This window comes from Vibrio ouci, from assembly GCF_004551525.1.
Taxonomy (GTDB): domain Bacteria; phylum Pseudomonadota; class Gammaproteobacteria; order Enterobacterales; family Vibrionaceae; genus Vibrio; species Vibrio ouci.
In genome coordinates this window covers 288,356-346,026 of the sequence record NZ_SATR01000001.1, presented here as the reverse complement: position 1 = coordinate 346,026, position 57,671 = coordinate 288,356, and the positions used below count along the sequence as shown (strand labels likewise).

The 57,671-nt window shown below is 44.9% G+C and carries 54 protein-coding genes, 1 other RNA gene and 1 riboswitch (2 of these 56 running past the window's edge); of the genes, 35 read left to right on the top strand and 20 right to left on the bottom strand.

The window, feature by feature from the left end:
- Window positions 1–612 carry the 5' portion of a glutamine synthetase family protein gene (locus ELS82_RS01465; RefSeq protein WP_134833880.1) on the bottom strand. It extends 783 nt beyond the left edge of the window, so the window shows 612 of its 1,395 coding nt (coding positions 1–612); its start codon is at window positions 610–612; the stop codon falls past the left edge of the window.
- 324 nt (window positions 613–936) lie between these two features.
- Here ELS82_RS01465 and ELS82_RS01460 point away from each other — a divergent pair, with 324 nt between their 5' ends.
- The 7 genes from ELS82_RS01460 (at window position 937) to ELS82_RS01430 (ending at window position 8,496) form a co-directional block, all read left to right on the top strand.
- A complete protein-coding gene (locus ELS82_RS01460) occupies window positions 937–2,268 on the top strand; it encodes a glutamine synthetase family protein (protein ID WP_004416670.1) in 1,332 nt (443 codons plus the stop codon).
- A gap of 113 nt (window positions 2,269–2,381) precedes the next feature.
- Complete coding sequence (locus tag ELS82_RS01455; protein ID WP_134833879.1) at window positions 2,382–3,731, top strand: aspartate aminotransferase family protein; 1,350 nt, start codon at window positions 2,382–2,384, stop codon at window positions 3,729–3,731.
- 44 nt (window positions 3,732–3,775) lie between these two features.
- Window positions 3,776–4,885 (top strand): extracellular solute-binding protein, encoded by a 1,110-nt coding sequence (locus tag ELS82_RS01450; RefSeq protein WP_004414618.1) that lies wholly within the window; start codon window positions 3,776–3,778, stop codon window positions 4,883–4,885.
- A 47-nt stretch (window positions 4,886–4,932) separates the two neighbouring features.
- Entirely contained in the window at window positions 4,933–6,075 is a 1,143-nt protein-coding gene (potG, locus tag ELS82_RS01445; protein WP_004414616.1) for a putrescine ABC transporter ATP-binding subunit PotG, read from the top strand.
- Window positions 6,072–6,986, top strand: a complete 915-nt coding sequence (gene potH, locus ELS82_RS01440; protein WP_134833878.1) for a putrescine ABC transporter permease PotH — start codon at window positions 6,072–6,074, stop codon at window positions 6,984–6,986. The genes potG and potH overlap by 4 nt, the downstream gene beginning before the upstream one ends.
- Window positions 6,986–7,828 carry an ABC transporter permease subunit gene (locus tag ELS82_RS01435; protein ID WP_004414613.1) on the top strand — a complete coding sequence of 281 codons (843 nt, stop codon included), beginning with the start codon at window positions 6,986–6,988 and terminating at the stop codon, window positions 7,826–7,828. The genes potH and ELS82_RS01435 overlap by 1 nt, the downstream gene beginning before the upstream one ends.
- A gap of 125 nt (window positions 7,829–7,953) precedes the next feature.
- Window positions 7,954–8,496 (top strand): cupin domain-containing protein, encoded by a 543-nt coding sequence (locus ELS82_RS01430; protein ID WP_004414610.1) that lies wholly within the window; start codon window positions 7,954–7,956, stop codon window positions 8,494–8,496.
- A 134-nt stretch (window positions 8,497–8,630) separates the two neighbouring features.
- Here the strand turns inward: ELS82_RS01430 and ELS82_RS01425 are convergent, their stop codons facing one another.
- Window positions 8,631–10,118, bottom strand: coding sequence for an aldehyde dehydrogenase (locus ELS82_RS01425; RefSeq protein ID WP_134833877.1), 1,488 nt, complete (start codon window positions 10,116–10,118; stop codon window positions 8,631–8,633).
- Between the two features lie 16 nt (window positions 10,119–10,134).
- Entirely contained in the window at window positions 10,135–10,683 is a 549-nt protein-coding gene (locus ELS82_RS01420) for a cupin domain-containing protein (RefSeq protein WP_004414604.1), read from the bottom strand.
- A gap of 244 nt (window positions 10,684–10,927) precedes the next feature.
- Between ELS82_RS01420 and aptA the strand changes: the two genes are divergently transcribed.
- The 3 genes from aptA to ELS82_RS01405 are packed head-to-tail and all read left to right on the top strand — an operon-like array spanning window position 10,928 to window position 14,509.
- Entirely contained in the window at window positions 10,928–12,259 is a 1,332-nt protein-coding gene (aptA, locus tag ELS82_RS01415) for an omega-aminotransferase AptA (protein WP_004414603.1), read from the top strand.
- A gap of 2 nt (window positions 12,260–12,261) precedes the next feature.
- Window positions 12,262–13,758, top strand: a complete 1,497-nt coding sequence (locus ELS82_RS01410) for a CoA-acylating methylmalonate-semialdehyde dehydrogenase (protein ID WP_134833876.1) — start codon at window positions 12,262–12,264, stop codon at window positions 13,756–13,758.
- A 7-nt stretch (window positions 13,759–13,765) separates the two neighbouring features.
- Window positions 13,766–14,509, top strand: coding sequence for a type 1 glutamine amidotransferase (locus ELS82_RS01405; RefSeq protein ID WP_134833875.1), 744 nt, complete (start codon window positions 13,766–13,768; stop codon window positions 14,507–14,509).
- A 188-nt stretch (window positions 14,510–14,697) separates the two neighbouring features.
- Here ELS82_RS01405 and ELS82_RS01400 read toward each other — a convergent pair whose 3' ends face one another.
- Window positions 14,698–16,164 (bottom strand): DEAD/DEAH box helicase, encoded by a 1,467-nt coding sequence (locus tag ELS82_RS01400; protein WP_134833874.1) that lies wholly within the window; start codon window positions 16,162–16,164, stop codon window positions 14,698–14,700.
- A 131-nt stretch (window positions 16,165–16,295) separates the two neighbouring features.
- A complete protein-coding gene (rrtA, locus tag ELS82_RS01395) occupies window positions 16,296–16,853 on the bottom strand; it encodes a rhombosortase (RefSeq protein WP_134833873.1) in 558 nt (185 codons plus the stop codon).
- Between the two features lie 3 nt (window positions 16,854–16,856).
- Here rrtA and ELS82_RS01390 point away from each other — a divergent pair, with 3 nt between their 5' ends.
- Both ELS82_RS01390 and ELS82_RS01385 read left to right on the top strand, forming a co-directional pair.
- Complete coding sequence (locus ELS82_RS01390) at window positions 16,857–17,465, top strand: tRNA-uridine aminocarboxypropyltransferase (RefSeq protein ID WP_134833872.1); 609 nt, start codon at window positions 16,857–16,859, stop codon at window positions 17,463–17,465.
- Between the two features lie 90 nt (window positions 17,466–17,555).
- Window positions 17,556–17,655, top strand: a riboswitch (purine riboswitch).
- 62 nt (window positions 17,656–17,717) lie between these two features.
- A complete protein-coding gene (locus ELS82_RS01385; RefSeq protein ID WP_134833871.1) occupies window positions 17,718–18,755 on the top strand; it encodes an adenosine deaminase in 1,038 nt (345 codons plus the stop codon).
- A 54-nt stretch (window positions 18,756–18,809) separates the two neighbouring features.
- On the opposite strand, the gene ELS82_RS01380 is transcribed toward ELS82_RS01385, so the two are convergent.
- The 3 genes from ELS82_RS01380 to ELS82_RS01370 form a co-directional block, all read right to left on the bottom strand.
- A complete protein-coding gene (locus ELS82_RS01380; RefSeq protein ID WP_134833870.1) occupies window positions 18,810–20,126 on the bottom strand; it encodes an anti-phage deoxyguanosine triphosphatase in 1,317 nt (438 codons plus the stop codon).
- A 106-nt stretch (window positions 20,127–20,232) separates the two neighbouring features.
- Window positions 20,233–21,780, bottom strand: a complete 1,548-nt coding sequence (locus ELS82_RS01375; RefSeq protein ID WP_134833869.1) for a DHA2 family efflux MFS transporter permease subunit — start codon at window positions 21,778–21,780, stop codon at window positions 20,233–20,235.
- A 2-nt stretch (window positions 21,781–21,782) separates the two neighbouring features.
- Window positions 21,783–22,841 (bottom strand): HlyD family secretion protein, encoded by a 1,059-nt coding sequence (locus ELS82_RS01370; protein ID WP_134833868.1) that lies wholly within the window; start codon window positions 22,839–22,841, stop codon window positions 21,783–21,785.
- Window positions 22,842–22,963: 122 nt separating this feature from the next.
- On the opposite strand from ELS82_RS01370, the gene ELS82_RS01365 reads away from it, so the two are divergent.
- The gene (locus tag ELS82_RS01365) at window positions 22,964–23,875 is read left to right on the top strand and encodes a LysR family transcriptional regulator (RefSeq protein ID WP_134833867.1); all 912 of its coding nucleotides are present in this window, start codon (window positions 22,964–22,966) and stop codon (window positions 23,873–23,875) included.
- On the opposite strand, the gene yfbR is transcribed toward ELS82_RS01365, so the two are convergent.
- Together yfbR and ELS82_RS01355 are read right to left on the bottom strand one after the other, a co-directional pair.
- Window positions 23,868–24,482 (bottom strand): 5'-deoxynucleotidase, encoded by a 615-nt coding sequence (yfbR, locus tag ELS82_RS01360; RefSeq protein WP_134833866.1) that lies wholly within the window; start codon window positions 24,480–24,482, stop codon window positions 23,868–23,870. The genes ELS82_RS01365 and yfbR overlap by 8 nt on opposite strands.
- 72 nt (window positions 24,483–24,554) lie before the next feature.
- Window positions 24,555–25,769, bottom strand: a complete 1,215-nt coding sequence (locus ELS82_RS01355) for a pyridoxal phosphate-dependent aminotransferase (protein ID WP_134833865.1) — start codon at window positions 25,767–25,769, stop codon at window positions 24,555–24,557.
- 485 nt (window positions 25,770–26,254) lie between these two features.
- Between ELS82_RS01355 and ELS82_RS01345 the strand changes: the two genes are divergently transcribed.
- The 6 genes from ELS82_RS01345 (at window position 26,255) to menE (ending at window position 33,495) form a co-directional block, all read left to right on the top strand.
- A complete protein-coding gene (locus tag ELS82_RS01345) occupies window positions 26,255–27,562 on the top strand; it encodes an isochorismate synthase (protein ID WP_134833864.1) in 1,308 nt (435 codons plus the stop codon).
- Window positions 27,562–29,292 carry a 2-succinyl-5-enolpyruvyl-6-hydroxy-3-cyclohexene-1-carboxylic-acid synthase gene (gene menD, locus ELS82_RS01340; RefSeq protein ID WP_134833863.1) on the top strand — a complete coding sequence of 577 codons (1,731 nt, stop codon included), beginning with the start codon at window positions 27,562–27,564 and terminating at the stop codon, window positions 29,290–29,292. The genes ELS82_RS01345 and menD overlap by 1 nt, the downstream gene beginning before the upstream one ends.
- Window positions 29,282–30,058 (top strand): 2-succinyl-6-hydroxy-2,4-cyclohexadiene-1-carboxylate synthase, encoded by a 777-nt coding sequence (gene menH / locus ELS82_RS01335; RefSeq protein ID WP_134833862.1) that lies wholly within the window; start codon window positions 29,282–29,284, stop codon window positions 30,056–30,058. Before menD ends, menH begins: the two co-directional genes overlap by 11 nt.
- Window positions 30,059–30,099: 41 nt before the next feature.
- Window positions 30,100–30,966: a 1,4-dihydroxy-2-naphthoyl-CoA synthase gene (menB, locus tag ELS82_RS01330; RefSeq protein ID WP_038207015.1), complete on the top strand. Its 867-nt coding sequence runs from the start codon at window positions 30,100–30,102 to the stop codon at window positions 30,964–30,966.
- 175 nt (window positions 30,967–31,141) lie between these two features.
- Complete coding sequence (gene menC / locus ELS82_RS01325) at window positions 31,142–32,128, top strand: o-succinylbenzoate synthase (protein WP_134833861.1); 987 nt, start codon at window positions 31,142–31,144, stop codon at window positions 32,126–32,128.
- On the top strand, window positions 32,128–33,495 hold the full coding sequence (gene menE / locus ELS82_RS01320; RefSeq protein WP_134833922.1) for an o-succinylbenzoate--CoA ligase: 1,368 nt from the start codon (window positions 32,128–32,130) through the stop codon (window positions 33,493–33,495). Before menC ends, menE begins: the two co-directional genes overlap by 1 nt.
- Before the next feature lie 83 nt (window positions 33,496–33,578).
- On the opposite strand, the gene nagE is transcribed toward menE, so the two are convergent.
- On the bottom strand, window positions 33,579–35,045 hold the full coding sequence (gene nagE / locus ELS82_RS01315; protein ID WP_134833860.1) for an N-acetylglucosamine-specific PTS transporter subunit IIBC: 1,467 nt from the start codon (window positions 35,043–35,045) through the stop codon (window positions 33,579–33,581).
- 175 nt (window positions 35,046–35,220) lie between these two features.
- Here nagE and ELS82_RS01310 point away from each other — a divergent pair, with 175 nt between their 5' ends.
- Both ELS82_RS01310 and ELS82_RS26240 read left to right on the top strand, forming a co-directional pair.
- A complete protein-coding gene (locus ELS82_RS01310) occupies window positions 35,221–36,099 on the top strand; it encodes a LysR substrate-binding domain-containing protein (RefSeq protein WP_134833859.1) in 879 nt (292 codons plus the stop codon).
- A 91-nt stretch (window positions 36,100–36,190) separates the two neighbouring features.
- Window positions 36,191–36,367 carry a hypothetical protein gene (locus ELS82_RS26240; protein ID WP_167489183.1) on the top strand — a complete coding sequence of 59 codons (177 nt, stop codon included), beginning with the start codon at window positions 36,191–36,193 and terminating at the stop codon, window positions 36,365–36,367.
- Here ELS82_RS26240 and ELS82_RS01305 read toward each other — a convergent pair.
- The 3 genes from ELS82_RS01305 to ELS82_RS01295 form a co-directional block, all read right to left on the bottom strand.
- The gene (locus tag ELS82_RS01305) at window positions 36,364–37,287 is read right to left on the bottom strand and encodes a YeiH family protein (protein WP_134833858.1); all 924 of its coding nucleotides are present in this window, start codon (window positions 37,285–37,287) and stop codon (window positions 36,364–36,366) included. The two genes, ELS82_RS26240 and ELS82_RS01305, sit on opposite strands and share 4 nt — an antisense overlap.
- Window positions 37,288–37,415: 128 nt before the next feature.
- Window positions 37,416–39,287: an MFS transporter gene (locus ELS82_RS01300; RefSeq protein ID WP_134833857.1), complete on the bottom strand. Its 1,872-nt coding sequence runs from the start codon at window positions 39,285–39,287 to the stop codon at window positions 37,416–37,418.
- 24 nt (window positions 39,288–39,311) lie between these two features.
- Window positions 39,312–39,902: a TetR/AcrR family transcriptional regulator gene (locus ELS82_RS01295; RefSeq protein ID WP_134833856.1), complete on the bottom strand. Its 591-nt coding sequence runs from the start codon at window positions 39,900–39,902 to the stop codon at window positions 39,312–39,314.
- Between the two features lie 192 nt (window positions 39,903–40,094).
- Here ELS82_RS01295 and ELS82_RS01290 point away from each other — a divergent pair, with 192 nt between their 5' ends.
- Both ELS82_RS01290 and ELS82_RS01285 read left to right on the top strand, forming a co-directional pair.
- Entirely contained in the window at window positions 40,095–40,973 is an 879-nt protein-coding gene (locus tag ELS82_RS01290) for a Tim44 domain-containing protein (RefSeq protein WP_053438232.1), read from the top strand.
- Window positions 40,974–41,099: 126 nt separating this feature from the next.
- Entirely contained in the window at window positions 41,100–41,420 is a 321-nt protein-coding gene (locus tag ELS82_RS01285; RefSeq protein WP_134833855.1) for a DUF1244 domain-containing protein, read from the top strand.
- Between the two features lie 121 nt (window positions 41,421–41,541).
- Here the strand turns inward: ELS82_RS01285 and ELS82_RS01280 are convergent, their stop codons facing one another.
- On the bottom strand, window positions 41,542–42,612 hold the full coding sequence (locus tag ELS82_RS01280; protein ID WP_134833854.1) for a PLP-dependent cysteine synthase family protein: 1,071 nt from the start codon (window positions 42,610–42,612) through the stop codon (window positions 41,542–41,544).
- 117 nt (window positions 42,613–42,729) lie between these two features.
- Between ELS82_RS01280 and ELS82_RS01275 the strand changes: the two genes are divergently transcribed.
- On the top strand, window positions 42,730–43,203 hold the full coding sequence (locus ELS82_RS01275; protein ID WP_004414524.1) for an Lrp/AsnC family transcriptional regulator: 474 nt from the start codon (window positions 42,730–42,732) through the stop codon (window positions 43,201–43,203).
- Window positions 43,204–43,267: 64 nt separating this feature from the next.
- Here the strand turns inward: ELS82_RS01275 and tesB are convergent, their stop codons facing one another.
- A complete protein-coding gene (tesB, locus tag ELS82_RS01270; protein WP_134833853.1) occupies window positions 43,268–44,128 on the bottom strand; it encodes an acyl-CoA thioesterase II in 861 nt (286 codons plus the stop codon).
- Between the two features lie 191 nt (window positions 44,129–44,319).
- Between tesB and ELS82_RS01265 the strand changes: the two genes are divergently transcribed.
- Complete coding sequence (locus tag ELS82_RS01265; protein ID WP_134833852.1) at window positions 44,320–44,745, top strand: YbaY family lipoprotein; 426 nt, start codon at window positions 44,320–44,322, stop codon at window positions 44,743–44,745.
- A 25-nt stretch (window positions 44,746–44,770) separates the two neighbouring features.
- Here the strand turns inward: ELS82_RS01265 and ELS82_RS01260 are convergent, their stop codons facing one another.
- Window positions 44,771–45,073, bottom strand: a complete 303-nt coding sequence (locus ELS82_RS01260; RefSeq protein ID WP_134833851.1) for a DNA base-flipping protein — start codon at window positions 45,071–45,073, stop codon at window positions 44,771–44,773.
- A gap of 50 nt (window positions 45,074–45,123) precedes the next feature.
- Between ELS82_RS01260 and ELS82_RS01255 the strand changes: the two genes are divergently transcribed.
- From ELS82_RS01255 to ELS82_RS01230, 6 genes are all read left to right on the top strand, one after another.
- On the top strand, window positions 45,124–45,864 hold the full coding sequence (locus tag ELS82_RS01255) for a VP0952 family biofilm-associated protein (RefSeq protein WP_134833850.1): 741 nt from the start codon (window positions 45,124–45,126) through the stop codon (window positions 45,862–45,864).
- 160 nt (window positions 45,865–46,024) lie between these two features.
- Window positions 46,025–48,034, top strand: a complete 2,010-nt coding sequence (locus ELS82_RS01250) for a GGDEF domain-containing protein (protein ID WP_134833849.1) — start codon at window positions 46,025–46,027, stop codon at window positions 48,032–48,034.
- Between the two features lie 128 nt (window positions 48,035–48,162).
- Window positions 48,163–48,259: signal recognition particle sRNA small type (ffs, locus tag ELS82_RS01245), an RNA gene on the top strand.
- Window positions 48,260–48,378: 119 nt separating this feature from the next.
- Window positions 48,379–49,002, top strand: a complete 624-nt coding sequence (locus tag ELS82_RS01240) for a TnsA endonuclease N-terminal domain-containing protein (RefSeq protein ID WP_134833848.1) — start codon at window positions 48,379–48,381, stop codon at window positions 49,000–49,002.
- Window positions 49,003–49,004: 2 nt separating this feature from the next.
- Window positions 49,005–50,870 carry a TnsB C-terminal domain-containing protein gene (locus ELS82_RS01235; RefSeq protein WP_134833847.1) on the top strand — a complete coding sequence of 622 codons (1,866 nt, stop codon included), beginning with the start codon at window positions 49,005–49,007 and terminating at the stop codon, window positions 50,868–50,870.
- The gene (locus ELS82_RS01230) at window positions 50,839–51,933 is read left to right on the top strand and encodes a TniB family NTP-binding protein (protein ID WP_208733121.1); all 1,095 of its coding nucleotides are present in this window, start codon (window positions 50,839–50,841) and stop codon (window positions 51,931–51,933) included. Before ELS82_RS01235 ends, ELS82_RS01230 begins: the two co-directional genes overlap by 32 nt.
- Here the strand turns inward: ELS82_RS01230 and ELS82_RS01225 are convergent.
- On the bottom strand, window positions 51,930–52,244 hold the full coding sequence (locus ELS82_RS01225) for a helix-turn-helix domain-containing protein (protein ID WP_039483175.1): 315 nt from the start codon (window positions 52,242–52,244) through the stop codon (window positions 51,930–51,932). The two genes, ELS82_RS01230 and ELS82_RS01225, sit on opposite strands and share 4 nt — an antisense overlap.
- Before the next feature lie 101 nt (window positions 52,245–52,345).
- Between ELS82_RS01225 and ELS82_RS01220 the strand changes: the two genes are divergently transcribed.
- The 3 genes from ELS82_RS01220 (at window position 52,346) to hsdR (ending at window position 56,832) form a co-directional block, all read left to right on the top strand.
- The gene (locus tag ELS82_RS01220; protein WP_134833846.1) at window positions 52,346–52,891 is read left to right on the top strand and encodes a VspR family transcription factor; all 546 of its coding nucleotides are present in this window, start codon (window positions 52,346–52,348) and stop codon (window positions 52,889–52,891) included.
- The gene (locus tag ELS82_RS01215; protein WP_134833845.1) at window positions 52,885–54,270 is read left to right on the top strand and encodes a DEAD/DEAH box helicase; all 1,386 of its coding nucleotides are present in this window, start codon (window positions 52,885–52,887) and stop codon (window positions 54,268–54,270) included. The genes ELS82_RS01220 and ELS82_RS01215 overlap by 7 nt, the downstream gene beginning before the upstream one ends.
- A gap of 123 nt (window positions 54,271–54,393) precedes the next feature.
- Window positions 54,394–56,832: an EcoAI/FtnUII family type I restriction enzme subunit R gene (gene hsdR, locus ELS82_RS01210; protein ID WP_134833844.1), complete on the top strand. Its 2,439-nt coding sequence runs from the start codon at window positions 54,394–54,396 to the stop codon at window positions 56,830–56,832.
- A 49-nt stretch (window positions 56,833–56,881) separates the two neighbouring features.
- Here hsdR and ELS82_RS01205 read toward each other — a convergent pair whose 3' ends face one another.
- A complete protein-coding gene (locus tag ELS82_RS01205; RefSeq protein WP_134833843.1) occupies window positions 56,882–57,259 on the bottom strand; it encodes an elongation factor Ts in 378 nt (125 codons plus the stop codon).
- A 75-nt stretch (window positions 57,260–57,334) separates the two neighbouring features.
- Here ELS82_RS01205 and ELS82_RS01200 point away from each other — a divergent pair, with 75 nt between their 5' ends.
- Window positions 57,335–57,484, top strand: a complete 150-nt coding sequence (locus ELS82_RS01200) for a hypothetical protein (RefSeq protein ID WP_134833842.1) — start codon at window positions 57,335–57,337, stop codon at window positions 57,482–57,484.
- A 121-nt stretch (window positions 57,485–57,605) separates the two neighbouring features.
- On the opposite strand, the gene ELS82_RS01195 is transcribed toward ELS82_RS01200, so the two are convergent.
- A protein-coding gene (locus ELS82_RS01195; RefSeq protein WP_134833841.1) for a hypothetical protein crosses the window boundary here: on the bottom strand, window positions 57,606–57,671 show its 3' end. It continues 333 nt past the right edge of the window; only the last 66 of its 399 coding nucleotides appear in the window; its start codon lies off the right edge, out of view; it ends in the stop codon at window positions 57,606–57,608.

Genomic DNA, 57,671 nt, shown 5'->3' with positions numbered 1-57,671 from the left:
AAGAAACGCTTTAAACTCATCCAACTCGTCGAGCGAATAGACCTGAGTTTGGGTCATTCGTTCACCACTGAGTGGCATGATTGGTGGCTGGGGCTGACCATCTGCATCCGGTTTTAAATCTTGCAGGTAGAACTCGAGTTCAATGGCAACACACGGTGTTAAGTCACGCTGAGCAAATTTGTCTAATTGTCCTTGTAGAACATGGCGCGGATCGGCAAAGAACGGTTGTTGGCTGTCCGGCTCATACATAGTGACAATTGCCTGTGCGCTGCTTTCAAGCCAAGGAGTGAGCTGTAATGAATGGTCGACTAGCATACATAGTCTATCGCCATCTCCCTGTTCGAACCCTAAACCTGTTTCTTCGACGGTTTCGCCGCAAATATCTAATGCAAAAACAGACGCGGGTAAGCATATACCTTGCTCTGAGATTTTATCCAGTTGCGAAGCGTTGACCCTTTTACCACGGATAACTCCGTTAATATCAAACAGCATCAGGTCGACTGTGGTGACAAGAGGATTCGCACTGATGAACTGCTTTACCATGCCAACCGTTCCGTGAACGGAGCGTGCCTCTTGTGGGGTGGTGATAGTTTGTTTGACTAGCTCGTTCATTGTTTATTCGTTTCCTTCAATTGATTACCGTTTATGGGGGATGTGCAAGTGCGTCCTTACTTTCCTTCCTTCGTGTGTTGAGCCACACGTTAGCCATATTTTTGCCGATAACAATCCTACTCATAGTGATGAAAAAACATCCAACGCACGATATTAACCTTACATAACGTTTAGTAAAACACAACACTATTGTTAATTATTTGTAAAATACATGTATCAAATTATCAAAATAATTAACAATTGTGGTTGACAATTAACCAACTCAAGGTCAATCCTATTTCAAGTCGCTGACAAATTTGTCGCCAAACAATAGGTGAAGTATTCATGGAAAAGATAACTAAGTGGATTGAGAGTAATAGGATTACTGAGGTTGAATGCCTGATCCCAGACATTACCGGTAATGCGCGAGGCAAGATAATGCCTGCTAAAAAGTTTCTTCGAGAGGGAGGTATGCGCCTTCCCGAAGCGGTTTTTTTCCAAACAGTGACTGGTGACTGGCCCGATGATGAAAGCATGATTGACCTAACAGAGAAAGACATGCTTCTGGAACCGGACCCAAATACGATTCGTTTTGTTCCTTGGACTAAAGAGCCGACGGCACAGGTCATTCACGATTGTTACACAGTGGAGGGTGATCCGGTCGATATCTCACCACGAGCTGTGCTACGCCGCGTGTTAGATCTCTACAAAAAAGAAGGCTGGAACCCGATTGTGGCGCCAGAGCTAGAATTCTTTTTGGTGAAGAAAAACCTCGACTGGGATTACCCATTAGAGCCGCCAATTGGCCGCAATGGTCGCCCAGAAACTGCGCGTCAGTCATTCAGTATCGATGCGGTTAACGAGTTCGACCCTATCTTCGAAGATATGTACGACTATTGTGAAGCGCAAGAACTGGATGTAGATACTCTGGTTCACGAATCGGGCGCTGCTCAGATGGAGCTGAACTTCGATCACGGCGAACCACTCGACAGAGCCGATCAAGTGTTTCTATTTAAACGCACGGTTCGTGAAGCGGCGCTTAAACATGATGTTTACGCAACCTTTATGGCCAAGCCGATGGAAGACGAACCAGGCAGTGCGATGCACATTCACCAAAGCTTGGTTGATGACAATGGTAAAAACCTGTTCGCTGATGAAGATGGATCAAACAGCGAACTCTTCCTCAACTATATCGCCGGGATGCAGAAGTATACTCCAGCCGCGATTTCTTTCTTTGCTCCTAACGTCAACTCTTACCGCCGTCTGGTATTTGGTGAATCGGCACCAACCAATGTTGCTTGGGGGGAAGATAACCGCACCGTAGGTTTACGTGTACCGATTTCGGACAAAGGTTCGCGACGTATTGAAAACCGTTATGCCGGCGCAGATGCCAACCCATATTTGGCCATGGCACTGACTCTCGCGTGTGGTTACTTAGGCATGAAAGAGAAACTCACACCAACGGCTAAAAGCACTGGTGATATGACGACAGAACCGTACTCGTTACCACACACACTTGAAGATGCCTTGGTATTACTTGAGCAGAGTGATGAGCTGCGCGAGATATTAGGTGACCGTTTTGTCTCTGCTTATGTGGCTATCAAGCGCAAAGAGTATAAAACATTTTTCCAAGTGATCAGTTCTTGGGAGCGTGAGTTCCTATTACTGAACGTATAAATCACGACTTGAGTCATTTGGCACTATAGCCAATTGACCTGATGTAAGGCGAGCTAGTCAGGCAGTCAGTTTGCCAAGTTTATTTCGATATCTGATCAAGATGAGAGTTAACTATGTCTACATGGATTGAACAAGATAGTGCACATTGTCTGCACCCATTTACTAACTTTAAGTCACTAAATGCTAAGGGTTCTCGCATTATTACTAAAGCTGAGGGCGTTTATATTTACGATGAGGATGGTAATAAAATTCTTGATGGTATGGCGGGGCTATGGTGTGTCAACCTTGGCTACAGCAGCCAACCACTGATTGATGCAGCAACAGAGCAGCTCAAGCAACTGCCTTATTACAATCTGTTCTTCCAAACCACTCATCCACCGGCAGTCGAACTATCGACTCTACTGGCTGAAATTACACCTGAAGGGATGAACCGCGTTTTCTTCACCGGTTCTGGCTCTGAGTGTAATGACACAGTGTTGCGTATGGTGCGTCATTACTGGGCGAGTAAAGGGAAAGCGAGTAAGCAAACGGTCATCAGTCGTCACAACGCTTACCACGGCAGTACCATGGCGGGTGCAAGTCTAGGTGGCATGAAGTTTATGCATGCACAAGGCGGTCTACCGCTACCAAATATTGTTCATATTGATCAGCCATACCACTTTGGTGAGGGCCAAGGACAAGACCTCAATGAATTTGGTTTAGAGCGAGCTCGTCAGCTTGAAGCAAAAATTCTCGAGCTAGGGGAAGATAACGTTGCTGCATTTATCGCAGAACCGATTCAAGGTGCTGGTGGCGTGATCATTCCACCAGACAGTTACTGGCCAGAAATCCAAAGAATTTGTGATAAGTACGAAATCTTATTGATTGTCGATGAAGTGATCTGTGGTTTTGGCCGTACTGGAGAATGGTTCGCTAGCCAAGCTTTCAACATTAAACCTGATCTGATGTGTATGGCGAAAGGCATTACGTCCGGATACCTACCGTTAGGTGGGGTGATGGTTCGAGATCATGTAGCCAAAGTGTTGACCGATGCCGATACCGAGTTTGCGCATGGCTTCACTTATTCAGGCCATCCGGCGGCGTGTGCGGTAGCTATTGCCAACATCAAAGAGATGCAGCGACTTAATGTCGTCAATCAAGTACGTGAAGAGATTGCTCCATACTTTGCGCAGCGTTGGGGCGAGCTGGCGGATCATCCATTAGTCGGTCAAGCACGTTGCAAAGGCTTAGTTGGTGCGATTGAACTGGTTGCTGACAAACAGACCAATCAGCGCTTTGACAAAGATCTCGACGTAGGGACTCGCTGTCGAGAGCACTGTTTTGACGCTGGCGTTGTCTTGCGAGCGGTGGGCGACTCAATGATCTGTTCGCCACCACTGATTATCAGCAAGGATGAAATCGATCAATTAGTCACTAAAGCGAAACAAGCATTAGATAACACATTGGCGGACGTCAAGTCTTAGTCGGTCACGTACACGAGCAACAAGCAAGAGGAACGGAGATCCAAATGGTTAAACTAAAAGCATATATCGGCATAGCGTTAGGCGCAGCGATCGCTGTTGTACCTTCAGTGGTGCACGCAGGCGAAGAGAAAGTTCTTAACGTTTATAACTGGTCAGATTATATCGCAGAAGACACGATAGCGAAGTTTGAACAAGAGACAGGCATTAAGGTCGTATACGATGTTTTTGATTCTAACGAAGTGTTAGAAGCAAAAATTCTCTCGGGCAATACTGGGTTTGATATTGTTGTACCGAGTAACGACTTTTTAGGACGTCAGGCCAAAGCGGGGGCTTTCCAGAAGCTAGACAAAGCTAAGCTAAGTAACTACAAAAACTTAGACCCTAAGTTGATGTCGATTCTGGCTGATACCGTTGATCCGAATAACGATTACTCGATCCCATATCTATGGGGCACGACGGGTATTGGTTATAACGTCGAAAAAGTAGCAGCAGTTCTTGGTAAGGACGCGCCAGTCGACAGTTGGGAGCTGGTCTTCAAGCCAGAGAATATGGAAAAGCTCGCTCAGTGTGGTGTGGGTTTCTTGAACGCTCCGTCTGAGATTATGGCGGCTTCACTTAACTATTTGGGTAAAGATCCAAATAGTACTAAAACCAGTGATTACAAACAGGATGCCCTTGCGTTACTTAAGCAAGTTCGTCCTTACGTGACTTACTTTCATTCTTCACAATATATCAATGACTTAGCTAATGGTGACATCTGTGTTGCTATCGGTTGGTCTGGTGATGTTCTTCAGGCGGCCGATCGTGCAGCTGAAGCGGATAATGGGGTAGAAATTGCCTACTCAATTCCGAAAGAAGGCGCACTTGCGTGGTTTGATTTGATGGCGATTCCGAAAGAAGCGAAACACCCAGAAAACGCTCACCTGTTTATCAACTTCCTAATGCGTCCAGAAGTCATTGCTGAAGTTAGTAACTATGTTTGGTACGCAAACCCTAACTTACCATCGCGTGAGTTCATCGATCAGGAAATCCTAGACGATCCAGGCATCTACCCTACGCCTGAGGCACAAGAGAAATTATATAGCTCGAAAATGTTGCCGCATAAAGTTTCACGCACAATAACCCGTACGTGGACTGACTTTATTAAAAACTAAGTTGTAAGGCGAGCTCTCAATGGGCTCGCCGTTGTAGGGAGAATGATATGAGTGTGATGTCTATTGAAACCGATTTAGCTCATAGCCAAATTGAACCTGAGCCGCCGAAACCTCTGCTTGAGATTCGCGGTTTGACCAAGGATTTTGGCGGCCATGTCGCGGTAGATAATGTTGATCTGACCATTAATCAAGGGGAACTGTTTGCTTTATTGGGGGCTTCTGGGTGCGGTAAATCGACGTTGCTGAGAATGTTAGCGGGTTTTGAACAGCCAACGGAAGGGCAAATTCTACTCGACGGAGAAGACCTAGCCAATATTCCACCTTATCGCCGCCCAGTAAATATGATGTTTCAATCCTACGCACTGTTTCCTCACATGACGGTGGCAAAGAATATTGCTTATGGATTAAAGCAAGATGGCATGCCGGCGAAAGAAATTGATGCGACCGTAAAGCAGATGTTGGAGTTAGTCAGAATGTCTGACTACGCCAAGCGTAAACCTCATCAACTGTCTGGTGGACAAAAACAACGGGTTGCGCTGGCTCGTAGTCTAGCCAAAAAACCTAAATTGCTGCTTCTTGATGAGCCGATGGGGGCATTGGACAAGAACTTAAGAGAGAAAATGCAACTTGAGGTGGTCGACATTCTTGAAAGTGTTGGCGTGACATGTGTGATGGTAACGCACGACCAAGAAGAAGCGATGACGATGGCAAGTCGCATTGCGATCATGAATAAAGGCCAGTTTGTTCAGATCGGCTCGCCTGAAGCGATTTACGAACACCCGAACTCAAGATACACCGCAAGATTTATCGGCTCAGTTAATGTGTTTGAAGGTGTCCTAGCGACCAATAACAAAGATAGTGCCACCATTGCTACGCCCGACCTTGCTACACCAATTCAAATTGCACATGGCGTTTCCGGTGCGCCGGGGATTCCGGTTTATATCGCGATACGACCAGAGAAAATGATGCTCTGCGAACACGCATCCAATGCTGAGAACTTCTGTTCAGGTGTGGTTGAAGACATCGCTTATATGGGCAATCAATCCATCTATCATGTGCGATTAGACAGCGGTAAATTAGTGACAGCAACACTACAAAACACCAGCCGACACCGCAAGGACATGCCGACATGGGAACAAAGAGTCAATCTTTGTTGGGAAATGGAAAGTAGTGTGGTGCTTAAGATATGAAAACTCATGCCAAACTCAACTTCTGGCGTGTTGTTCCCACGCCAAAGTGTTTATTACTATCGGTCCCCTATGGGTGGTTGTTACTGTTTTTCTTACTCCCGTTCTTAATTGTTTTCAAAATCAGTTTTGCAGAAGCACAGATTGCCATTCCACCCTATAGTGAACTGTGGAGTTATGCCGAGCAGCAAATACAGTTGCTGCTCAATATCGGTAACTACCAATATCTGGTTGAAGATGATCTCTATATCTCTTCTTATCTACAATCCATTCGTATCGCTTTGGTCTCGACGCTGCTATGTTTGCTGATTGGCTTTCCGATTGCTTGGGCGATTGTTCACTCAAATCCTGCGACGCGAAATGTTCTTTTAATGCTCATCATATTGCCGTCATGGACTAGCTTCTTGATTCGTGTCTATGCCTGGATTGGCATTTTGAAAAACAATGGTTTGCTTAACAATATGTTGATGTCGTTGGGTGCGATTGATGAGCCTTTGAAGATCCTCCATACCGATGTTGCGGTCTATATTGGCATTGTATATACCTACCTTCCTTTTATGGTTCTGCCTATCTATACCGCCTTGATGCGAGTGGACTACTCATTAATTGAAGCATCGAGCGATCTTGGGGCTAAGCCTGTGACCACGCTATTTAGCATCCTAGTGCCTCTGACCAGAGCGGGGATCATTGCGGGTTCGATGCTGGTGTTCATTCCAGCGGTGGGAGAGTTCGTTATTCCAGAACTGCTTGGCGGACCGGATTCAATATTGATAGGTAAAGTCCTATGGCAAGAGTTCTTCAATAATCGAGACTGGCCTGTGGCTTCCGCTGTCGCCATTGTGATGCTGTTACTGTTAATGATTCCGATACTGTGGTTCCACCGCTATCAGAAACGTGAGTTGGAGGCGAGCTAATGGACGCAATACCTGTATACAAAACCAAATGGAAGTGGGCAATACTCGCGGCGGGTCTAACGTTTCTATACCTACCCATTATGATTCTTATTATCTATTCGTTTAATGAGAACAGATTGGTAACGGTATGGTCTGGCTTCTCTATTAAGTGGTACTTTGAGCTGTTAGAAGACGATCTGCTGATGGGCGGGGTTAAACTGAGCTTGTTAATCGGCTTCCTGTCGGCCAGTGCTGCGGTTGTTCTCGGCACCATCGCGGCATTTGTCTTGAATCGATTTGGCAAATTCCGTGGTGAAACCGGCTTTGCCTTTATGATCACCGCACCACTGGTGATGCCGGAAGTGATTACGGGCTTGTCACTACTCCTATTGTTTATAGCTCTCGGACAAGTGTTCGATATTTTTTCGCAGCGGGGTATGTTGACCATCTGGATAGCCCATGTGACCTTCTGTACAGCTTATGTAACAGTTGTCGTCAGCTCTCGCCTTCAAGAGGTCGATCGCTCGATTGAGGAAGCGGCGATGGATTTGGGCGCGCCACCGTGGAAAGTCTTCTTCCAAATTACCTTACCGACGATTGCTCCAGCGATTCTAGCTGGCTGGCTACTGGCGTTTACACTCTCTCTTGATGATCTAGTGATAGCGAGCTTTGTCTCTGGGCCAAGTGCGACGACATTGCCGATGGTGGTGTTCTCCAGCGTCCGGTTAGGGGTTAGCCCCAAAATCAATGCACTAGCAACGTTGATTATCTTGGCGGTAGCCTGTGCGACCTTTATCGCTTGGTGGGTGATGGCCAAAGCGGAAAAGCGTCGGCAACTGGAAATGAAACTCGCTGACGAATAACACTATTGAAGGTGGTGGTATAGCTTGCTATGTCATCACCTTTATTTATAATTGTTGGCTTAATTTTGCGTAATGATAATCAATTTGTGTTGTTAGTGTTGCAATAACTTTTCAGAGGATAGGCCATGGATGTTGGGAAACAACTGAAAACAATCAGAACGATGCGCGGGCTGTCTCAGAGAGAATTGGCTAAGCGCAGTGGTGTCACTAACTCAATGATTTCTCAAATCGAGCAGAACCTCGTAAATCCATCGGTGGGTTCACTGAAGAAAATCCTCGATGCCATTCCAATCTCTATGGGTGAGTTTTTTACGCTTGAAGTCGAGGCGAAAGACGACATCTTTTTTACGGTCGATCAAATGGCGGATCTCGGCGATGGCAAGATAAAGATGCTACTTGTTGGCGCTAAGCGTGAAGGTAGGCAGCTAGCCATTTTACGTGAATTCTATCCGCCGGGTTCAGATACCGGTCCGGATTTTCTGCAGCACGAAGGTGAAGAAGGTGGGGTGGTGATCCGTGGTGAAATTGAAATCACCGTCGGGAGTAAGACTCAGGTGCTTAAAGCGGGTGATTCATATTACTTTGAAACCAGAAAGCCGCACCGCTTCAGAAATAAAGGTAAAGTCGAGTGTGAGTTGATTAGTGCTGCGACACCGCCGACGTTTTAAACTCTTGCGCCCTGTTAGTGATGGCAGCCTGGCGTGAAGCAACTATTTAATTATCTACCTAACTACCTATTTATGTCCCGTGATACCTTATGAACAAGGTACCACGGGATGTGTCGTTTTACGGGTGAGCGAGCTTAATCTAACTCAATCCATGTTGATTTCATTTCGGTGTATTTATCTAGTGCGTGCAATGACTTATCGCGTCCATTACCACTTTGTTTATAGCCGCCAAATGGCATCGTCATGTCTCCACCATCCCAGTTATTGACGAACACTGTGCCAGCACGTAACGCGCGTGAGCAGCGTACAGCGGTTGAAATATCCGCTGTCCAAATCCCGGCAGCTAAACCGTAGTCACTGTCATTCGCCAGTTCAATTGCCTCTTCGATGGTGTCAAATGTCGAGACACAGAGTACTGGACCAAAAATTTCTTCTTGGAAAATACGCATCTCACGAGTGACTTCAGTAAAAATTGCAGGCTGTATAAAGTAGCCACCTGTCTCTTGACGTACTGGTTGACCGCCGCAGATGAGCTTAGCGCCTTCCTGTCGACCTATCTCAACGTAATCAAGAACGCGCTTAAACTGAGCTTCATCAACAATCGCACCAACGCGCGTATCTGACGCGAGAGGATCACCTGGCTGCCAGTTCTTAACCTTGTCTAGCAGCTTTTCGATAAACTGATCTTTGATCGAAGAGTGAACCAGTAACCGAGAGCCCGCAGTACACACTTCGCCTTGGTTATAACAGATGGCTGAAACCGCGGTCGCTGCGGCTTTATCAATATCCTTAACATCATGGTTAACGATATGAGGGCTTTTGCCGCCACATTCCATAAAGGCGCGTTTAAGGTTAGACTCGCCGGCAAAAGAGAGCAGTTTTTTACCGACCGCAGTTGAGCCTGTAAAGGTAATACAGTCAACGTCGTTATGCAGTGCTAACGCTTGCCCTGCTTCGTGACCAAAGCCGGGTAGAACCTGTAACACGCCATCTGGGATACCCGCTTTCTTGGCTAATTCGGCCAGTAAAATCGCCGTGAGTGGAGATTTCTCTGATGGCTTAATGATCACCGAGTTACCTGTCGCAAGCGCAGGGCCGATTTTCCATGCAGCCATGACAGTTGGGAAGTTCCAAGGGACAATCGCGGCCACTACGCCAAGAGCTTCTCTGGTAACCAGTGCTAAAGCTCCCTCTGTCACTGGCGCAACTTCGTCATAGATCTTATCAATCGCTTCTGCATTCCACGCAATACAGCGCGCTGTCGCGGGCGCATCATAGCCCATCGCATCTCCGATTGGCTTACCCATGTCGAGTGATTCTAATACCGCAAACTGCTCTTTGTGTTCATCGATCACTTTGGCGTAGTTAAGAAGAATGGACTTTCGCTCCGAGGGGGGTAAACCTGCCCAAATACGACTTTCAAAGGTTTGGCGTGCGACTGATACGGCAAGATCAACATCTTGTTGAGCGCATCGCGCAACAGACGCGAGAACACGGCCAGTTGCAGGGTTAATGATCTCAAATGTTTCCCTATTGTTTGCGTCTTGCAATTGCCCATTAATAAACGCTTGCGTTGAAAACTTAATCGTCTCTGCTTTGTTCTGCCAGTACATAGTATCCATAGTTGTGCCTTAATCCTTAAAAGCTTGCTGGTGAATTTGCGCTTATGATGACGCACTCTTCTTCAGCCGTGTTTCTAAAACGGTGAGGGCGGGTACTATCAAAGTAATAACCATCCCCAACATGGAGTGTAACGGTATGGAGATCGACGGTAAGTTCAAGTTGGCCTTGAACGACAACACCGCACTCTTGGCCTTCATGCGTGAGCATTTCTTCGCCCGTATCGGCATCAGGCTTGAGGGTTTCTCGCAGCATACCGATATGCCGGTCGCCATGAAAATGACCAACCTGACGATAACTGATCTCTCCTTGTCCAATCTCTGGCTGCTCCTCTTTTCGTGTGTAGAACTGCTCTGGTTGTGGGTCGTCGATGGCAAAAAACTCGGCCATCGAAGTTGGTATTTTGCTAAGTAATTTGCTTAAAGAGGCCACTGAGGGGCTGACAGCGTTATTTTCTATCTGAGAAATAAAGCCATTTGTTACCCCTGCACGTTTAGCGAGCTCTCGCTGAGAGAGTCCTGCTTTCTCGCGAAGTGCTTTAAAACGAGTGCCAATTGCCGTATCCATGATGTGAATCCTCAAAATACATCGGTGATTAGTAAATTAAACACGGATAGGTGTTTATTTCATCACTTTTGACCCGTAATGTTTAAAATTTAAACATTGCATGGCGAAAATTTCCGAGCTATAGTCGTTTTTGTTAAATATTTTATAACACAATTTTAACAAAATGGTTAGGTGTTTATTAAAAGAAACGCTTTAATTGATATCACAGACAACAACGTCTTAGTCATTGATTGAGGAAATGCACATGCAGGATCTCGAAAACACAAGCAACCTAGACGCATTTTGGATGCCGTTTACCGCTAATTCGCAGTTCAAGCAATCACCAAGAATGATGGTTTCAGCCGAAGGAATGTACTATCGCACAGATGACAACCGTCAGGTGCTGGATGGTACGGCAGGACTCTGGTGTTGCAACGCAGGCCATGGACGCAGAGAGATCAGCGAAGCTGTGAGCCAGCAAATCCATAACCTAGATTTTGCGCCGACATTTCAAATGGGTCACCCTCTACCATTTCAGTTTGCTGAAGAGCTGGCGGAAATTGCCCCAGCAGGACTGAATAAAGTCTTTTTTACTAACTCAGGTTCTGAGTCCGTTGATACTGCGCTGAAGATTGCGCTGGCGTATCAACGCACGATTGGACAGGGAACACGCACTCGCCTGATTGGCCGAGAAAGAGGCTACCACGGAGTAGGATTTGGCGGTATTTCGGTCGGTGGTATTGTCAACAACCGTAAAACCTTCGGTAGCCTTCTGACTGGGGTAGACCATCTTCCTCACACTCTCAGTATTGAACACAGTGGTTTTAGCCGTGGTCTACCAGATTATGATCCTGGTTGGGCAGAAAGTTTGCAAAACATCGTCACTCTGCATGATGCGAGCAACATCGCCGCGGTGATTGTTGAACCTATCGCAGGATCGACAGGTGTCATTCTGCCACCAAAAGGTTACCTGAAGAAGTTAAGAGAAATCTGTACTCAACATGGTATTTTGCTGATCTTTGATGAGGTCATTACCGGTTTTGGACGCCTTGGCAGCCCATTTGCCGCGCAAGAATTTGATGTTATTCCAGACATCATTACCAGTGCCAAAGGGCTCACCAATGGTGCGATCCCAATGGGAGCGGTGTTTGTTAGTGATGAGATCCACGATGCGATGGTCAGCCCAGAGAGTCAGGCGATCGAATTGTTTCACGGCTATACCTACTCAGGCCACCCTGTGGCAGCGGCAGCGGGATTAGCCACTCTCAATATCTATCGTCAAGAGAGCTTGTATACACGTGCTTCTGACCTTTCGCAATATTGGGAAGACGCAGTACACAGTCTTAAAGGGCTTCCGCATGTTATTGACCTGCGAAACTATGGATTGGTGGCAGGTATTGAGTTATCGAGTATTGCCGGTAAGCCGGGGTCTCGAGCCTTCCAAGTTTTCCAAGCCTGTTATGAGAAAGGGGCACTGATACGTGTCACTGGCGACATCATTGCCTTGTCACCACCACTCATTCTTGAAAAACACCATATTGATGAACTGTTTAATATTTTAAGTGATGTGCTGAGCACGATTGAATACAAGGAATAATTATGTCGATTTTGGTTTCAAACTTTATAAATGGATCGGTAGTTGAAAGTACAAGTTCTCGTAGCGCGGACCTTTTTAATCCCGCGACTGGTGAGCGACGTGGTCAAGTACAGCTATCAACTGCACAGGAAGCCGAAGAGGTTGTACAGGTAGCCAAAAATGCTCAGGCAGCGTGGCAGGCGACACCGCCGCTACAACGTGCACGCGTTATGTTCAAGTTTAAACAGCTACTGGAAGAGAACGCGGATGCTCTCGCGACTTTGATCACTGAAGAGCACGGTAAAGTGCACAGTGACGCGTTAGGTGAACTGACTCGTGGCCTTGAAGTGGTCGAGTTCTCTTGCGGTATTCCACATCTGCTAAAAGGTGAGCACTCCCTCAATGTGGGGCGCGAAATTGACAGCTATTCAATGATGCAGCCTGTTGGTGTGTGTGTCGGTATTACGCCATTTAACTTCCCGGTGATGGTTCCGCTGTGGATGATTCCAGTCTCATTGGCATGTGGTAACAGCTTCATTCTTAAACCGTCAGAGAAAGATCCAAGTGCTGCTTTGGTACTGGCGAAGCTACTGAAGCAAGCGGGCCTTCCGGATGGTGTCTTCAATGTGGTGCAAGGTGACAAAGAAGTGGTTGATGCGTTGCTAGAGTCACCCGATGTCGCTGCGGTGAGCTTTGTTGGTTCTACGCCAATTGCTGAAGCGATTTATGCGAAAGGCAGTGCTAACGGTAAGCGAGTGCAGGCATTAGGCGGTGCGAAGAACCACCTAGTTGTGATGCCGGATGCCGACCTTGATGGAGCAGTAAACGCGATTATGGGCGCGGCATATGGTGCGGCGGGTGAGCGCTGTATGGCGATTTCAGTTGCCGTCGCTGTCGGAGAAGAAACCGCGGACCGATTGGTTGAAAAGCTTAAGCAGAAAGTCGAGGCATTACGTGTTGGGCCAGGGTTGGGTGTAACGCCTGAAAATGAAATGGGCCCACTGGTTAGTGAACCTCACAAGAACAAAGTGCTTGATTACATTCAGTCTGGTGTTGAACAAGGTGCCAAACTGGTCGTCGATGGACGTAATTTTAATGCGGGCGCTCCGGGCTACTTTGTCGGTGGTACTCTGTTTGATAACGTAACCGAAGACATGACAATTTATAAAGAAGAGATCTTTGGGCCGGTGCTTTCTGTCGTGCGAGCTGATGACTATCAGCATGCAGTCAACATGATTAATGAACATGAATTTGGCAACGGAACGGCTATCTTTACTCGCGATGGGGATACGGCACGCAACTTTGCCGAACAAATAGAAATTGGCATGGTTGGTGTCAACGTTCCAATTCCAGTACCTATGGCATTTCATAGCTTTGGTGGTTGGAAACGTTCAATCTTTGGCCCATTGAATGTCCATGGTAATGATGGCGTACGTTTCTATACTCGTATGAAGACCGTGACGGCGCGTTGGCCAAAAGGTCAAAGGGAAAGTGAATTTGTTATGCCAACAATGAAATAGGTGAACAATGAAGATAGGAATCATTACTTGCGGGCACGTGGAGCCATCGTTAGCGAGCTACCACGGACAGTACTTCGACATGATTGCGGCATCGCTCTATGAAGTGAACAACCAATTGGAATTCGTTGATTATGATGCCACACGAGGTGAACTGCCGAGTTTGGATCAGTGCGTTGGGTTTATTATCACCGGTAGTGTCCATAACGCCTATGATGATGATCCTTGGATTGTTGAGCTGGTTAGCTGGATTCGTCGCTGCGAAGCGATTAGGCGGCCTTTAGTGGGCATTTGCTTCGGTCATCAGATTATCGCCAGAGCGTTAGGTGGCACAGTGATGAAGTCTGAAAAAGGCTGGGGGCTGGGCAGTTATACGGCGAATGTCAGCGTACAGAAAAAGTGGATGAACCTATCAATGGATAGCGTGAGGATGCTGGTCAGCCACCAAGATCAAGTGGTCACTGTTCCAAAGGGAATGAAGGTTATTGCTGGCAATGACTTTTGCCCTAACTTCATGCTAGCCAAAGATAATCACATTTTCACGGTACAAGGACACCCCGAGTTTAGTAGTGAGTTTACTGGCAAATTGGTTGAAAAACGACGTGAGATTATTGGTAGTGCTCATGCAGAAGATGCCTTCAGACAGCTGAATAAACCACAAGACTCGGCTCTGATCCTGCATTGGATTGATTCCTTTCTTAACATGGTTGAGCAACCAGTAAGGCGATCCCCATCGCTGCACCATGTGCTCTAGATGTTCAATCTCTGCATTTAGCTAATGTCAGAGAAAATTTAACCTATCAGTTCTTTGAACTGGTAGGTTTTTCTTTTCAGACGCTGAGCGGCTTTGATTTAGTTCATTTGATTTTGGTAACAAAGCCCAATAAAAAACGCTCCTGAGTGAGGAGCGCTTTTTCGTTCAAAGCTTTTTTAGTTCAAGAGTTATTGAGCTTTAGCTTGACCGCTTGGTTTGCGATTGGCTGGTTTACGACGTTGTTGGCCATTACCGCTATTGCCACCATTGTTGCTGTTTGGCTTTCCACCAGCAGGCTTGCGTTTCGCTTGGCCGCCATTACCACCGTTACCACGGTTTTCGCCATTTGGCTTATTGTGACCGAAATGGCGTTTGTTCTTACTTGCTGGTTTGTTACCACGAGCATTATCACCAGAGCGCTGACCATCAGCATGTTCAGTTCTTGGCTGCTTAGGTTTTTTCGGCTTCTTCGGTTTCTTTGGCTTAATTGGGCGAGTATCTAACTTAGACTCAGGCAGTTCATTGACTGGTTTAAAGCCTTCTAGTTCGATGCGTGGCAGCACTTGCTGAATTAGACGTTCGATGCCAAATAGTTCACTCGCTTCATCCGCTTCAACTAATGAAATTGCTCGACCTACTTCACCTGCGCGACCAGTACGGCCAATACGGTGAACATAATCTTCAGATACGTGTGGCAGTTCGTAGTTCACAACCTGAGGAAGCTGAGGGATATCGATACCACGCGCGGCAATATCTGTTGCAACTAACACGCGAACATCGCCCGATTTAAAATCTGCCAATGCACGAGTACGAGCACCTTGGCTCTTATTGCCATGAATTGGGGCAGCGGTAATGCCTTCTTTATTTAGGAAGAAAGCCAAACGGTTTGCGCCATGTTTAGTACGACAGAACACAAGTGTCTGCTTCCAGTTACCATCTTTAATCAGCTTAACCAGCATTGGCGCTTTTTTGCGTTTGTCTGCAGGGTAGATGCTTTGCTCGATGGTGACCGCGGTAGAGTTCTCTTTGTTGACCGATACTTCGATAGGATCGTTGACCAGACCTTTTGCCAACTCACGGATCTCTGCAGAGAATGTTGCTGAGAACAGTAAGTTCTGACGTTTCGCTGGCAGCACATTTAATATCTTACGGATATCACGGATGAAACCCATATCTAGCATGCGATCGGCTTCATCTAGAACTAACACTTCAAGCTGATCAAACTTCACCGCATTCTGCTGGTAAAGGTCTAATAGGCGGCCCGGAGTCGCGACAAGTACGTCACAGCCTTTACGCAGCTTAAGCATTTGTGGGTTAACTTTTACCCCACCAAATACCACTTGAGACGTAAGACGCTGATGACGGCTGTACTTAAATACGTTTTCTTGTACCTGAGCAGCAAGTTCACGAGTCGGCGTTAAGATAAGCGCACGAATGTGGTTGCCTTTTACACGTTGGCCATTATCAAGACGTTCTAGGATCGGCAGAGTAAAGCCTGCTGTTTTACCTGTACCTGTCTGCGCTGCCGCCATGACATCTTTCCCTGAAAGTACCGCAGGAATCGCTTGTTCCTGAATCGGAGAAGGGGTGTCATAACCTTGTTCTTCAATTGCTTTGAGGATTGGTGCAGAAAGGCCTAAGGAGGTAAAACCCATAAATTGATCTCTGTAATGTGTAAGCGGAGAATCACGTAGAGTTGTTCTACATGAAAAAGGGCGCCATTCTGCGCCCTTTATCGATGAACATCAACCTAATTATTGTCTAGCGGTCGGTATATTATTGATATCTATGCCGCTGATTTATTTCGGCTAGGGAAGAAGCGAACGATCAGCGCGAGCATAAAACCTGAAAGCATGCCAAACAGGTGAGCCTCGACGGCCACTCTCGCATTGATGAGCTCGACTGTAGATTGCGATGCCCCCATGGTGAGCTCCCAAGTGACTTTGGCAATCACGCCAATCACCAGTAACCAGCTGCTTTTGCGTCCATTAAGGCTCTCTTGCAAGGCGAAATAAGCAAATAATCCGTGTAGTAAACCGGACAATCCAACATAGCCATTCATATCACTGAGGAAGTTGAGTACACCTATCGCTAAGCTAATAGTAATGAGTAGTAATGCGAGTGACTTCTCTGTTGGTCTAAAGATGAAGCTGATAACCCATAGCCCGGCAAGATTCATCGCCAAATGAGCAAAGTTGGTATGAGTGAAGTTTCCTGATAGGATTCGCCACCACTGCCCATCAAGAATAAGATCGCGTTGCCAATTTGTCAGTGAGGCAAGCGGTTCGAATTGCAGACCTAGGCAGAGTAGACTGACTGTCATTAATAGAAGAAATAAGCGCACACTATGTCCCGATACTGTTCTCAATGTGGAAAATCACTCAAAGCGTGTATTTGCCAATGGATCCAAAGCCTAACATCGAATGTTGAGCTGGTCATCCTACAACATCACAGCGAAACAGACAGACCAATGGGCACTGCGCGGATCTTAAAGCTCTCACTGGCAAACAGTTATTGCTTTGTTGGTGAGGATTTCTCTAACAATGAGCAGCTCAACCAACTACTCAATGATGGCCAACACCAACATTTTGTCCTTTACCCAGGGGAAGGCTCAATCACTCATAATGAGGTAGCCGAGCAAGTTGCCAACCAGCAAAAGGTGCGTGTGATCTTGCTCGATGGTACTTGGAAAAAGGCCTACAAGATGTGGCAACTATCGACCAATCTGCATAAGCTGCCTCTAGTACGTTTACCTGATGACCTACAGGGCAACTATCGAATTAGAAAAGCGCCCAGTGACAACAGCCTTTCAACGGTTGAAGCGGGTTATCATATTCTCTCTCTACTTGAACCAGAAACAGACTTTATGCCGCTGATTGATGCCTTTAATCAGATGATTGAGTTTCAAATCAAACAGATGCCGCCCGGCGTATTTGAGAAAAATTACCTTTCTTAAGCGGATTTTCTTCTACACTTATTTCTAAGCGCGATATTGTCATTAGACCTTTTGGTTGAATATAATGATGCGCAATCGTTTAGCTTAACCCGTATGAGTTAAACGATACTTCGTATAATCCCACTGATAAGGTGTGGGAGTCTCTACCTGAAACCGATAATTTCAGATTACGAAGAGTAAAGTGCACAGCGCTTTTCTCTTTGTATGCTTGAAACTTTTCTAGAGAAAAGCGCTTGTTGGAACCCAGTCAAAATGAATGGAGACACAAGCGTGAATAATCAAACTGCTTTTATTGAACAACTACCGAAAGTTGAACTTCACCTACATATTGAAGGTTCTTTAGAGCCCGAGATGATGTTTGAGCTGGCAAAGCGCAACAACATCGAATTACCTTTTGCTACGCCAGAAGAAGTCAAAGCCGCTTACCAATTTACCAATCTACAATCGTTCCTTGATATCTATTACCAAGGGGCAAATGTGCTGATTCATGAGCAGGACTTTTACGATCTGACATGGGCTTACTTACTTCGCTGTCAGCAAGACAATGTGATTCATACAGAGATTTTCTTTGATCCACAGACTCATACCAGTCGCGGGATCGCGTTTGATACTGTAATTAACGGCATACATCGAGCATTGAAAGATGGCGAAGAGAAGCTTGGAATTAGCAGTCAGATCATCATGTGCTTTTTGCGTCATCTTGATGAAGAGAGCGCTTTCGATACTCTGTTTGAAGCCTTGGCTCACAAGGATAAGATTATCGGTGTGGGTTTAGATTCTTCGGAGCTTGGCCACCCGCCAGAGAAATTTGCTCGCGTTTATAGCAAAGCGTTAGAAGAGGGCTTTCTAACGGTAGCCCACGCTGGGGAAGAAGGGCCTGTGAGTAATATCTATGACAGTTTGGAACTGCTCAAAGTGAGCCGTATTGACCATGGTGTGCGTTGCTCGGACGATGACAACCTACTGTATGCACTAGCGAACAACAAGATGCCACTGACGGTCTGCCCATTGTCGAATACCAAATTAAAAGTGTTCGAGAAAATGGAACAGCATAATATCGTTGACCTGCTTCGGCGCGGTTTATGCGTCACGATAAACTCTGACGACCCTGCCTATTTTGGTGGTTACATGAATGCCAACTTCCACGCCGTTGCGCAGAGTCATGAGATGACGAATCAAGAGCTGGCTAGCTTTACCCGCAATGCGATTGCTGCCAGTTTTATTAATGATGAACAAAAAGGTCGACTACTAGGTAAGCTCAATCAATTTGTTAGCGAGTTTAATCACTAATTGGAAGGGATGATGACTAGAGTGACGAGCTTGTCACTCTAGTCATAGCTTGGATTAATGAGAAGAGAATAGCTGTTGGTGCAGCCTTTGAGCGTGGCCATCCGTCATTGAAGAGATATAGTCTGCAATCACACGATAACCGTTACTCTCATCATTTCTATTTGACCACTTTTGCTTGATATCGATGGGTAATAATCGCTCTGGGTCAGCATTGAGTGCCTCAAAAATATCCATAATGATCTGTTGGCCTTTATACTCCATCACTTGAACATGAGGGACTTGGATTACGTACTGGCTGACAAAGCGTTTTAGGATCTCCAAAGCATTGGCCATTGAAGGTTCAAGTACGGCGTTAAAAGCCAGTAACTGTGACTCAAATGGCGCATCGACTGGCTTAATTGAAATGCTAGTCAGCAGGGCGTTAACCATACCGCCAATCGCGTCTTTACGTTGGTGATGAGTACCAGACAGCAGCATGTCTGAAATAGACGCGATATGCTTTTCAAACCATGGATCACCACATTCAGCCAATAGGCTCGCGGCACCCTCTACCCACTGGTTACGATTGACCATGCCAAGAACCAAGGCATCTTCTAAATCATGCACGCCATAAGCGATGTCGTCGGCGAGCTCCATAATCGAACAGTCGATAGACTTATAACGGGTCTTCTTATGCTCTGTCTCTAGGTATTGCTCGTCGCGCATCTGGCTAAAAATAGCCCTATCGTTTTCACTCAGTGGCGCTAACACCCAATCAAACAGGTCTGCATCGCAGTCATAAAGTCCTTTAGCGGGAGACCAATCACGCGCTTTGAGTTTGCGTTGATGGGAAACGCATTCAGGCATAACATCAGCACGGGTTTGGCTGATAAGCGCGGGGTACTTGATAAGTCCTAACAAAGTACGACGGGCTAAGTTCATACCAAACAACTCAGTATATGGCTCAAGTTTAGTGACGATACGAAACGTCTGCGCATTACCTTCAAAACCACCATGCTCACGCATCATATAATTGAGGGCGACTTCGCCCCCGTGGCCGTAGGGTGGGTGGCCTATATCATGGGCTAAACATAATGAATCAATAAGGCTGTCACTAGGTAACAGGTCACGAAACTCAGGTTGCTTCTTCTTAATCTGGGCAACAATACCGGTACCCAATTGCGCCGCCTCAAGTGAGTGCGTCAGACGGGTGCGGTGAAAATCATCAAAGCTATTGCCGTGGACCTGAGTTTTAGCCTGCAGGCGCCTAAACGCGGCAGAATGAAGAATACGAGCGCGATCGCGCTGGTAGGGACTGCGGTGGTCGTCACGACGAATTTTATGCTCATCGTCGTGTCTTTCGAACCATAAGGAGCTGATTTTAAACGTCATAGGTGTACTCCCTTGTCTTTTTTCTTACCGTACACCCGTTACATGATAAATACAAAGAAATACACGTGAGAACGACGAAATATCGCCGTTTCACGTGCATTTGCGGCTAATCTTTCATACTTAAAACCAATATTGCTGCAACGCCAAGAAAGAGCGTCATCATCAGGAATACATCGTTATAAGCCATGATTGCGGCGTCGCGTTGCATGGTGCCCAACAAACTAGCCTGAGCTTGCTGCATCGCCGTTGCAGCGTCACTACCGGATTGAATAAAGAAGGCTTGCTGCTGGTGCAGAGCATTCCAACCGTCAATACTCACTGAGGTCAACGACTCTTTAATATGGCCTAAATGCTCACGTGTTTTGTTATCCAACAGCGTCGCAATAATGGCAATGCTGAATGCGCCGCCCAAGTTACGCATGACATTGGTTAAAGTCGAAGCGTCGGGCGTATCGAGCTTACTGATATTTTTCATCGCCACTAAAGAGAGTGGCACCATAATAAACGGGCTACCAATTGCGCGTAGCAGCATCGACAGAATCAACTGCTGTCCGCCAAAGTCGACGGTCATGTGGGTATTCACGTAGCAACTCAGGCCAAACATCGCAAAGCCAAAGGTCACGAGATACTTAGGTTTGATGATTTGCGTCAGTTTAGGTACTAGAGGGAAGATGAGTAGCTGAGGAAAGCCCATCCACATCAGTACTTCGCCGATTTCCATCGCGTTGTATTGCTGAATTTGAGTCAAATAGAGCGGCAATACGTAGATGGATCCCAGTAATGCCATACCTAAAATCAGGTAGGCGATACAGGACATCGCAAATTGGCCATTTCGCAGTAAACGCAGGTTAACCAGTGGTTTCTTATGCTGGAGTTCATTGATGATGAAATAGACCAAACTGACCGCTGAGATAATGCTTAGCGTAATAATGAAGCTTGAGCTAAACCACTCTTCACGATTTCCTTCTTCCAGTACCACTTCTAGACAGCCAAGGCCGAGTGCCATGGTAGCAATGCCAAACCAGTCGGCTTTTTTCAGTGTTGCCAGTTCTAACGGCTCATCATCTAAACCGTAGCGAATCATTGCAATCAGCAACAGTGCTGGCGGAATGTTGATGTAGAAGATGTAGTGCCAAGATAAGTTTTCTGTCAGCCAGCCACCAAAGGTCGGCCCGATAGAAGGAGCAAAGGTGGCTGTGACACCAAACAAAGCCATACCCACTGCACGCTTGTTTAATGGCAGAAGCTGAATGACGAGTGAGAATGCCAACGGAATTAACGCACCGCCACTAAAGCCCTGCATCGCTCGAAACACGATCATAGATGTCATGTTCCAAGAGAACGAACAGAGCAATGAGGATATGGTAAAGATGGCCGTTGTCCAAGTGAGATAACGTCGTTTACCGAGAGCTTTAGATAGCCAACCACTAAGTGGAATCGCGATCATCTCAGCCACCAGATAAGAAGTCGAAATCCACGAGCTTTCATCGAGAGTCGCAGATAGGGCACCTTGAATGTCTTTCAGCGACGAGTTGGTGATCTGAATGTCTAAGATGGCCATAAAGGCACCGAGAAGGCCGCCAAAAAGCGCAATCCAGTGACGAAAGGGGACTTGCTGTTCTTGATCGGTGTGAGCAACGACTGCTTGGCTCATAATTAGCCTCGTGTATCAATGGTAGTGACCACGGATAAACCTGGCATCAGGCGACCTTGAAGATCTTTTTGATCAGGGATGACGATTTTAACCGGAACACGCTGAACGATTTTAGTGAAGTTACCCGTCGCATTTTCAGGTGGTAATAGGGCGAACTTAGCTCCAGTCGCTGGTGAGAAGCTGTCTACCACGCCTTCCAATGTTTGACCCGGGAAGGCATCTAATTCGACTTCTACTTTTTGACCTTGGTGAATACCACTCAGTTGAGTTTCTTTGAAGTTAGCTTCAATCCACACTGCATTGTTTGGTACTAGGCTCATTAACGGTGTGCCAGCCTGGACGAGCAAGCCTTCACGTACGCTACGTTTGCCAATTACACCATCGGCAGGTGCGTAGATTTTGGTGTAGTTAAGATTAAGCTGCGCTTGCTCTAATTGGGCATTTGCTTCTGTCACTGACGCTTTTGCTTGTTCAACTTCGCTGGCGATAACCACTAGCTGATCATTGGCTGCAACTAGATTAGCTTTCGCTTGCTCTAACTGCGCTAGAGTGACTTTTTGTTGCGCCAGCATGCTGTCGACTTCATCTTGAGACGCATAATTACGTTTCAAGAGACTGCGAGAGCGAGCGACTTGCTGAACCGCGCGATCGTACTCAGCTTGCGCGGAATCAACTTGGCTTTTAGCTTGGTTAATTTGGCTACGTTGCAAGGTTTGCTGAGCATATAGATTATTAACGCTAGATTGGGTGACTTCTAAATGAGCATTCGCTTGGTCAAGTGTCGCTTGATAATCTCGGTCGTCGATTTGTGCTAGAAGATCGCCTTGTTTAACCACTTGGTTATCCGTTACATAGGATTTAACGATGTAGCCGGAGACTTTTGGGCTGATTGTGGTGATATCACCTTGAAGGTAGGCGTTATCAGTCGATTCGAAGTATTGACCATAGCCAAACCAATAGCCGCCACCTAATAGCCCGAGAGACAGCATAATGACTGTAGCAATAAGAGGGGCTTTGTTGCGCGTTTTTTTCTTGGTTGGCATGTCGTGTGTTTCTGTCATTGACGCATTCTCGAATTCATTGAATGTAACGAATTGTAAATCATCTGTATTGGTTGATAAGATAGGAAAAACTGAAAACACTGTTGCAGAAATTGAGCTAATAACCAGGGTGAGGAAAGTGAATGGACCTAAATGCAGTAACTATATTCGTTCAAGTTGTTGATTGTGGTAGCTTTACTCACGCTGCTGAATCTTTACGAATGACAAAGTCTACGGTAAGCCGAAAGCTAGGTGAGTTGGAGCAGCATTTAGGTGTGAGATTGATCACTCGTTCGACACGCAGCTTAGTGTTAACCCCGGAAGGTGAAAAGTTTTATCAATCCAGTCAGCAGATGTTGGAAGTGATGAATCAAGCAGAGCTAGAAGTCTCGGCCAATCAAGACTTAGTTAGAGGCCCTTTGAATATCGTGTTACCTGTCGAACTAGGGCATCAGGTATTGGGCTCCTATATTAATCAATTTTTGAAACTCTACCCGAATGTCACTATGAACTTAGAACTCTCGAACAGAGAGGTCGATATTATCGGTGAGGGGATTGATCTGTATGCTCAGATCGGAGAATTGGAAGATTCTAATCTTGTCTCGCGCTATTTAACGGCCTCAAAGCGCGCCTTGGTCGCAAGTCCTGACTATCTCGAAGAGTACGGGATGATTGAGCACCACTTAGACTTAATCGCTCCTCATCAAATGGTTGAAGTCTCCAATAAAGCGGCACGCTTGCCGAAGTGGCACTTACAACTTGATGATGAAAGCTCTTATCAAATTGACCTGCCATACCGACTGCGAGTCAATACCATCACTGCGTGCCTTAAAGCCTCTCTTGATGGCCTAGGGATTGCTGTGCTACCTGAATTTATCTGTCGTGAACACTTTGCCACTGGCCGTTTAGTCCGTTTATTACCCGAATACAAAATGCCCGAAGTGGAAGTGAGTCTTGTCTATGCTGACCGCAAGCTGATGCCAAAACGTAAGAAAGAGTTGATCGACTTCCTACTCCACAGTTTTAAAAGTGATCAGACAACTGATATTAGCTGATTTCATCCAGAGAAAGCTCAAAGCTTGGCGCAAAGACATTGAGAAAGTAGTCCATCTCACGGCTACTGCGCTCTTTAAGGGTGATATCTAGGCGCTTTTTAGCCAGCGCATATTCGTGGTTGCCCGCGCTCAATTCCTCTAAACATTTTAAGTAGGCACAAATCGTGTCGGCTTGCTTGACTATATCTGCGTCTTCTTCATGTGCTGCGGTAGAAACAAGGAAAGGGGCGAAGTCCTCTTGGAACTCTTCAGGTAGCATTGAAAGCAGTTTCTGCTCTGCGGCCGCTTCAATCTTCTTATACTCTTTAGCAATCTCAGGATTGTAGTATTTGACTGGAGTAGGTAAATCGCCAGTTAGCACTTCACTGGTGTCATGGTACATGCCCAAAATCGCGATGCGCTCTGGATTGAGATTAGCGCCAAACTTCTTGTTTTTTATCAGAGCGAGAGCATGGGCAACAAAAGCGACTTGTAAGCTATGTTCAGAAATGTTTTCAGTCGACACAGAGCGCATCAGTGGCCAGCGCTGAATCAATTTCATCCGTGCCAAGTGAGCGAAAAAGTGACTTTCCTTATAATTGTGTTCTGAATCGTTGTCTTGCGGCATTTCTTTACTCCATGAAATGAAAAGGGCACTCAATGAGTACCCTTTAAGCATATGAAAGAACGAATCTAATTACTACTGGCTGTAGGTTGATAAGAAGCGCTCGAAACGACCAATAGCAATTTCTAAGTCTTCAACGTGCGGTAAAGTCACAATGCGGAAGTGGTCTGGTTTTGGCCAGTTGAAGCCTGTGCCTTGCACCAGCAGTACTTTTTCCTGAACGAGGAAGTCGAGTACCATTTTCTGGTCATCTTTAATGTTGTACATCTTAGTGTCGATCTTCGGGAACAGATACATCGCCCCTTTTGGTTTGACACAAGAAACACCAGGGATCTGGTTGATCAACTCCCATGCGCGGTCACGCTGCTCAAGAAGACGCCCACCTGGAAGCAGTAATTCGTTAATACTCTGGTAACCACCTAGTGCGGTTTGAATTGCGTGTTGCATTGGCACGTTGGCACACAAACGCATCGAGGAGAGCATGTCTAAGCCGTTGATGTAACCTTGCGCTTGGTGTTTAGGGCCAGTAAGGAACATCCAACCACCACGGAAACCACATACACGGTAAGCTTTAGACAAACCGTTAAAAGTCACAACCAATACATCTTCAGTCAGAGTCGCTACCGAGGTGTGCGTTGCACCGTCGTATAACACTTTGTCGTAAATCTCGTCAGCAAAAATGATCAGTTTGTGTTGGCGTGCAATCTCAATCACTTCTAATAAGAAGTCACGGCTGTAGACGGCGCCAGTCGGGTTGTTAGGGTTGATAAGAACAATACCGCGTGTTTTTGGCGTGATCTTACTCTTAATATCATCTAGGTCTGGGTACCAATCGGCTTCTTCGTCACACATGTAGTGAACCGCTTTACCACCAGACAGAGCAACTGATGCGGTCCAGAGTGGGTAGTCTGGTGCAGGTACCAGCATTTCATCGCCATTGTTTAGCAAGGCTTGCATCGCCATCACGATCAACTCTGAAGCGCCGTTACCAATATAAACGTCTTCGACGTCTAATGAACGAATGCCTTTGCGTTGGTAATGTTGCACCACGGCTTTACGGGCGGAATAAATACCTTTTGAGTCGCAATAGCCTTGAGAAGTCGGCAAGTTACGAATCACATCAACCAAAATTTCATCTGGGGCGTCAAAGCCAAATGGGGCAGGGTTACCGATGTTAAGCTTCAGTATTTTATGTCCCTCTTCCTCCATGCGCTTAGCATGTTTGAGTACAGGACCCCTAATGTCATAGCAGACATTGTCGAGTTTTGACGACATCCCGATATTTTGCATTGATTAAAACCTAAAAATAATTGAATAACTTTATTAAAGTAACCCAAAAAACGGTTCTTTAGAATAAAAATCTGGTTTGATGGCAACAATAAAGCCTTTGTAGCACGCCCGTTATCACAGGATTTCGCAAAACATTGTTTGCAACCTTGATTTGAGTGAGGTCTATAAATAGAGTAGCGAGGTAAAATAGAAAGGGTCTGTTGACCTTTTGAGCTGATTTTTGCAGCTGTTTGTGGGGTCTTTATACAAGGCAGAGGCTTTGAAATGTAGTTTTCCTACCTGATAAGCCGATAACGCAGTAAAAAGGGCCCACAAACGCTGCCCAAAGGGTTCGGCTAAAAGCGTTTTACTCTTTGTTGAGAGGTGTTTAGCTTAGTTGACTAGGCAACAAACCTCTCGCCGCGATTAAAACGCTTTTATCTCGAACAAAATTTAACCGCAAAAGGTCAACAGACCCTGTTAATCTCTGTGCATACGAGGCTGATTTGTCATACTTTCATCAAGCCGTTACTGAACTGATCGAACGCGTAAAGGATGCGAAAGACGGTACAACCCGTCTAGTTCAAGTTCTTGAGGAAAAACCTGACTTCCCATTTATTGACTGGTTAGACGCCCAGCCATTATTTCCAAAGTTTTATTGGCAATCTCGCGATACCCGCGAAGAGGTGGTTGCGCTAGGTCAGTTACATACTTTCGTGGATCCTGCACCTGCTTACGCGATTTTAGCCGATGATCAGCGCATTTGGGGTGGTCGTTCCTTTGACGGTCACACCGGAAAAAATCGCCGTTGTATGTCTTCTTTCTTTTTTCTGCCGCAAGTGGAGTTAATCCGTTTTGATGACAAATGGTCGTTAGCGGTTAACCTCAATGTAGAGAAACATCGTACTCTCGCTGGCTTATATAAGCTGCAACTAGACGTAGCACCACTACCACCTATTTCATCTCATATTGAAAGCATTCAGCATGTGCCTGAAAAAGAGCAATGGTCTGAATTGGTTGACAAGGTGCTAACGGGCATTGAAAATGATGATTTCAAGAAAGTGGTATTAGCGCGAAAGACAACGGTCTCACTTGATCAGCCGTTGTGTGCTTCTCGTTTGTTGAAATCTAGCTATTTGAGCAACCATCATAGCTTTCACTTTTTGCTTTCTTTAGACAAAAAACACAGCTTTATCGGCTCAACGCCAGAGCGCCTTTATTTACGCCAAGGCCAAGAGCTGTACACCGAAGCGTTAGCAGGAACAATTGGCCGAGGCAGTAACGCCAGCCAAGATATGGAACTGGCTAACTGGTTAGCAAGTGACAGTAAAAACCTCAATGAGAACCAATATGTGGTGGACGATATCATTGAGCGTTTATCGCCGTATTCTGATGATGTAGTGGTCGAGCAAGAAGCAAGGCTAGTTCGACTGCGTAAAGTCCAGCATCTTAAGCGCAGCATCCATGCTCATCTGCACAAAGGCATTAATGGCGTTCAATTGCTTGGTGCTCTTCAGCCAACGGCAGCAGTAGCGGGCTTGCCTAGACAAGAGTCGATGGATTTTATTCAACAAAATGAACCTTTTGCTCGTGGTTGGTACGCTGGCTCAATGGGCTTTATTAGTCATCAAAGGGCCGAATTCTGCGTCGCAATTCGTAGTGCGTTAGTGTTAGATGGTGAAGTACAGCTATTCGCTGGTGCCGGTATTGTTCCCGGTTCTGTTGCCGAGTATGAATGGCAAGAGCTCGATAAGAAGATGTCGACGCTACTTTCTCTTATCTCAGATAACCCACCTCTTGGAGTTGCTTCTTAATGAGCGACCTAACGCAGACTATCAATCAAGCGGTACTGAATCGAATTTGGTGTCAAGTGTTACTTGAAGAACTGACTCGTCACGGTGTCACCGATCTTTGTGTCGCTCCCGGTTCGCGCTCAACGCCACTGATACTTGAAGCCGATGAAAATCCAAAACTGAATTTACATACCCATTTTGATGAGCGCGGACTTGGTTTTCTCGCGCTGGGTTTAGCAAAAGCCAGCGGCAAGCCAGTAGCGATCGTGGTGACTTCTGGTACAGCGGTGACAAACTTGCTTCCTGCGATTGCTGAAGCAAAACTGACCGGTGAAAAACTGGTTGTGCTGACTGCTGATAGACCTATTGAGTTGGTTGGTTGCGGTGCCAATCAAGCCATCAACCAATCGGGCATTTTCTCATCTCATGTAACGTCAGCGCTTGAACTGCCAAGCCCGTCATTGAATACACCGTTGAAGTGGTTATTGACGTCGATTGACCAAGTAATGTTTGAGCAACAACAGCAGGGAAGAGCGGTACATATTAATTGCCCGTTCCCTGAGCCGTTATATAGCAACGAAAACAAGTCAATTTATCAAGGTTATATTGATGAAGTGAGTACTTGGCTTGCGAATAAAGATACCTACACTTGCCAGCGTTCATACTCGGCTGTGCCTCATATCAACGTCGCTGAGTTTGCCTCGAAAAAAGGCGCCATCATTGTCGGCAGTGTCAGCTTGAGCGAAGCGAAGAAAGCGAAACAGTTAGCCGATAAACTTGGCTGGCCGATTTTTATTGATCCGCAAGCAGGGGTAACGTCTGACTGGGCTCACTATGATATCTGGCTACAAAACAGTGCTAATACAGCACTGCTTAATCAATGTGAATTGATCCTTCAAGTGGGCTCGCGAGTTGTATCGAAACGTCTCAATCAATGGCTAGTCGAGCAAGTTGAACAGCGCGGTGCACTCTATCATTTTCTTGACCCGAAAAGAGAGCGCAACAATCAAGCTCATTTGATGCAAACGCACCATGTTGCGGCAATTGAACCATGGTTAACCCAAGTTGTTAGCGCGATACAACCATTAACTTGTTCAGCCGCTGGTTGGGCAAAAGAACTATCGCATATTTCTCAACAAGTGGCGTCACTTGCTCAGCTTCACCTTGCAGCACCAGCTTGTTTGAGTGAGATTGGTTTGGCGTTAAACCTCAATCAGCTCCCTTTAAATACCGATATCTTCTTAGGGAACAGCCTATTTGTTCGTCTGGTGGATATGTTCAGCGGCGTGGCGGATTACTCCGTATACAGTAACCGCGGAGCTTCGGGTATCGATGGACTGATTGCGACGGCAACAGGCGTGATTCGAGCAAATCAATCACCGACCGTAGTATTTATTGGTGATACGTCACTGCTTTACGATATTAATTCGCTCGCGCTTCTGTCGCACCAATCGACGCCAGTTGTTGTTGTGGTGACCAATAACGATGGCGGGGCAATATTTGATTTACTGCCAGTGCCACAGCAGCAGAAACAATCGCTCTACCAAATGCCTCATGGCTTTGATTTCGAGCATGCTGCCAAGCAATTCAAACTGGCGTATAGCAAACCTGAAACCTTAGCCGCTTACACAGAAACAGTGAACAGTCACTTACTTGGTGGGCAAGGTACGCTATTGGTAGAGGTTCAAACTCCTCCGGAACAAGCTTCCTCTCAACTGAAAGAGTTTATTCAACAAGTCTATGCTCTTTAGTCATCCCACTCTCAGCGATAGCCAATCAAAACCCATTGTTGTGTATCTTCATGGTTTGCTGGGCTGTGGTAAAGATTGGCATCAGGTTCGCCAGCAACTTAGTGATTTTCCCTCGATTACCATCGACCTTCCGGGGCATGGAATGAGCGCATTACGCTCTTGTTTCAATTTTGAAGATTGTTGCGATCAAATATCTGACACTCTTCTCACCCATGTGAGTCCAGAGCAGCCTATAGTATTAGTTGGCTATTCCTTGGGGGGAAGGATAGCGATGTCCGGTGTGGCGAATCACTACTTTTCATCTCTTAATATTCAACGCCTTATTGTTGAAGGCGGGAACTTTGGCTTGCAAACCGAGCAAGACAAAAAAGCTCGTTGGGATAACGATCATCGCTGGGCTGAACGTTTTAGAAATGAGCCAATTGAGCAGGTGTTGGCCGATTGGTATTTGCAGCGCGTCTTTAGTTCACTAAACCATGAGCAAAGACAAAACCTGATATTAAAACGCAGTGCTAATCTAGGCACTTCAGTAGCGAGTGTGCTCGAAGCTACTTCGCTAGCTAGACAAGATTATTTGCTTGAGCGATTAAAATGCTCGGGCTTAACAACACATTATATTTGTGGCGAGAAAGACAATAAGTTTAGTCAGTTGGCCGAACAAAGCGGTTTGTCTTTTAGCCAAGTTGCACAAGCTGGACACAATGTTCATATCGAACAACCTCAAGCTTTTGCAGAAATCATAAAAGCTCAACTCAATACGCTTTGAGTCGTTAAGTTGAGTTATTAGGTAAACAAACAGGAATCACCATGGCAAAAACAGTCGGTATCTCAGAAGAAGAACTATACGCACCAGTTAACTGGAATGACTGCACAGGTGAATATGAAGATATTCAATACCATAAATCAGAAGATGGCATCGCAAAAATTACCATTGCTCGCCCTCAAGTTCGCAACGCTTTTCGTCCGCAAACAGTAAAAGAGATGATTAATGCTCTTGCTGATGCTCGTTACGACGAAGGTGTTGGTGTGATTATTTTGACTGGCTTAGGTGAGAAAGCCTTCTGTTCTGGTGGCGACCAGAAAATTCGCGGCGACTACGGCGGTTACCAAGATGATTCAGGTACTCACCACCTAAACGTTTTAGACTTCCAACGCCAAATTCGTACTTGTCCTAAGCCTGTAATCGCAGCGGTTGCAGGTTGGGCTGTCGGTGGTGGTCATGTTCTGCATATGATGTGTGACCTAACGATCGCGGCTGAAAACGCGCAGTTTGGTCAAACTGGACCGAAAGTTGGCTCATTTGATGGCGGTTGGGGCGCGTCTTACATGGCTCGTATCGTGGGTCAGAAAAAAGCACGTGAAATCTGGTTCCTATGTCGTTTCTACGATGCTCAAGAAGCATTGGATATGGGGCTAGTAAACACAGTTGTTCCAGTTGAAGAGCTAGAAAAAGAGACGGTACGCTGGTGTCGCGAGACGCTACAACACAGCCCAATGGCACTACGTTGTCTGAAAGCGGCACTGAACGCTGATTGTGACGGCCAAGCGGGTCTTCAAGAGCTAGCGGGTAACGCAACCATGATGTTCTACATGACAGAGGAAGGACAAGAAGGGCGCAATGCATTTAATGAAAAGCGTCGTCCGGACTTCAACAAATTCCCACGCAACCCTTAATTTGTTGTCGATATCGTCGCTCTAGCCTCAATAGCTACGTCGAGGATGCTCATTTATGCTTATAAACTGCGCGTCCTCTCCTTGCTCTTAAGGCTATAGCTTAGATATCAACGTACAAATGGGTGAAATATCCAATACAAGCTACATTTAAATCAAAATATAAAGGGATATTGCTATGAGATCAGCCAAACTGTATCGCTATGAATTGCCGATGGACAGTGGCGTGATACTGCGTGAACAAAGGCTAAAACATCGTGAAGGGTTTGTTGTCGAGCTAAGCTTGGACAGCGATGTTGGTAGAGGCGAAATTGCTCCACTACCTGGCTTTAGCGTAGAAACCATGGATGAGGTTTACTCGCAACTCGTTGAGCAGCTCGAATTGTGGCACCAAGGTTCAGAGTTAAAACTTGATGAGCTATTTCCGTCTGTCGCATTTGGACTTTCTATGGCTCAGATGGAGCTTAACAAAGAGCTTCCGGTAAACGGTAGCTATCAAGCTGCGCCGCTATGCTCTGGTGACCCAGATGAGTTACTGCCAAAGCTAAACGCTATGACAGGTGAGAAAGTCGCTAAGATCAAGGTTGGCTTATACGAACCTATCCGTGATGGAATGCTAGTCAGTCTGTTTTTGGAGTCGATTCCTGATTTGACGCTACGCTTGGATGCAAACCGAGCGTGGAGTGCTGAAAAGGCTGAGCAGTTTGCGAAAAAAATAGCGCCGTCACTGCGTGGTCGAATTGCGTTTATTGAAGAGCCTTGTCAGGTACCCGGTGATAGCTTTTCATTTGCGATCAATACCGGTATTGCGATCGCTTGGGATGAAACACTGCAACATGCGATTCGTAAAGATGACTTTAAGCTTGAGGACCTAAACGGGGCCAAAGCCATTGTTATTAAGCCGACCCTAATTGGTTCAGTAGAGCGCTGTATTGAGTTGATCGATAAAGCTAAGTTGCTCGGCATCAAGGCAGTGGTAAGCTCTAGCATTGAATCTAGTTTGGGTCTAACCCAGCTAGCAAGATTTGCGCATTGGCAGTTGCCTGATGAAGTGCCGGGATTAGATACGGTTGGGTTATTTGCTCAGCAGCTTGAAACTCCATGGCCTTCTTGTGAGTTGCCAGTTGTCAGCCTGGCAGAACAGCCATTGATATGGCAATCGTAATGCTGCGCGAACTTTCTCCTTTAAAACAATGGGCTCTAATGAGCCCATCTTTATGCGCACTCGAAACAAGTGATAGAAATTATACTTGGGCTGAGCTGAATGATTTAGTCGCCAAAGTAGCTAATCACCTAAATCAGCAGGGGCTTGAGGCTGGAGACGTACTCACCAGTGTTGGTAAGAACAGCATTGAGCAGATAATTATCTTCTTAGCTTGTTTAGAGCTAGGTGTTACCTGCGCGCTTACCATGCCACAAACTCGTGCTGAGCTAGACAATAAACTCGATACCTTGTACTTATCGAAGTCGAAGCAAAGGGTGTGGATTAATGTTGAGTGTCAAGAGCTAAGCGCGATCAGCAATATTCGATATGGCGAGACGGTAGAGCCTCAAGAAGTTAGTGCTTACCAACCTGATAACCTCGCTTCGATTGTTTTCACATCCGGTTCGACGGGCACACCGAAAGCGGTCACTCACACTTCTCGTCAGCATCTCGCCTCGGCGTCGGGGCTGCTGGAACCATTTTCCTATCAGCAAGGCGATACTTGGTTATTGAGTTTGCCTATGTACCATGTCTCAGGTTTAGCGATTGTTTATCGCTGGTTATACAGTGGTGCAATCATCAAGGTAGGCACAGGAGATTTGGCGACAGACATACTTGGGGTTAGTCATGCCTCTTTGGTCGCGACTCAGCTAAAGCGTTTGCTTGACGATAAAGTGTGTTTGTCACTGAGTCATGTCTTGCTCGGAGGCAGTCATGTGCCTTTAGCATTGAGTCAGCAAGCGGCCAAACAAGGTATCGAAACTTGGCTAGGTTATGGCATGACCGAAGCCGCCTCGACGGTAACGGCTAAACGTATCGATGAACACTACAGCGCAGGCAAGGTGCTACCTAACCGAGAGCTGAAACTTGAAGGGCAGCGGATCTATATTGGCGGAGAAACTCTTGCATCCGGTTATTACCGTAAAGGGAAGCTAACTCCACTAGTCGAAAATGGTTGGTTTGATAGCAAAGACTTAGGTGAGTGGGTGTCTGATGAGCTGAAAATCATTGGCCGAGCGGATAACCAGTTTATTTCCGGTGGTGAAAATGTTCATTGCGAAGAGATTGAAGCTGCCCTGATGCAGGTGCCTGATATTTCTCAAGCTATTGTTGTGCCTATCGCCGATGCTGAGTTTGGCCATCGCCCAGTTGCGGTTTGCATATTTACTCATGCGTTGGAAAAATGCGAAATTGAGGCCTATCTGCAACAACGGTTAGTTAAGTTCAAATGGCCAATTGCTTATTACTCTATGCCGGAAACGCTTTTGCAAAGTGGCATCAAGGTGTCGAGGAAGTCGGTGAAAGAGTGGCTAGCAAGCCAGATATAAAAAGAAGTGCAGATTCGGTGACTAAGCGAAAACTGCACTTCAGGGGGGCGTGGTGAAGGTGAATCACCACAAACTCTTATTTATTAGTTAGCCAGTTGTAGCTTCATCTGTTCGGCAACCTTGTCTACTTTGCCTAAACCGATGATGACCTGAAGTCCATTCTTACCGACAGGGACGACACCCGCAGCACCGAGCTGTTTCAACTTCGCACTGTCAGCCAGTGATGAATCTTTCACTCCTAAGCGAAGGCGAGTAATACAGTTGTCTACCTCGATGATGTTATCAGCGCCACCAATTGCCTTAATGTATTCAGCCGTCAGTTCTGGAATATCTTGAGACTCTTCTTTCGATAGGTCCTCACCGCGGCCAGGCGTTTTAAGGTTAAACTTAACGATGGCGAAGCGGAAAATAACGTAGTAAAGCGTAAAGAATACAAGACCTTGTAGTATTAGCATGTACCAGTTGGTCGCTAGAGGGTTTTGGCTCGATAGCACGAAGTCAACCAGACCTGCCGAGAAACCAAAGCCTGCCATCCATTCCATTGACGCAGCTATGTATAACGAGATACCAGTAAGAACTGCGTGAATTAGGAACAGTACTGGTGCTAGGAACATAAAGCTGAATTCTAGTGGCTCAGTAATACCTGTGAAGAACGAAGCCATACCTGCTGCCAGCATGATTGCAAACACTTGGTTCTTATTTTTAGCGTCCGCGCAGTGGTACATAGCGAGTGCAGCCGCAGGTAGACCAAACATCATGATTGGGAAGAAACCAGCTTGGTACATACCTGTTTTTCCAGGAATACCCGTACCATTGGCAATCGACTGAGCGCCGCCTAAGAAGTTAGGAATATCATTAATGCCTACAACGTCGAACCAGAATACTGGGTAGAGTGCGTGGTGCATACCTACCGATAGGAATAGACGGTTAAAGAAGCCAAATAGACCAGCACCAACTGAGCCCATGCTCTCAAGCTTGATGCCAAATAGGATCAGTGCATCGTACACAGCCGGCCAGATGTAAAGCAGAGCAAATGACAGCACCATACCAGCAAGAGAGGTTAGGATTGGAACTAAGCGCTTGCCGCTAAAGAATGCCAGTGCCTGAGGCAGCTCGACACTTGAGTAACGGTTATAGATCTCAGCAGAAATAATACCGATGATAATACCGATGATAATACCGATAAATTGGTTACTGATCTTAGCAAAAGCATCAGGTACTTCGCTTGCGTCAACACCCGTTAACTGAGCAACAGAACCAGGTGCGAGAAGTGTGGTTACCACTAAGAACATCACGAAGCCCGATAGCGCCGCTGAACCGTTTTTGTCTCGGCTTAGGCCAAATGCCACACCGACCGCGAATAGCACCGCCATGTTATCGATGATTGCGCCGCCAGACTTAATTAAAAATGCTGCAAGAATGTTTTCTGAACCCCAACCAACAGGATCCAGCCAATAGCCGATACCCATCAGGATTGCGGCTGCTGGCAGTGTGGCAACGGGTACCATCAACGCCTTACCCACTTTCTGCATATATCCAAGTATGTTCATATTTGCCCCTAAGATATTAAATTAATATTTTTAATATGAGAGCCGTTTGGCGAGAGTCAGACGCAACGTGCTCTCTATTGATAGCTTTCTGTGGTTGATTTTATGAGTTAATTCACGGTGCGAACAAACGAAATAGGTCACACTATGAATTAAAAATTTTAATGCATAAGTGCGTATGGCAAACCAACAACAGTTACTGAGAAATCTGCATACCTTCAATGTGGCGGCGAAAATGATGAGCTTCACGTTGGCAGCAAAAAAGCTTCACTTAACCCAAGGTGCAGTAAGTCATCGCATCAAAGTATTAGAAGGTGAACTTGGCTTTAACCTGTTTGTAAGAGGGACACGCAAGCTAGAGCTGACTCCTGAAGGGGAAAGGTTCAACAAAACAATCTCAAAGTCGTTAGGCCTCATCTATAGCGATATTGAACAGATTAATAACACCGAACTGCATGGACAGCTAAACATTGCCATGAGTCCAGCGTTTGCCAATGGTTGGCTACTGCCGCGTATTGCGGATTTTAAGCAAAGGTACCCGAGGCTTAATCTCAATATTTTTGCTCAAGAAGAACAAAACTATAACCAAGGTCAGTTAGATTTGGCGATTTACTACGGTACAAATCAACTGCCTGATATGTACCGAAAACGCTTGTTCGGTGAGAAGTACTTACCGGTTTGCACGCCTAAATATGCCAAAGATCTCGGTATATTTGACGATGGCCTAGAGTCACTTCACCGAGTAAATTTCATCCATGCTCTTGAATCAGATGTCTGGCAAAGATGGATTAAACATATTGGGGTTAAGGTCAACCTATTCGAACAGTTTTACTGTGTTAGCCACCGTGATATGGGGACCCAATGTGCTCGTAATCATGTCGGTGTGGCAATGGGGCGTTATCATTTCGTCAAACCATATATCGATAGTGGTGAGTTAATTACTCCTTACCCGAGTATGGAAACGGATATGAGTTATGACGTAGTTTGCCCTTCAGGGACGGAGAAGAGACCCAAAGTGCAAACCTTTATTCATTGGATCGAAGGACAACTTAGTTAATTTGGCAATTTCATAGTACAAATATGAATTTATCAATCTTATAACTTTAACTCATAATAGCATTTAGCTTGATATGGAAATTGGTATAAGAATGATGAAATCAGCCTTAGTTATCGCAGTAATTTTGCAGATAATCGTCGCTGTTCAAAGCGACGGTTTAGTTAGAGCATTGGCTGAGCTTTCTGCGTTTTTGCTCGTGTCCGTGTTGGTTCTCAGTGCCAAACCACAAAAGCGCAAAAAGCTAATCCCAAAAGCGGATGAGTTTTAAGCGAGAGTGAGCCACGCTAAAGAAGTGGTTGAAATCAAAGCCCACAACGTAACACCGAAAACTAACGGCTTAGGGCCGGAAGACTTCAGTTTCTCTACCGAAATACCGCAGCCTATCAAGAACAGACATATCACCAGCGCACGCTTGGCAATATCAAATATACCCTGATAAATGACTTCGAATTGTGGCACTAAATCGCTGAACGCGATCGCCGCGCAATAAAATAAAATGAAGTAAGGAATGGTGATTTTTTTTGAATCACTACGGAATAGAAATGCACTAAACAGAGCAATCGGAATAATCCATAGGGCTCTCGCTAATTTTAGTGTTGTTGCGGTGGTTAATGCTTCTTCACCATAAGCAGAAGCTGCGCCAACAACCGAAGAGGTATCATGTATTGCAATTGCAGCCCAGGTACCGAAAGTGTGCTGGTCTAGATTTAGTGCATGGCCGATAACAGGGAATATAAACAGCGCAATCGAGTTTAGAACGAAGACTGTCGCCAGTGCTAGCCCGATTTGCTCGTCGTCGGCTTTAATGGCAGGCGCTACAGCCGCAATCGCACTTCCGCCACAGATCGCGGTGCCTGATGAAATTAAATATCCGGTCTCTTTGTTTAGTCCCATCCATTTAGCAACCCACCATCCAATCAATAGTGTGCCCCAAATAGTTGCGATAATAAGGCCTATGCCATCAGAAGTGACCGCAAGCGCTTGATCAAAGTGAATCCCAAAACCGAGTCCAACGATGGAATAGGCGAGAAGCTTTTTGGTGAATTTGGCTAGGTTTAAATCGGCCGGCACTAGACCTAACGAGGCAAGTAAGAAGCCAATAACAAGAGCGGTTGGCGAAGAAATATAAGGCGTAAGACAAACGATTAAAGCTAAGCCAAAAGGAAGGTATCTAGTTATATTTTTCATTATGAAGACAGTAGTAGGCAATTACATGACAGTGTAGCGTAATGACCACGATAAATAGAGTTGAATGTATTGAACATGCGTTAAGAAAAACTAAACGCATGTTCAACCTAGTAACTTCAGCGGCAAGATTAACGCCAGTCTCCGCGCAGTGAGGATACCTTTTGATGCATGCTTTCCGTTGAAGCAAGGCTAGGATCAACAGGTGTGCCCACTTCGATCTCGATTTTAGACCAGAAACGTGATGGTAAACCTTTACAGGCTGCGCCTTTATAGCGACTAAAATAGCTGCCCCAAAGGCCTTTCAAGGCAACTGGGATTACTGGAACTGGGCTGCGTTTTAGGATCAAATCCATTCCGCGTAAGAAGTCGTTCATCTCACCGTCAGAGGTCAGTCGACCTTCTGGGAAAATACACACGATGTGACCTTCGGCTAACGCTTGCTCGACTTCATTGAAAGCACGGATGATTGAACGTCGATTGGTAGCAGAGATTGGGATAACCCCCGCACGGTTCAAAAAGCGTCTTAAAGGCGGCAAGTTAGCGTAATCTTCTTCCATAACGAAACGTATTAACCTTGGGCATACTGCGCTTAGCAATAGCGCATCCATATAGCTGACGTGATTGCAAACCAACAATGCGCCACTTTTCTGCGGTAGGTTATGTAGGTTCTTATGAGTGACGCGATACATGGTATGAGTCAGCATCCACACTAAGAATCGCACCACAAAAATAGGCACTTGCAGGCAGAGATAAATCGCGACCAACAGATTCATCACAGACAGTAATAAGAAAAGCTGAGGAATACTCAGTTCTAGGATGGTTAGACAGACAATACCTAAAACAGCGCTACCGACCATAAACAGGGAGTTGTAAATATTCAATCCCGCAATCACTTGTGCGCGTTCTGTTTCTTTTGCACGTTGCTGCATCAAGGCATAGAGAGGAACGATAAAAATCCCCCCTGAAACGCCAAGCATTAGCAGATAGGCAAATACCGGCCAAAGTGTTTGGTGCGAAACAAAATCAGTAAAGCCAACAAAGTCAGGAAGAGTCGTAGGGATAGATGTCGCCATTAGCGCGCCAAACACAGTAATGCCAAGACTACCGAGTGGAACAATACCGACTTCAATTCGATGGTTTGACAGTTTGTCACAGGCGAGTGAACCAATCGCGATACCAACAGAAAATAGAGCAAGTAAGAACGACACCGCACTCTCGCTGCCGTTAAGATGAAGTTTGGTAAAGTTTGGAAACTGGGTTAAGTACGCAGCGCCAAGGAACCAAAACCAACTGATAGCCATAAGCGCCTGAAAAATGATTCGGTCGGCTTTAGCAATCGCGATCGTTTTCTTGGTTTGCTTGATGGGCTGCCAACGGAATTTGAGGTCAGGAGCACTAGCCGGCGCTTCAGGGATTGAGCGACTAGAAATGTAGCCAAGCACCGCAAATACCACGACGCAAATCGCGGCGACATATTTAGCATTATCTGCAGAAGCAATCACACCAGTTCCTAAAGTACCGAGTAGTATGGCGAGAAAGGTTCCCGTCTCAACAAGAGCGTTCCCAGGCACGAGTTCATTAGATTTAAGCTGCTGAGGCAGTAAAGCGTATTTCACTGGGCCAAAAAAGGCGGACTGTGTCCCCATGAGGAATAGTAAAACCAGCAGAATGATGTAGCTCTCAGTAATAAATCCAATTGCGCCTAAACACATGATGCCTATTTCTGCGAGTTTAACTTTACGGATAAACCACGCTTTTTCGTATTTATCAGCAAGAACACCAGCAGAAGCAGAAAAAAGAAAAAAGGGCAGAATGAATAAGCCAGCTGCTAGATTGATGAATAGATTACTTGATACCGGGAGTGCGCCAGCGCCAGCAAAGGCGACAAATAGTAGCAAAACGTTCTTAAAAATGTTGTCGTTGAACGCACCAAAAAATTGAGTGACGAAGTAGGGCAAAAAGCGTCTTTGCCCAAGAAGCGAAGCCTGACTATTAGGCATTTGTGATCCTTATTCCCTTAGGATTTACCAATTGGTTAGGTAGTTAGACAGCAAATTCTCAATCAGCTCTTTGCCATCAATAGGTTCGGCAGCAAAAAACTTGTCGTCGACACTAAGCAGTGTAATACCATGTACACCGGACCATAATACACGACTTGCTTGTAGCACTTCTGCTTCACTACGATTTGGAGCCAGCGCTTTTAGCAGGTGCTCTAGCATGCCAGTCATTGAATCAATACGAGCCGACTGCCATTCAGGAAGTGGTTCTCCGTTCATATTATGTTCGAAGATTAACTGCCAGCGGTTTGGGTGGCGCTGGGCAAAGTCATGGTAACAATAGGCCAATTCATAAAGTGCCGTTTCAGCGTTGTTGCTGTTGGTGACTACTTGATTCGCTTCTTGAGTCAGTTCATCAAGAGTTTGAGCCACAGCATGCAGCAGCAGTAAGTTGTAGTTACCAAAAACGTTAACCAATGTACTCGGTACATAGCCAATCATATTCGCTATCTTTCGTAAGCTAAGATCGTGATGTGAGTTCGTCGCTAAAAATTCTTTGACGGTATTCAGTGTTAAAGCAACAAGCTCTTCGCGAGTATGATCGTTTCTTCGGGCCATGGTAAGTTATCTAAAATGAACATTGTTCAATATTTTAATTATCAGATGCCTATTGCGTCAACTGACAGTGCTATTATTTGCAATATTCTGATACATGTAATCAAGACGTTTTATTTTGAATATAGGCTAGCTAAGGTTAATATGATTAGATAAGTATAAATTCATAACCTTGATAGACACAAAAGGAAGAACATGAAACGACTCTTTTCTCTTGTTGCCCTACTGATGGTCTCAGTTGCGATTACTCCAATCGCTGAGGCGAAAAAGTTTGGTGGTGGTAAATCTTTTGGCAAAAGCTTTAAGACGGCACCTGCACCGAAACAGCAGCAACAGAACACCAATACGATTGGTAAAGATCAAACGACTAAAACTCAAAGCTCAAGCAAAAAGGGCTTAATGGGTGGTCTTTTAGGTGGCCTACTAGCTGGTGGCCTGCTCGCAGCATTCTTTGGTGGTGCATTTGAAGGTATCCAGTTTATGGATATTCTAATCATGGGCTTGATTGCCTTTGTGATCTTCAAGCTAATGCGCTCTATGCTTGGGGCGAAGCAGGGTAGTATGAACCAGCAGCGTCAACAGCCTGCTTTTGGTGGTTCAGCACCTAAATTTGAACAGCCAAATGTACATAACTTTGAGCAACCACAGAACGCACCGCAAGGTGGCGGTTTTGGCTTTGGCGCTCAAACAGATGTACCGCACAACTACCCACCGGGTTTTGATCAATCGGCATTCATCAATGGCTCACGCGAGCATTACCGTATCCTTCAAGGTGCTTGGAACCACAATCAGTTACACACGATTGAAGAGTATGTATCGCCAAGTCTATACGAAGATTTGAAAGCGGAACGCGCGAAGCTAGATGGTGAGCAGCATACTGACGTGATGTACGTTGACGCGGAAATTGTACGTGCTGATCACGATGCATCTAAAGCTCAGCTTAGCCTACAATTCAGTGGTCGTTACCGTGATGCAGTAGAAGGCATTGAAGAAGACATCACTGATATCTGGCACCTAGAGCGCGACCTAACGGCACCAAACGCGCCATGGTTGATTGTTGGTATTCAAGGCTAAACTAGCCTCGCCAATCAATAATTCAAACGCCCAAGTTAACGCTTGGGCGTTTTTGTATTTGAGCTAAAGGGAGTTCGCTTGATAGGATAGTCATGTTTAAAAATTACAATCATAAAGGTAAGTAAAGTGGCTGAATTTAAATACAAAAACCTATCTCAAGAAGAACAAGATAAGCTAGATGCAGCGACATTTCGTCGTTTATTGGCTCACCTTGACGAAAACAAAGATGTGCAGAACATTGATTTGATGATTCTGGCTGGCTTCTGCCGTAACTGTTTTAGCAAGTGGTACAAAGCAGAAGCGGAGAACCAAGGCGTAGATCTGGATATCGATGATGCTCGTGAGCGTGTATATGGCATGACTTACGATGAGTGGAAGCAGAACCACCAACCAAAAGCAACGCCAGAGCAACTCGCAGCTTTTGAAGCACGTCAGAACAAGGGTTAATTGACCCGAAAAAGAAAACCGCGACCTAAAGTCGCGGTTTTCTTATGCCAAAGGCTGACGTTGTTATTATAAGTTTGAGTAAGCGTTAATGGAGAAACCCATACCCAATTATTTTTCAGTTTTATTGCTCGATTTGACCTGTTTGCTCAAAAGCTTCTAATTTTGCAGCGTACGGCTGAAGGTCGCCGATATTCTCTTTTACCCATTCAGGGTTGTAGTAAGTATCTAGGTAGCGCTCACCGCTGTCACAAAGTAGTGTCACGATAGAGCCTTTCTCACCACGCTGTTTCATTTCACTTGCTAGCTGCAAAACACCATATAGGTTGGTACCTGTTGAAGCGCCGACTTTACGACCAAGCATTTTTTCTAACCAATGTGCCGTTGCGACTGATGCTGCGTCAGGGATAGTACGCATCTCATCGACAACACCTGGAATAAAGCTTGGTTCTACGCGTGGACGACCGATACCTTCAATTTTGCTACCGAAATCACCAGTAAGGTTCTTATTACCAGTTTTGTAGTAATCGTGGAAAACTGAATTCTCAGGGTCAACGACGCATAGCTTAGTGTCGTGCTGCTGGTAACGGATAAAGCGACCAATAGTAGCCGATGTACCGCCGGTACCTGGGCTCATAACAACCCATGCTGGCACTGGGTGATCTTCTTTTTCCATTTGGCTGAAAATAGAGTTAGCAATGTTGTTGTTACCACGCCAGTCAGTTGCACGCTCTGCGAAGGTGAACTGATCCATGTAGTGGCCATTGAGCTCTTGTGCTAAGCGATGCGATTCAGCGTAGATTTGGTCTGAGCGATCAACAAGGTGTGCTTGGCCGCCATAGAATTCGATCTGCTCGATTTTCTTGCGTGCTGTCGATTTTGGCATAACGGCAATAAATGGCAGACCAAGTAGTCGTGCAAAGTAAGCTTCAGAAACCGCTGTGCTGCCAGAAGATGATTCGATGATGGTTGTCTCTGGGCCAACCCAGCCGTTACAAATTGCATATAAGAATAGCGAGCGAGCAAGGCGGTGTTTAAGAGAACCCGTTGGGTGTGTACTTTCGTCTTTAAGATAAACGTCGATACCATCAATGCTTGGCAGATCAAGTTTGATCAAATGAGTATCAGCGCTACGTTGGTAATCCGCTTCAATTTTACGAACCGCGTTATTAATCCAGTTATGGTCAGTACACATAGGGTTTCTCCTTAGAATCGTTATGTTATTAATCTAACGAGTTTGTCGGAGAAAAACTTTGCTATTTATGCTTTGATTTGCTTTATTTGGAGAAAAGTTTTCTACAAAGTTGATGTTATGGAAATTGAACTAGATAAAATTGATCGAAAAATACTCGATCTACTCCAAAATGATGGCACGCTTTCTTTGAATGACTTATCGGAAGCGGTCAATCTAACCACAACGCCATGCTGGAAAAGGCTAAAGAAGATGGAAGAAGCAGGGATCATTCAAAAGCGTGTAGCTTTGTTGAACCCTGAAAAGCTCGACTTGTCTTTCACGGCCTTTGTGTTGGTCAAAACCAGTGATCATTCACATGAGTGGTATAACCAATTCGTCTCTACGGCATCGGAGTTTCCTGAAGTGATGGAGTTCTACCGTATGGCGGGGGAGTATGACTACATGATGAAAGTACTGGTGAAAGATATGCAGTGTTTCGATCACTTCTATAAGAAGCTGGTTAACTCAGTGGCAGGTATTTCTAATGTCACGTCTACCTTTGCAATGGAGCCTTTGAAGTACACCACAGCACTGCCGATATGTAATGACTAGTAATGAATAGAAAAATGCCACTCGCAGGGAGTGGCACAGTTTTAATTAGTCAGTATAGTTTGAATTATTCAGTAAAACGCATCACACCTTCTTGTACTGCGCTTGCGACCAGGTGACCTTGGCGGTTGTATATCTCGCCTCTCACTAAACCACGAGTATTGCTCGCGGTTGGGCTATCAATCACATATAGCAGCCATTCATCCATTTTAAATGGGCGGTGGAACCAGATAGAGTGGTCGATGGTCGCGACTTGGAATTTCGGTGTCATCAGTGAAACGCCGTGAGGGTGCAGGGCGGTCACTAAGAAGCCCCAGTCAGACGCATAACCCAACAGATATTGGTGGATCAATTGGTTGTCTGGCATCTCGCCATTAGCTTTGATCCACAGATACTGCTTAGGCTCGACTTTTTGTGGCTTAAGCGGATTCACCACAGTAACCGGGCGCATTTCAATTGGCTTTTCATCACAAAAGGTTTTCTTAAGTTTTTCTGGTAGGAAGTCTGCAATTTTCGCAGCAAGCTCAGATTCTGACGCGTAGTTTTCCGGACCGGGAATATTTGGCATCGTATTTTGATGCTCAAAACCGGGTGCTTCTCCATGATAAGACGCGGTTAGGTAGAAAATAGGGCGACCATTTTGGATCGCTTTTACTCGACGGGTACTAAAGCTACGACCATCTCGGAGGTTCTCAACATCGTAGATAATAGGTCTCTCAGGATCGCCAGGGTATAAAAAGTAGCTATGGAATGAGTGAACAGTACGATCATCAGCGACAGTGTATCTCGCAGCAGACAGAGCTTGCCCAATCACTTGTCCACCATACACTTGAGGCAGGCCTAAGTTTTCACTTTGTCCTCTAAAAAGCCCTTCTTCAAGCTTTTCTAGTTGCAGTAAGTTCAATAACTCGTTGAGAGGTTGGCTCATTGTTGACTACCTTAATTACGCCTTGGCGCGATGTTCCACGTTGTTGTAGGAAAATTCAAACGGATGTTTAATTTTAGGTCAAGATCTCATCTTTACCGTTAAGCTGCTGTCAAGATTCAGATGTTGACGATGACAATGTTATGGCGCCTACATATAATCGTTATAAATTTAATTGCTTATAGGTAAGTTTCATGAAAAAAGCATTCGCATTCGTTGCATCACTAGTATTAGGAGCAGTATTGGTGGGTTGTCAAACAGAGCAAACAGAAACTGAGCAACCAGCGGTACAATCAATTACAGGTACAGTAGCGTACCGTGAGCGTATTGCATTGCCAGATGATGCAGTGGTTACTATCACTCTACAAGACATCTCTTTAGCCGATGCGCCAGCAAAAGTTATCGCTAAGCATCGTTTCGAGACAGCAGGTTCGCAAGTTCCTTTTGAGTTTGACCTTGCTTATGACCCAGCAAAAATCGAAGCTCGTCACCGTTACAGCGTGAGTGCACGTATTGAAGTGAATGGCCAACTTAAGTTCATTACTGATACATCGTACCCAGTCGTAACTGATGCAGATAAAACAGATAAAGTCGATCTACGTCTTATCGGTGTGCGCTAATTAAGTTCTTTATATCGGTGGTAGGCTAAGGCTGCCACCGATATTTCCTCAAGCTAATCTTGCCATCGTTACTGACTTCTACCCCTTCAGCGATCAACGCTTCCCTCTGTCGAACTAAATCTTCACCTTTCAATGAAATACGCCCTTGGCTATTGATGACGCGAAACCAAGGTAATTTACTCTCGCTAGGAAGATTGCCAAGTGCTTTACCAACATGACGGGCATAACCGGGATAACCTGCCATTTTTGCGATCTCACCGTAAGTACTGACTTTTCCAAGGGGAATTTGGTGAATTACAGCAAAGATTTGCATCAAAAACTGGTCCATAATCATTTAGTCCTAGTACAGATTTCCAAAGGAATGGATAAGGAGAGGGCATGCTATTTTCAACGTTTCAATTCCTAATAACAACCCTATTAGCGGTTGTATGTGCTCGAGCTATCAGTCTAAGTGAAGGCGATATTCCCGTCCTCGCGATGCTGATACCTGCATTGTGGATTCTCCCTCAAGGTGGATTAGTTGGCTTGCTACTTATGGCAGCTATGACCGTTTACGGCTTAACGCTACCTTATCAACCGATCACCTTGTCAATCAGCCTTTGGGTTTTATTCCCTCTACTTATGGTGGCCTTTTCCAAACGCAGTAGCTTAGCTGTGGTACTGACCAGCGCTTTAATTGTCACGACCTTGATGGTCGGGATAATGGTGACTCAAGCGGGTGATAAGCTTGCTGGTGAGCCGATGATCACAATGACCCAGATACTAGCTGTGATGGTAATTTGGTGGTCAGCGTCACATTGGAAACCATCGAGTAAGCATAGCTGGTGGGCTTTGGGGCTTATATTACCGCTTTGGATGGCCGATCTTTCATACGCAGTATTAGTCGCTTTAAGTATTACTGGCATCATGGCTTCAATGGAAAGCTTGTCAAAGTTGAAGACGTTCCGTTGGAGTAAGCTGTTGTGCTGGACGTTGCCTACAGTTGGTTTCGCGGCATTAGTTGTCTCACCAAGTATTGAAGTACCGAACCCTGTTTTTGTGGTTTGGATTTGTTTGTTAGGAACAGCTTGGATGACCGATTATATTCTTAGAAGTGCTGAAGAGAATCAAGATGCATAATTGCAATCAATGTCACCGCTTTGTTATATGAATTTGGTTAATTGGTTAACTTATGGCAAAGTTGAGCTTTATTTAGACAAAGCTATCAGGACTCCGCTTTAGCTTTGTATCTAGTAGCCTTGAAGAGCTACGTATATAAAGACAAAAGGGTTTTCTGTAAATGGCGAGCTTATGGCGATTGCTTAGCTTTGTTCTAATACTGTTACCGTCATCGATTTCACATGCGCAAACCACTTATAAGGTGGCGATGGAAGAAGATGATGTAGTCACGCGAACACTGTTTGATGCGGTAGCAAACGAACTGAATATCAATGTTCATTATGTCTACTACCCAAGTTTTAATGCCATTCTTAATGCGGTGAAAACTGGTGAGAGCCATTTTGCTGCCAATGTTACCTACACGGAGACACGAGCACAGTCGCTATCCTTTTCAAGCCCGACGAATATTGAATATACCTATCTATATAGTAACAACAATGCCACTCTGGATTCTGTCGAAACAATAGGGGTGCCGAAAGGTACGATATATGGTGGGTTAGTCCGAGATCATTATCCCTATATCCGCCAGATAGAATATAGAGGGCACCAGCACGCCAAGGCACTGCTTGAGTCAGGACAAGTAGACGGCGTCATTGATGCAATCAATCAACTTAAGCCTATGTTACTCGCGGGTTATGATGCTCAGCTATTAAACCACCAGATTTCAATCAAACCTGTGTCTATTGTAACGGCGGTCGGTACCAATCAAGTCATGCTAGAACGCATAGAGTCGTTTGTCCGCAGTGCCAGTATTCAGAAGACGCTGAGAGAATCAGTCAAATCCTATCAATTTGAAATACGCCAACAAGCGCTGAGAAGAGCCGTCCTAGATAGTGGTATCGACTTGACTAAGGTCTTCCAGGTTAAGCTTGATGGTATTGGACAGTATGCGACTTACAATAGCGATGGAACGGTGACTGGCATTAGCGCAGACGTCGTTCAACAGGCTTGCGCTATCTTATTGCTCAAATGCGACATAGTGAGTCAAGATGGTGAAACTTGGGAGAGTATGTACCAAGACCTACTCGACAAGAAAATTGATATCTTAGCGCCACTGATTGTTTCGGAGCAGCGCAAAGCCTTGTTGGAGTTTAGCTCGCCTTACTATTTTCCAGAAGTGGTGATGGTTAAGCGTGAAGGCTATAAACCTAATGTATATAGCAACGTATCAGAGTTGATTGTAGAAGAGGTAGGGGTTGTCAAAGAGGATTTCTTTGCCACGCTTCTCTCACAACTATTGCCGAATAAGCCTCTACGCTCCTATTCCAATATCGATGAAATCTTCACGGCGCTACTTGAAGGGGAAGTCGACTATATGGCGATAAGTCGAGCTAACTTTAATAAAACCCTACGCGAGTCGAATTCATTGCTGCCTTTAGAGGAAGATACAGCGATTGGTGGTTTTTACCAATCGGCAATCGCAATCGGATTTGCGAAAAATGAAACGGGTAAAAGGGTTGCGGAGTTATTTAGTCGAGCAATTAAAATGATCGATACCCGTCAGATCATCGAAACGTATGATTATCGGCCTAACTGGAAAGCAACGCTGCAAGCGGAAAAAGCGTTCGCCAGTAATACCCAGATCTTATTTGGCTTAATGCTGAGCTTTTTAGTCCTCATTGCGTTCTATCTTCATAGCCAGTCAAATACCGACCCGCTAACACGTTTGAAGAATAGACGTTCACTTCATCAGCGCTATCGTAATGGTCTATATCCGAGTGAAACTCTGGTCTATTTAGATATGAATCGTTTTAAGCAGATTAACGACACCTATGGACATGATATTGGTGACCAAGTGCTAGTGAGCGTTGCGCGTCATGTTGAACAGCTTTGGAATGGTCGTTGTTACAGAATTGGTGGTGATGAATTCATTTTGGTCGGGAAAATAGCAGAATCACGGCTGATTAAACTTATCCGCGAGTTGAAAACGGTCGAATTTACTTCTCCAGTGCAGCAAGTTTCGTTTCAAGTTTCTTTGGCTGTTGGTTATTCGACCTCCAGAAATAAAACCACCACATTGCAACAGGTGATGGGAGAAGCTGATAAAGCGATGTACCGTGATAAGTTAGTCGATAAAAACGCTGGCTGTGAACAAAAAACGTGTGACAATGTTGTCCGATATCTTAATTAATGGTCACTCCCTAAGCAGTTGAATCGGAAAGATGCTTTTTATTGGTGGTTTCGCTTGAAATCAGAATAAGGATACTTGATAATCCTCATCACTCCTTAGCGATGCTAAGGAAACAGAATCTATGGAGGCCCTGGTCCTCCCGCAACAATAGCTCGTGAACTCGGTCAGGTCCGGAAGGAAGCAGCCGCAGCGAGTGACTTGTGTGCCGGGATGTGGCTGGGGCTTCCACCCATTTGAAGCCTGCAATTTATGCTCGCATAAATTGCAGGCTTTCTTCATATTTGCACCATAAGTCTTCATAGTCTATTTTTTTGTTGTAGGTTTACAACAAAAGTGATTACGCTATGTTCGACCAAACCAAGAAGTCATCTCACGTACACAACATCTGTAAGTTCATGAGCTTGAAGAATGATGCTATTGTTCGCACTCTGTCTATTTTAGAGTTTGATTTCTGTTTTCACCTCGAATATAACGCAGACATCAAAAGCTTCACGTCCCAACCTTTTGGCTTCCACTATCAATTCAATAACCGAAAGTGCCGATATACCCCCGACTTTTTGGCGACAGATCACGACAACCATTCAACTTTCTTCGAAGTAAAACACTCTAGTCAGATTCTCAAGCCTGACTTCAGGGACCGATTCAAAGAAAAACAAAGAATTGCATTGAATGAGTTCAATCGACGCTTAGTTTTAGTTACTGAAAAGCAAATTAGAATGGGAGCAACTTTAGATAACTTCAAACTACTACACCGTTACTCCGGATTGCGAACCGTGACTGAGTTTCAAAAACTAGTGTTGGCGTTTATTCAACGTAAACAAATGGTGAGGTTACAAGAGGTGTCTTTGTATTTCGGCTTATCGGAGCAGGACACACTTATCTCTACTCTACCTTGGATCTCTTCAGGGCAAGTTAAAACAGACCTAAACGGCATTGGCTTTGGTCTCGAAACCTACGTTTGGTGTTAAATATGTCATCAGACTCCAAGAGTATATTTGGGTTCTTTGATGAGTTTGAAGCTTCAGAAGGAGAGTCTCAGCAGCTTCCAATAGAGCTAACTCAAGAACCTTTTGAAATATCTTCAACTATTGATTCTCAATCACCGAAGGTGCAACAAGAAGTTATCCGTCGTATCAAAATCATCGCTTTCGTGGAGAAGCGTTTAAAAGGTGGATGGACCGAGAAAAACTTGAACCCTATCCTAAGTCTCGTGGAATCGGAATTACAGCTCACTCCCCCGAGTTGGCGAACTTTAGCAACTTGGAAAAAATCTTACTTTGAAGCGGGTAAAGACCCATGTGCACTTATTCCGAAGCATACGTTTAAGGGCAACCGCCAAAAAGAAATGGATTCGCAATCCTTGATTGATGAGGCAATTCAGAACGTATACCTGACACGTGAACGACTTAGCGTTGCAGAAGCATACCGATACTATAAGAGTCGAGTGATTCAAATAAATCGCGGGATTGTCGAGGGGAAAATCAAACTAATTTCAGAGCGTTCTTTTTATAATCGAATACACGACTTACCTCCATATGAGGTCGCGATCGCAAGGTTTGGCAAACGATACGCAGACCGAGAATTTCGTTCGGTTGGTCAGCAAGTGGCTGCGACCAAACCAATGGAATATGTCGAAATTGACCATACTCCAGTTCCAGTGATTTTGATTGATGATGAGTTAGAGATTCCTTTGGGGCGCCCATACCTGACTATGCTTTATGATCGTTTCAGTAAGTGTATCGTAGGGTTGAGTGTGAATTTTAGAGATCCCAGTTTCGACTCTGTGCGCAAGGCTTTGCTTAATACTTTAATAGATAAAAGCTGGTTAAAAAATAGCTACCCTTCTATAAAGAATGATTGGCCATGTCATGGAAAGATTGACTACCTAGTTGTTGATAATGGCGCTGAATTTTGGACCGATAGCTTAGAAGACTCTTTAAGACCATTCGTAACTGACATTCAATATAGTCAAACTGCTAAACCTTGGCGAAAGTCAGGGATCGAAAAACTGTTTGATCAGATGAACAAAGGGTTAGTGAACGCATTGCCTGGAAAAACGTTCACCAATCCTACTCAACTTCAAGATTACAATCCTAAAAAGGATGCAGTGGTTAGAGTTTCCGTGTTTCTTGAGTTGCTTCATAAGTGGATTGTTGATTATTACCATATGGCACCAGACTCAAGAGAGCGCGCCATTCCATATCATAAGTGGAATCAATCGGAGTGGACTCCATCCTACTACGATGGTGCAGAGAAGGAGCAACTTAGAGTCGAGCTAGGCTTGCTTAGACACAGAACCATTGGAGTGGCAGGGATCAGGCTTCATAACCTACGCTATCAGTCCCCTGAACTTATTGAATACCGTAAATATTGGGCATCCAACAATGGCAAAAAGCTTTTTGTTAAGACCAAAACAGACCCTTCTGATATAAGCCATATTCATGTCTACCTAGAGTCGGAAAAGAAGTATATAAAAGTACCTGCAGTAGATAATACTGGGTATACAAATGGTCTATCACTTTTTGAGCATGAACGCATACAGAGAGTACGCAGGCTTAACATTAGACAACTTGCTGATGATGAGTCGCTTGCAGATACATTTTTATATATGAAAAGTCGTATTCAGGAAGAAACTGATAGATTCCGCAATGCAAAAAGTAATAAGGCTAGCTTGCCTAAAACGGGTAATACTTCGAAGTTAGCAAAGTTTAATGATGTGGGGTCAGACGGACCAAGCTCAATCAATACTATTCCAGTTAAACAAGAAACTACGGTAGTGTTCGATGTCTCAGGGCAATTATCTGATGATGATTTTGAAGATATTGAGGGGTATTAATTTGAACTTAACATCTAGTCAGTTTGAGCAACTAAAGTCCTTTGAAACTTGCTTTATCGAGTACCCTGCAATAACTGAAATCTACTCTATTTTGGATCAACTTCGTTTTAATCACTCCCTTGGCGGTGAGCCGGAGTCTTTCTTGTTAACTGGTGAGGCCGGAAGTGGAAAGACGGCTTTGATTAACAACTATCTATCACGCTTTCCGTCGAGTTCAACTTGGAGCAAACAACCAGTTCTCAGTACCAGAGTCCCGAGCCGTATAAATGAGCAGAATACGCTCACACAGTTTTTAGCCGATTTAGATGGAAAGTCAGGTGGAAGATCTAACCGACGACGGAATGAAATTGCACTTGGCGAAGCTGTCGTAAAGCAGCTTCAGCGTAAATCTGTAGAGCTGATTATTGTCAATGAAATTCAAGAGCTTGTCGAGTTTTCAACAGCAGATGAAAGGCAAGCAATTGCTAATACGTTCAAATATATAAGTGAGGAAGCGAAAGTTTCGTTTGTATTGGTTGGTATGCCTTATGCTGATGTATTAGCGACAGAGCCGCAATGGAACTCACGATTAAGTTGGAGGCGAAAGATTCAGTATTTCAAGCTGTTGAAAGCTACCAGTCATTCGAGTGGATCTGCACATTATGCCTTTGACTTGGAACAAAAAAAGCATTTTGCCAAATTTGTCGCGGGTTTGAGTTCGAGAATGGGCTTTGAAGAACCGCCAGTGCTTACAAAAAATGAAGTGTTATATCCTTTGTTTGTTATGTGCAGAGGGGAGTGCCGAGGGTTGAAGCACTTCTTGAAAGATGCACTACTGATGAGTTTCAATGAGAACGTCGATACGATAGACAAAGCGATATTGTCGCGCACGTTTTCATTTAAGTTCCCCTATTTGGATAACCCATTTGATGCTCCTGTAGAGGAGCTTCGTCTTCATCAAATTGACTCTGGGTCTACTTACAACCTAAATGCCATTGCCGCAGAAGATAAAATACTTGCTCCGCGATTTACAGATGCAATTCCGTTGAGCATGTTATTGAGTAAAAGCGGGCTTAAAGCTTAGAGATGGCTTTCGCCATTTAGGTTTTCCAGTAACGCCTTTTTCTCGTCGTCACTCATTTTCTCAATGGCACACGCCAGTTCAGCACTCAATTCGTTCCTACAGAAAAAATAGTTCAAGGGAACATCTAACTCTTCAGCCATTCGTTCGAGTGTACCAATATCTGGTACGTGTCTACCTTTCTCATAATGGTTCATTCGCCCACTAGCAGAGCTTGGTTCCATGCCGATTTTCACCCCTAAATCTTTTTGGGTGATTTTGGCTTTTTTACGCGCAGCTTTGAGCCTCGCTGGGATTGGGTTGTCTTTCTGCACTTACACATTTCTTTTCAACCTTTAGATAACTTAGATTGTCTAAGTTTTACTGATTTTTGTATACTTAGCAATCCTAAGTTTTCGTTGCGTACAAGAGTCACATGAAGAAAGTAACCAGAATTAACCCTGATATGTTTAACCTATTGATTGAAAAAGGGATGGACAATTTCTCTGTTATAGAAGCTAGGGATGCTTTGTTAAACGGTATTTCAACCTTTTCGAGCAGGGGCGACGCTCGAAAGTATATTTACAAACAACTTTTATCATTTGAGGAGAAAGGCTGGCTTTCTGTCATTGGGACTCGCAGAGACAAGCGTTACCATCAAACTAATGAGTTCAAAGCGCTCACAATTGAGCCTAGAGCCGCTAGAAATAAGAAAGTTAAAGTCGATTCAATAACTGTTCAAACTCCGGTGTGCTCTCTAAATACACTAGAGCAAGAGAAGAAACATCATGAAGGTGAGTTAGCGATTACTCTAGGCGAAATAGAGGAATATCAATCTTTGTTAGTACGTTTCCCAAACAACAAGCATGATATGGAGCCGTTATTCAATGCAGCTAGAGAGCGCTCAGCCAAGCTATTGGGCAAAATCAATGCACTAACCAACTGGATGCAAGTAGCCCAAAGCAAGGCTTCCCAATGTTAAGAACATGGCAAGCTGAATGTGCAGCTCAAGTTATCGATAAGTTTACTTCAAACAAGCGTTCACACTTCTTCTGTCAAGCAACTCCAGGAGCGGGTAAAACTGTTATGGCTGCAGAGGTTGCTAAGCGTCTTTTTCAAGAAGGTATGATTGATTTAGTTCTCTGTTTTTCACCATCTCTTTCGGTCGCTGAAGGGATGAAAAAGACCTTTTCATGGAAACTGAAATGTTCATTTAATGGTGGCTTGGGCTCTTTAGGTGGGTCTTATACGTATCAATCCATCCGTTTTTTAGATGAGAACTTTTGGAACACAGTCAGTAAATATAGAGTCTTAGTCGTATTTGATGAGATCCACCATTGTTCATTTGATGATGAGGGGCGATCAAATTCATGGGGGTTAGAAATTGTCAGTAAAATCCAAGGTTTTGCCCGTTACACATTAGCGCTGTCGGGCACACCTTGGCGCTCTGATCGACTACCCATTGTCATGGCTGAATATTCCGACCCTGAGGGTAAGGTTGTTTGCGATTACCAATACGGCTTGCAACAGGCCGTTGAAGATAAGGTATGTCGCCGCCCTAAAATCGTTTTAATCGATAATGAACACCTGAGTGTTAATGCTGGCAGGGACAATCAACACTTCGCTTCTATTCTTGATTGCCTTAAACAATCTGATGTCTCATATCACAGTGTCATTCACAATGAAGACGCTATGAATTACATATTGAATAGTGGTTGCCAAAAGCTAGCCCAAACAAGACAAGAGTCCCCAAATGCAGGAGGCTTAGTCGTCGCCGCTTCTATCAAGCACGCTAAACATATTCAAAAGCGGCTTATTGAGCACTTTAATCAATCAGTATGCATCGTGACTTATCATCATGATAATCCGTTAAATGAAATTGAGTCTTTTCGTCACTCGAATGTTCAATGGATAGTCAGTGTTGGGATGATCAGTGAAGGCACGGATATCCCTCGGCTACAGGTTTGTTGTCATATGAGTTCGGTCAAAACGGAACTTTACTTTAGGCAAGTCCTTGGAAGGATATTGAGAGTTAATGATTCACCCAACCAAGAAGCATGGTTGTATACCTTTGCCGAAGAAAGTTTGGTCAAGTTCGCAGAGCGTGTAGAAGAAGATATTCCAGAATCTTGTTCGTTTCTTGAAATTGAAAAGTCAGAAATTCCAACTTGCATAAACTCCTCATTTGAAGAGAAGTGCATTACTTCTGAACCACGAACAAATGATTTTCTACAAATTGAGTGGGCTACAGATACTTTTATAGAAAATGCGGATAGTGATTTTTTAGCCATCGAAGAATCAGAACGCATAAAGCTTGGGGCTTTTCGAGAGCGGGTGATAGCAGCTTTTGATTATGTTTAACCTCCCAAGTCTGCAATTTGTGATCGAATTACTTGTTAACCACACTATTGTTGCGTTCTTATTCTTCAATCATATGAACTTTGTTATATAATCCGTCGCAATTCAGTATGGAATCAAAGTCGTATGGTCGAAAAGTTCTCCAAGTCTAAGCTTTCTGAAACAGACATCATCACCAAGTTTATTCTTCCTGCAATAAAGAACGTAGGCTGGGATGATATGACTCAAATTCGTCAAGAAGTGAAGCTTCGAGACGGCAAGGTGATCGTTCGTGGTCAGGCTGCGGCTCGTAAGAAAGTGAAGTCGGCCGACATCGTTCTTTACCATAAGCCAAGTATGCCGCTTGCGGTTGTTGAAGCGAAAGCCAACAAACATGAAGTGGGCAAAGGCATGCAGCAAGGTATGGAGTATGCCGAACTGTTAGAAGTACCGTTTGTATTTGCTTCGAATGGTGATGGTTTCATCTTCAGAGATTTAACCAATCCCACCCAACTAGAAACAGAAATTCGCCTAGAGGATTTCCCGTCCCCTGAAGAGCTGTGGCATAAATACTGTGTTTGGAAAGGCTATAAAGAAGAGCATTTACCAATCATTACTCAAGACTATTTCGATGATGGTAGTGGTAAGTCACCTCGTTACTATCAACTTCAAGCGATTAACAAAACAGTTGAAGCGGTAGCGTCTGGTCAAGAGCGAATCTTATTGGTTATGGCGACAGGTACAGGTAAAACTTACACAGCATTCCAAATTATTTGGCGTCTTTGGAAAGCTAAAGCTAAGAAACGTATCCTATTTTTAGCCGACCGAAACATCCTTGTCGATCAGACCAAAACCAATGACTTCCAGCCGTTTGGCTCAGCGATGACCAAAATTACGGGTCGTACCGTCGATCCAGCTTACGAAGTTCACTTAGCGTTATATCAAGCGTTAACAGGCCCAGAAGAAGCTCAAAAAGCCTACAAACAAGTCGACCCTGATTTCTTTGACTTGATCATCATTGATGAGTGTCACCGTGGCAGTGCATCTGAAGATAGCGCATGGCGGGAAATTCTGGAGTACTTCAGCTCTGCAACTCAAGTTGGTTTAACAGCAACGCCAAAAGAAACAGATGAAGTTTCTAATATCGAATACTTTGGTGATCCTGTTTACACCTACTCATTGAAAGAGGGCATTGAGGATGGCTTCTTAGCGCCTTACAAAGTGGTTCGCGTTGATATTGATGTTGACGTACAAGGTTGGCGACCAACCAAAGGTCAAACAGATAAGCATGGCGAAGTGATTGATGATCGAATCTATAACCAGAAAGATTTCGACCGCACCATGGTTATTGATGAACGTACCGAGCTAGTGGCACAAACCATCACTAACTACTTAAAGCGTACTGACCCAATGGCGAAAACCATTGTGTTCTGTAATGACATCGATCATGCCGAGCGTATGCGCCGTGCTTTGGTGAATCTCAATCCAGAGCAAGTGAAGAAAAACGATAAGTACGTGATGAAAATTACCGGTGATGATGAAATCGGTAAAGCTCAGCTTGATAACTTCATCAACCCGAAAAAGAAATATCCTGTCATAGCAACGACCTCGGAGTTAATGACTACGGGTGTTGATGCGAAGACCTGTAAGTTGGTGGTATTAGATCAAAGCATCCAATCTATGACTAAGTTTAAGCAGATTATTGGACGAGGTACTCGAATTGATGAGCGTTACGGTAAGCTTTGGTTCACTATCTTAGATTTTAAGAAAGCGACTGAACTATTTGCTGACGAGCGTTTCGATGGCACGCCAGAGCGCGTGAAAGTAACAACGCCTGAAGATTTCGAAGACGAAGGTGCGTTAGACGATATTGTTGTGGGTACTGATGATGACGGTTTGGATAACCCGTTTGGGGACGAAGATATCGACCCTGATTCAGTTCAAGAACCAGAGCAAACCTATAGCAACAACGGCTCAGATACTGGAGCAACAGGTGATGATTGGGAAGATGAGAACAAAGTTCGTAAGTTCCATGTCAATGGCGTATCGGTAAAAGCACTAGCTGAACGTATTCAATATTATGATTCAGACGGTAAGCTTGTTACGGAGTCCTTTAAAGATTACACACGTAAGACCATGGCTAAGCAGTTTGCTTCTCTTGATGAGTTTACCAAGCGTTGGAATGATGCTGACCGTAAAGAAGCCATTATTGAAGAGCTTGCTCGTGAAGGCATCTTATGGGAAGCGCTCGAAGATGAAGTGGGCAAAGACTTAGATCCATTCGATATGATCTGTCACGTAGTGTATGACCAACCACCATTGACTCGTAAAGAACGTGCAGAAAACGTCAAGAAGCGTAACTACTTCACTAAGTATGGTGAAACAGCGCAACAAGTACTCAATAATCTGTTGGACAAGTACGCTGATGAAGGAGTTCAAGAGATCGAAAATATTCACGTCTTAAAGGTGAAGCCATTTGATGAAATGGGTCGACCGCTAGAAATTATCAAAAAAGGATTTGGTGGAAAAAACCAGTATCTAGAAGCGGTTAATGAACTAGAAGCTGCTATCTATCAATCCGCGTAATAATAAATAATCACAAAGAGTAAATACAAAAATTTCTGAGGCCGCTAGACTAGCGGCCTTTTTCATTTTCGTTGAACTGGTCTAATTCTGCCGAGAGTTCTGTTAGTTGAACGGTCAAATCGCTGTTAATGCATTCATGCTCAACATACTGAGGGAGTACGGTTCCCAGCTTTAACGCTTGGTAATCTGGATGCTCTGAGAGTATGCGTAAGTACTGTTTTAGCCGTTCGTCAGGCGTTGATTCACGTTGAAGTTGTTTTTTTATATTTTGTCCAAGCTTACGAATGTCATCTTTGTCAGTTTCTCTAAAATCATCGTTATCATTGAGTTCTTCATAAAGCACACTTGCAAGTTGGTTATGGCTCCAGCCTAAGGCATCCAAAGCTCGTTGAATCTGTTTTTGCGTTTGTTTTGTAGTTGTCCCCATTTGTCCCTAACCCCCTAGTTATTATTACCTTGTCTTAGCGAAGACATCTTAATCACGATAACAAAGGACAAAATCATGACTAAATCTAAAACACCAATGACACCTGAAGCCGCTGCTCGTATCCAAGGAAATGCAGCCAAGAAAAATGGTGGAAATGTGCCGAAAGGCGACTTTGCTGGCCGAGCTCAACGAGCGGCGCACAACAACCAAAAACAATCAAAATAGGAGCTGATTCATGAGTAAACCAAACCCTAACTACCCAAGCAAAACTGGTAAGCCATCTGGTCCTGGTCGTGGTAATACCAAAAAGTAGCAGACTTTATTTGGTGGCCTCAGTGCCACCATTTTATCGACAAGTATTAGCACTCTGTTTGAATACTCTGATGAAACTTGCCTGTTCGGATTTGTAGGT

Coding starts and splice junctions, on each gene's coding strand:
- ELS82_RS01460 (WP_004416670.1), top strand. CDS start 937: ATGGAAAAGATAACTAAGTGGATTGAGAGTAATAGGATTACTGAGGTT.
- ELS82_RS01455 (WP_134833879.1), top strand. CDS start 2,382: ATGTCTACATGGATTGAACAAGATAGTGCACATTGTCTGCACCCATTT.
- ELS82_RS01450 (WP_004414618.1), top strand. CDS start 3,776: ATGGTTAAACTAAAAGCATATATCGGCATAGCGTTAGGCGCAGCGATC.
- potG (WP_004414616.1), top strand. CDS start 4,933: ATGAGTGTGATGTCTATTGAAACCGATTTAGCTCATAGCCAAATTGAA.
- potH (WP_134833878.1), top strand. CDS start 6,072: ATGAAAACTCATGCCAAACTCAACTTCTGGCGTGTTGTTCCCACGCCA.
- ELS82_RS01435 (WP_004414613.1), top strand. CDS start 6,986: ATGGACGCAATACCTGTATACAAAACCAAATGGAAGTGGGCAATACTC.
- ELS82_RS01430 (WP_004414610.1), top strand. CDS start 7,954: ATGGATGTTGGGAAACAACTGAAAACAATCAGAACGATGCGCGGGCTG.
- ELS82_RS01425 (WP_134833877.1), bottom strand. CDS start 10,118: ATGGATACTATGTACTGGCAGAACAAAGCAGAGACGATTAAGTTTTCA.
- ELS82_RS01420 (WP_004414604.1), bottom strand. CDS start 10,683: ATGGATACGGCAATTGGCACTCGTTTTAAAGCACTTCGCGAGAAAGCA.
- aptA (WP_004414603.1), top strand. CDS start 10,928: ATGCAGGATCTCGAAAACACAAGCAACCTAGACGCATTTTGGATGCCG.
- ELS82_RS01410 (WP_134833876.1), top strand. CDS start 12,262: ATGTCGATTTTGGTTTCAAACTTTATAAATGGATCGGTAGTTGAAAGT.
- ELS82_RS01405 (WP_134833875.1), top strand. CDS start 13,766: ATGAAGATAGGAATCATTACTTGCGGGCACGTGGAGCCATCGTTAGCG.
- ELS82_RS01400 (WP_134833874.1), bottom strand. CDS start 16,164: ATGGGTTTTACCTCCTTAGGCCTTTCTGCACCAATCCTCAAAGCAATT.
- ELS82_RS01390 (WP_134833872.1), top strand. CDS start 16,857: ATGTCCCGATACTGTTCTCAATGTGGAAAATCACTCAAAGCGTGTATT.
- ELS82_RS01385 (WP_134833871.1), top strand. CDS start 17,718: ATGAATGGAGACACAAGCGTGAATAATCAAACTGCTTTTATTGAACAA.
- ELS82_RS01380 (WP_134833870.1), bottom strand. CDS start 20,126: ATGACGTTTAAAATCAGCTCCTTATGGTTCGAAAGACACGACGATGAG.
- ELS82_RS01375 (WP_134833869.1), bottom strand. CDS start 21,780: ATGAGCCAAGCAGTCGTTGCTCACACCGATCAAGAACAGCAAGTCCCC.
- ELS82_RS01370 (WP_134833868.1), bottom strand. CDS start 22,841: ATGACAGAAACACACGACATGCCAACCAAGAAAAAAACGCGCAACAAA.
- ELS82_RS01365 (WP_134833867.1), top strand. CDS start 22,964: ATGGACCTAAATGCAGTAACTATATTCGTTCAAGTTGTTGATTGTGGT.
- yfbR (WP_134833866.1), bottom strand. CDS start 24,482: ATGCCGCAAGACAACGATTCAGAACACAATTATAAGGAAAGTCACTTT.
- ELS82_RS01355 (WP_134833865.1), bottom strand. CDS start 25,769: ATGCAAAATATCGGGATGTCGTCAAAACTCGACAATGTCTGCTATGAC.
- menD (WP_134833863.1), top strand. CDS start 27,562: ATGAGCGACCTAACGCAGACTATCAATCAAGCGGTACTGAATCGAATT.
- menH (WP_134833862.1), top strand. CDS start 29,282: ATGCTCTTTAGTCATCCCACTCTCAGCGATAGCCAATCAAAACCCATT.
- menB (WP_038207015.1), top strand. CDS start 30,100: ATGGCAAAAACAGTCGGTATCTCAGAAGAAGAACTATACGCACCAGTT.
- menC (WP_134833861.1), top strand. CDS start 31,142: ATGAGATCAGCCAAACTGTATCGCTATGAATTGCCGATGGACAGTGGC.
- menE (WP_134833922.1), top strand. CDS start 32,128: ATGCTGCGCGAACTTTCTCCTTTAAAACAATGGGCTCTAATGAGCCCA.
- nagE (WP_134833860.1), bottom strand. CDS start 35,045: ATGAACATACTTGGATATATGCAGAAAGTGGGTAAGGCGTTGATGGTA.
- ELS82_RS01310 (WP_134833859.1), top strand. CDS start 35,221: ATGGCAAACCAACAACAGTTACTGAGAAATCTGCATACCTTCAATGTG.
- ELS82_RS26240 (WP_167489183.1), top strand. CDS start 36,191: ATGATGAAATCAGCCTTAGTTATCGCAGTAATTTTGCAGATAATCGTC.
- ELS82_RS01305 (WP_134833858.1), bottom strand. CDS start 37,287: ATGAAAAATATAACTAGATACCTTCCTTTTGGCTTAGCTTTAATCGTT.
- ELS82_RS01300 (WP_134833857.1), bottom strand. CDS start 39,287: ATGCCTAATAGTCAGGCTTCGCTTCTTGGGCAAAGACGCTTTTTGCCC.
- ELS82_RS01295 (WP_134833856.1), bottom strand. CDS start 39,902: ATGGCCCGAAGAAACGATCATACTCGCGAAGAGCTTGTTGCTTTAACA.
- ELS82_RS01290 (WP_053438232.1), top strand. CDS start 40,095: ATGAAACGACTCTTTTCTCTTGTTGCCCTACTGATGGTCTCAGTTGCG.
- ELS82_RS01280 (WP_134833854.1), bottom strand. CDS start 42,612: ATGTGTACTGACCATAACTGGATTAATAACGCGGTTCGTAAAATTGAA.
- ELS82_RS01275 (WP_004414524.1), top strand. CDS start 42,730: ATGGAAATTGAACTAGATAAAATTGATCGAAAAATACTCGATCTACTC.
- tesB (WP_134833853.1), bottom strand. CDS start 44,128: ATGAGCCAACCTCTCAACGAGTTATTGAACTTACTGCAACTAGAAAAG.
- ELS82_RS01265 (WP_134833852.1), top strand. CDS start 44,320: ATGAAAAAAGCATTCGCATTCGTTGCATCACTAGTATTAGGAGCAGTA.
- ELS82_RS01260 (WP_134833851.1), bottom strand. CDS start 45,073: ATGGACCAGTTTTTGATGCAAATCTTTGCTGTAATTCACCAAATTCCC.
- ELS82_RS01255 (WP_134833850.1), top strand. CDS start 45,124: ATGCTATTTTCAACGTTTCAATTCCTAATAACAACCCTATTAGCGGTT.
- ELS82_RS01250 (WP_134833849.1), top strand. CDS start 46,025: ATGGCGAGCTTATGGCGATTGCTTAGCTTTGTTCTAATACTGTTACCG.
- ELS82_RS01240 (WP_134833848.1), top strand. CDS start 48,379: ATGTTCGACCAAACCAAGAAGTCATCTCACGTACACAACATCTGTAAG.
- ELS82_RS01235 (WP_134833847.1), top strand. CDS start 49,005: ATGTCATCAGACTCCAAGAGTATATTTGGGTTCTTTGATGAGTTTGAA.
- ELS82_RS01230 (WP_208733121.1), top strand. CDS start 50,839: ATGATGATTTTGAAGATATTGAGGGGTATTAATTTGAACTTAACATCT.
- ELS82_RS01220 (WP_134833846.1), top strand. CDS start 52,346: ATGAAGAAAGTAACCAGAATTAACCCTGATATGTTTAACCTATTGATT.
- ELS82_RS01215 (WP_134833845.1), top strand. CDS start 52,885: ATGTTAAGAACATGGCAAGCTGAATGTGCAGCTCAAGTTATCGATAAG.
- hsdR (WP_134833844.1), top strand. CDS start 54,394: ATGGTCGAAAAGTTCTCCAAGTCTAAGCTTTCTGAAACAGACATCATC.
- ELS82_RS01205 (WP_134833843.1), bottom strand. CDS start 57,259: ATGGGGACAACTACAAAACAAACGCAAAAACAGATTCAACGAGCTTTG.
- ELS82_RS01200 (WP_134833842.1), top strand. CDS start 57,335: ATGACTAAATCTAAAACACCAATGACACCTGAAGCCGCTGCTCGTATC.